The organism is Pseudomonas sp. CAN1 (genome assembly GCF_030462585.1).
In the GTDB taxonomy this organism is placed as follows: domain Bacteria; phylum Pseudomonadota; class Gammaproteobacteria; order Pseudomonadales; family Pseudomonadaceae; genus Pseudomonas.
In genome coordinates this window covers 57,672-115,185 of sequence record NZ_JASMRU010000021.1, presented here as the reverse complement: position 1 = coordinate 115,185, position 57,514 = coordinate 57,672, and the positions used below count along the sequence as shown (strand labels likewise).

At 65.6% G+C, this 57,514-nt stretch carries 52 protein-coding genes; 23 read left to right on the top strand and 29 right to left on the bottom strand.

From position 1 onward, the window contains the following. The 3 genes from QO207_RS22945 to QO207_RS22935 all read left to right on the top strand — a co-directional run. Positions 1-773 (top strand): ABC transporter substrate-binding protein (locus QO207_RS22945; RefSeq protein ID WP_301534596.1); only part of this gene is annotated, 773 nt, incomplete at its 5' end. After that, the gene (locus QO207_RS22940; RefSeq protein ID WP_301534595.1) at positions 770-1,834 is read left to right on the top strand and encodes an iron ABC transporter permease; all 1,065 of its coding nucleotides are present in this window, start codon (positions 770-772) and stop codon (positions 1,832-1,834) included. The genes QO207_RS22945 and QO207_RS22940, both read left to right, overlap by 4 nt. Further along, complete coding sequence (locus tag QO207_RS22935) at positions 1,831-2,610, top strand: ABC transporter ATP-binding protein (RefSeq protein WP_301534594.1); 780 nt, start codon at positions 1,831-1,833, stop codon at positions 2,608-2,610. Before QO207_RS22940 ends, QO207_RS22935 begins: the two co-directional genes overlap by 4 nt. 4 nt (positions 2,611-2,614) lie before the next feature. Here QO207_RS22935 and QO207_RS22930 read toward each other — a convergent pair whose 3' ends face one another. Beyond that, positions 2,615-3,106, bottom strand: a complete 492-nt coding sequence (locus tag QO207_RS22930) for a DinB family protein (protein ID WP_301534593.1) — start codon at positions 3,104-3,106, stop codon at positions 2,615-2,617. A 116-nt stretch (positions 3,107-3,222) separates the two neighbouring features. On the opposite strand from QO207_RS22930, the gene QO207_RS22925 reads away from it, so the two are divergent. Beyond that, positions 3,223-4,065, top strand: coding sequence for a LysR family transcriptional regulator (locus tag QO207_RS22925; protein ID WP_301534592.1), 843 nt, complete (start codon positions 3,223-3,225; stop codon positions 4,063-4,065). A 3-nt stretch (positions 4,066-4,068) separates the two neighbouring features. On the opposite strand, the gene QO207_RS22920 is transcribed toward QO207_RS22925, so the two are convergent. The 4 genes from QO207_RS22920 to QO207_RS22905 form a co-directional block, all read right to left on the bottom strand. After that, positions 4,069-4,194 (bottom strand): hypothetical protein, encoded by a 126-nt coding sequence (locus QO207_RS22920; protein ID WP_301534591.1) that lies wholly within the window; start codon positions 4,192-4,194, stop codon positions 4,069-4,071. Between the two features lie 100 nt (positions 4,195-4,294). After that, positions 4,295-5,218: a glyoxylate/hydroxypyruvate reductase A gene (locus QO207_RS22915; RefSeq protein WP_301534590.1), complete on the bottom strand. Its 924-nt coding sequence runs from the start codon at positions 5,216-5,218 to the stop codon at positions 4,295-4,297. Positions 5,219-5,327: 109 nt separating this feature from the next. Beyond that, positions 5,328-6,350: a GlxA family transcriptional regulator gene (locus QO207_RS22910; protein ID WP_301534589.1), complete on the bottom strand. Its 1,023-nt coding sequence runs from the start codon at positions 6,348-6,350 to the stop codon at positions 5,328-5,330. Between the two features lie 100 nt (positions 6,351-6,450). Continuing rightward, positions 6,451-7,053 carry a TetR/AcrR family transcriptional regulator gene (locus QO207_RS22905; RefSeq protein ID WP_301534588.1) on the bottom strand — a complete coding sequence of 201 codons (603 nt, stop codon included), beginning with the start codon at positions 7,051-7,053 and terminating at the stop codon, positions 6,451-6,453. A gap of 147 nt (positions 7,054-7,200) precedes the next feature. On the opposite strand from QO207_RS22905, the gene QO207_RS22900 reads away from it, so the two are divergent. From QO207_RS22900 to QO207_RS22890, 3 genes are all read left to right on the top strand, one after another. Continuing rightward, on the top strand, positions 7,201-8,448 hold the full coding sequence (locus tag QO207_RS22900) for a serine hydrolase (RefSeq protein WP_301534587.1): 1,248 nt from the start codon (positions 7,201-7,203) through the stop codon (positions 8,446-8,448). Between the two features lie 142 nt (positions 8,449-8,590). Then, positions 8,591-9,925, top strand: coding sequence for an alginate export family protein (locus QO207_RS22895; RefSeq protein WP_301534586.1), 1,335 nt, complete (start codon positions 8,591-8,593; stop codon positions 9,923-9,925). Positions 9,926-9,958: 33 nt separating this feature from the next. After that, on the top strand, positions 9,959-11,059 hold the full coding sequence (locus QO207_RS22890; RefSeq protein WP_301534585.1) for a polyamine ABC transporter substrate-binding protein: 1,101 nt from the start codon (positions 9,959-9,961) through the stop codon (positions 11,057-11,059). Between the two features lie 53 nt (positions 11,060-11,112). Here QO207_RS22890 and QO207_RS22885 read toward each other — a convergent pair whose 3' ends face one another. Both QO207_RS22885 and QO207_RS22880 read right to left on the bottom strand, forming a co-directional pair. After that, positions 11,113-11,586, bottom strand: a complete 474-nt coding sequence (locus tag QO207_RS22885; RefSeq protein ID WP_301534584.1) for a BRO family protein — start codon at positions 11,584-11,586, stop codon at positions 11,113-11,115. A 340-nt stretch (positions 11,587-11,926) separates the two neighbouring features. Further along, positions 11,927-12,568: an HAD family phosphatase gene (locus tag QO207_RS22880; RefSeq protein WP_301534583.1), complete on the bottom strand. Its 642-nt coding sequence runs from the start codon at positions 12,566-12,568 to the stop codon at positions 11,927-11,929. Between the two features lie 298 nt (positions 12,569-12,866). Here QO207_RS22880 and QO207_RS22875 point away from each other — a divergent pair, with 298 nt between their 5' ends. Genes QO207_RS22875 through QO207_RS22865 form a run of 3 tightly spaced genes read left to right on the top strand, consistent with a single transcriptional unit; the run spans position 12,867 to position 14,207 of the window. Beyond that, positions 12,867-13,454, top strand: a complete 588-nt coding sequence (locus QO207_RS22875) for a hypothetical protein (RefSeq protein ID WP_301534582.1) — start codon at positions 12,867-12,869, stop codon at positions 13,452-13,454. Then, positions 13,451-13,846, top strand: a complete 396-nt coding sequence (locus tag QO207_RS22870) for a hypothetical protein (RefSeq protein ID WP_301534581.1) — start codon at positions 13,451-13,453, stop codon at positions 13,844-13,846. Before QO207_RS22875 ends, QO207_RS22870 begins: the two co-directional genes overlap by 4 nt. A gap of 58 nt (positions 13,847-13,904) precedes the next feature. Beyond that, positions 13,905-14,207 (top strand): hypothetical protein, encoded by a 303-nt coding sequence (locus tag QO207_RS22865; RefSeq protein ID WP_301534580.1) that lies wholly within the window; start codon positions 13,905-13,907, stop codon positions 14,205-14,207. A gap of 92 nt (positions 14,208-14,299) precedes the next feature. On the opposite strand, the gene QO207_RS22860 is transcribed toward QO207_RS22865, so the two are convergent. Continuing rightward, a complete protein-coding gene (locus QO207_RS22860) occupies positions 14,300-16,789 on the bottom strand; it encodes a TonB-dependent receptor (protein WP_301534579.1) in 2,490 nt (829 codons plus the stop codon). Between the two features lie 353 nt (positions 16,790-17,142). Here QO207_RS22860 and QO207_RS22855 point away from each other — a divergent pair, with 353 nt between their 5' ends. From QO207_RS22855 to QO207_RS22835, 5 genes are read left to right on the top strand one after another with little or no spacing between them, the layout of a single operon-like run. Beyond that, positions 17,143-17,490: a metalloregulator ArsR/SmtB family transcription factor gene (locus QO207_RS22855; protein ID WP_301534578.1), complete on the top strand. Its 348-nt coding sequence runs from the start codon at positions 17,143-17,145 to the stop codon at positions 17,488-17,490. A 20-nt stretch (positions 17,491-17,510) separates the two neighbouring features. Further along, complete coding sequence (locus tag QO207_RS22850) at positions 17,511-18,794, top strand: arsenic transporter (RefSeq protein ID WP_301534577.1); 1,284 nt, start codon at positions 17,511-17,513, stop codon at positions 18,792-18,794. A gap of 27 nt (positions 18,795-18,821) precedes the next feature. Further along, entirely contained in the window at positions 18,822-19,292 is a 471-nt protein-coding gene (locus QO207_RS22845) for an arsenate reductase ArsC (protein WP_301534576.1), read from the top strand. Between the two features lie 12 nt (positions 19,293-19,304). Further along, positions 19,305-20,006 carry an arsenical resistance protein ArsH gene (gene arsH, locus QO207_RS22840; protein ID WP_301534575.1) on the top strand — a complete coding sequence of 234 codons (702 nt, stop codon included), beginning with the start codon at positions 19,305-19,307 and terminating at the stop codon, positions 20,004-20,006. 7 nt (positions 20,007-20,013) lie between these two features. Continuing rightward, positions 20,014-20,559, top strand: coding sequence for an arsinothricin resistance N-acetyltransferase ArsN1 family B (locus QO207_RS22835; protein ID WP_301534574.1), 546 nt, complete (start codon positions 20,014-20,016; stop codon positions 20,557-20,559). A 108-nt stretch (positions 20,560-20,667) separates the two neighbouring features. On the opposite strand, the gene QO207_RS22830 is transcribed toward QO207_RS22835, so the two are convergent. The 3 genes from QO207_RS22830 to QO207_RS22820 form a co-directional block, all read right to left on the bottom strand. Then, positions 20,668-23,067 (bottom strand): TonB-dependent siderophore receptor, encoded by a 2,400-nt coding sequence (locus QO207_RS22830; protein ID WP_301534573.1) that lies wholly within the window; start codon positions 23,065-23,067, stop codon positions 20,668-20,670. Positions 23,068-23,159: 92 nt separating this feature from the next. Continuing rightward, a complete protein-coding gene (locus tag QO207_RS22825) occupies positions 23,160-24,002 on the bottom strand; it encodes a FecR family protein (RefSeq protein WP_367620485.1) in 843 nt (280 codons plus the stop codon). Continuing rightward, positions 23,999-24,532 carry an RNA polymerase sigma factor gene (locus QO207_RS22820; RefSeq protein WP_151187369.1) on the bottom strand — a complete coding sequence of 178 codons (534 nt, stop codon included), beginning with the start codon at positions 24,530-24,532 and terminating at the stop codon, positions 23,999-24,001. The genes QO207_RS22825 and QO207_RS22820 overlap by 4 nt, the downstream gene beginning before the upstream one ends. Positions 24,533-24,774: 242 nt before the next feature. Between QO207_RS22820 and QO207_RS22815 the strand changes: the two genes are divergently transcribed. From QO207_RS22815 to QO207_RS22790, 6 genes are all read left to right on the top strand, one after another. Further along, entirely contained in the window at positions 24,775-25,284 is a 510-nt protein-coding gene (locus QO207_RS22815) for a sigma-70 family RNA polymerase sigma factor (protein ID WP_301534572.1), read from the top strand. Continuing rightward, the gene (locus QO207_RS22810) at positions 25,281-26,237 is read left to right on the top strand and encodes a FecR domain-containing protein (RefSeq protein ID WP_301534571.1); all 957 of its coding nucleotides are present in this window, start codon (positions 25,281-25,283) and stop codon (positions 26,235-26,237) included. The genes QO207_RS22815 and QO207_RS22810 overlap by 4 nt, the downstream gene beginning before the upstream one ends. A 248-nt stretch (positions 26,238-26,485) precedes the next feature. Further along, positions 26,486-28,831: a TonB-dependent receptor gene (locus QO207_RS22805; protein WP_301534570.1), complete on the top strand. Its 2,346-nt coding sequence runs from the start codon at positions 26,486-26,488 to the stop codon at positions 28,829-28,831. A gap of 457 nt (positions 28,832-29,288) precedes the next feature. Beyond that, on the top strand, positions 29,289-29,819 hold the full coding sequence (locus QO207_RS22800) for a sigma-70 family RNA polymerase sigma factor (protein WP_301534569.1): 531 nt from the start codon (positions 29,289-29,291) through the stop codon (positions 29,817-29,819). After that, positions 29,816-30,775, top strand: coding sequence for a FecR domain-containing protein (locus QO207_RS22795; RefSeq protein WP_301534568.1), 960 nt, complete (start codon positions 29,816-29,818; stop codon positions 30,773-30,775). Before QO207_RS22800 ends, QO207_RS22795 begins: the two co-directional genes overlap by 4 nt. Positions 30,776-30,879: 104 nt before the next feature. Continuing rightward, on the top strand, positions 30,880-33,321 hold the full coding sequence (locus QO207_RS22790; protein WP_301534567.1) for a TonB-dependent receptor: 2,442 nt from the start codon (positions 30,880-30,882) through the stop codon (positions 33,319-33,321). A 256-nt stretch (positions 33,322-33,577) separates the two neighbouring features. Here the strand turns inward: QO207_RS22790 and QO207_RS22785 are convergent, their stop codons facing one another. The 4 genes from QO207_RS22785 to QO207_RS22770 all read right to left on the bottom strand — a co-directional run bounded on the left by QO207_RS22785 (position 33,578) and on the right by QO207_RS22770 (position 41,315). Further along, a complete protein-coding gene (locus tag QO207_RS22785; RefSeq protein WP_301534566.1) occupies positions 33,578-35,734 on the bottom strand; it encodes a bifunctional diguanylate cyclase/phosphodiesterase in 2,157 nt (718 codons plus the stop codon). Beyond that, positions 35,715-39,440, bottom strand: a complete 3,726-nt coding sequence (locus tag QO207_RS22780; protein WP_301534565.1) for a CHASE domain-containing protein — start codon at positions 39,438-39,440, stop codon at positions 35,715-35,717. The genes QO207_RS22785 and QO207_RS22780 overlap by 20 nt, the downstream gene beginning before the upstream one ends. Positions 39,441-39,623: 183 nt before the next feature. Further along, on the bottom strand, positions 39,624-40,295 hold the full coding sequence (locus QO207_RS22775) for an NAD(P)H-binding protein (protein WP_301534564.1): 672 nt from the start codon (positions 40,293-40,295) through the stop codon (positions 39,624-39,626). A 12-nt stretch (positions 40,296-40,307) separates the two neighbouring features. Further along, on the bottom strand, positions 40,308-41,315 hold the full coding sequence (locus tag QO207_RS22770) for an AraC family transcriptional regulator (RefSeq protein ID WP_301534563.1): 1,008 nt from the start codon (positions 41,313-41,315) through the stop codon (positions 40,308-40,310). A gap of 372 nt (positions 41,316-41,687) precedes the next feature. On the opposite strand from QO207_RS22770, the gene QO207_RS22765 reads away from it, so the two are divergent. Then, positions 41,688-42,509 (top strand): SDR family oxidoreductase, encoded by an 822-nt coding sequence (locus QO207_RS22765; protein ID WP_301534562.1) that lies wholly within the window; start codon positions 41,688-41,690, stop codon positions 42,507-42,509. 46 nt (positions 42,510-42,555) lie between these two features. On the opposite strand, the gene QO207_RS22760 is transcribed toward QO207_RS22765, so the two are convergent. Together QO207_RS22760 and QO207_RS22755 are read right to left on the bottom strand one after the other, a co-directional pair. Next, positions 42,556-42,747 (bottom strand): hypothetical protein, encoded by a 192-nt coding sequence (locus QO207_RS22760; protein ID WP_301534561.1) that lies wholly within the window; start codon positions 42,745-42,747, stop codon positions 42,556-42,558. A gap of 219 nt (positions 42,748-42,966) precedes the next feature. Then, entirely contained in the window at positions 42,967-43,728 is a 762-nt protein-coding gene (locus tag QO207_RS22755) for an ABC transporter substrate-binding protein (RefSeq protein ID WP_301534560.1), read from the bottom strand. A gap of 269 nt (positions 43,729-43,997) precedes the next feature. On the opposite strand from QO207_RS22755, the gene QO207_RS22750 reads away from it, so the two are divergent. After that, the gene (locus tag QO207_RS22750) at positions 43,998-45,158 is read left to right on the top strand and encodes a GGDEF domain-containing protein (protein WP_301534559.1); all 1,161 of its coding nucleotides are present in this window, start codon (positions 43,998-44,000) and stop codon (positions 45,156-45,158) included. Between the two features lie 24 nt (positions 45,159-45,182). Here the strand turns inward: QO207_RS22750 and QO207_RS22745 are convergent, their stop codons facing one another. From QO207_RS22745 to QO207_RS22690, 12 genes are all read right to left on the bottom strand, one after another. Beyond that, a complete protein-coding gene (locus tag QO207_RS22745; RefSeq protein WP_301534558.1) occupies positions 45,183-45,422 on the bottom strand; it encodes a hypothetical protein in 240 nt (79 codons plus the stop codon). A 179-nt stretch (positions 45,423-45,601) separates the two neighbouring features. Then, positions 45,602-46,840: an OprD family porin gene (locus QO207_RS22740; RefSeq protein ID WP_301534557.1), complete on the bottom strand. Its 1,239-nt coding sequence runs from the start codon at positions 46,838-46,840 to the stop codon at positions 45,602-45,604. Between the two features lie 147 nt (positions 46,841-46,987). Next, positions 46,988-48,436 (bottom strand): aldehyde dehydrogenase family protein, encoded by a 1,449-nt coding sequence (locus QO207_RS22735; RefSeq protein ID WP_301534556.1) that lies wholly within the window; start codon positions 48,434-48,436, stop codon positions 46,988-46,990. Next, entirely contained in the window at positions 48,430-49,599 is a 1,170-nt protein-coding gene (locus QO207_RS22730; RefSeq protein WP_301534555.1) for a serine hydrolase, read from the bottom strand. The genes QO207_RS22735 and QO207_RS22730 overlap by 7 nt, the downstream gene beginning before the upstream one ends. Beyond that, on the bottom strand, positions 49,596-51,200 hold the full coding sequence (locus tag QO207_RS22725; RefSeq protein ID WP_301534597.1) for a 5-guanidino-2-oxopentanoate decarboxylase: 1,605 nt from the start codon (positions 51,198-51,200) through the stop codon (positions 49,596-49,598). The genes QO207_RS22730 and QO207_RS22725 overlap by 4 nt, the downstream gene beginning before the upstream one ends. Before the next feature lie 39 nt (positions 51,201-51,239). Continuing rightward, the gene (locus tag QO207_RS22720) at positions 51,240-51,959 is read right to left on the bottom strand and encodes an HpcH/HpaI aldolase/citrate lyase family protein (protein ID WP_301534554.1); all 720 of its coding nucleotides are present in this window, start codon (positions 51,957-51,959) and stop codon (positions 51,240-51,242) included. Then, the gene (locus QO207_RS22715) at positions 51,952-52,647 is read right to left on the bottom strand and encodes an RraA family protein (RefSeq protein WP_301534553.1); all 696 of its coding nucleotides are present in this window, start codon (positions 52,645-52,647) and stop codon (positions 51,952-51,954) included. Before QO207_RS22715 ends, QO207_RS22720 begins: the two co-directional genes overlap by 8 nt. 61 nt (positions 52,648-52,708) lie before the next feature. Further along, positions 52,709-53,809: an ABC transporter ATP-binding protein gene (locus tag QO207_RS22710; RefSeq protein WP_301534552.1), complete on the bottom strand. Its 1,101-nt coding sequence runs from the start codon at positions 53,807-53,809 to the stop codon at positions 52,709-52,711. Between the two features lie 68 nt (positions 53,810-53,877). Continuing rightward, on the bottom strand, positions 53,878-54,912 hold the full coding sequence (locus QO207_RS22705; RefSeq protein ID WP_301534551.1) for a PotD/PotF family extracellular solute-binding protein: 1,035 nt from the start codon (positions 54,910-54,912) through the stop codon (positions 53,878-53,880). Positions 54,913-54,950: 38 nt separating this feature from the next. Continuing rightward, positions 54,951-55,754 (bottom strand): ABC transporter permease, encoded by an 804-nt coding sequence (locus tag QO207_RS22700; RefSeq protein ID WP_301534550.1) that lies wholly within the window; start codon positions 55,752-55,754, stop codon positions 54,951-54,953. After that, on the bottom strand, positions 55,751-56,608 hold the full coding sequence (locus QO207_RS22695) for an ABC transporter permease (RefSeq protein WP_301534549.1): 858 nt from the start codon (positions 56,606-56,608) through the stop codon (positions 55,751-55,753). Before QO207_RS22695 ends, QO207_RS22700 begins: the two co-directional genes overlap by 4 nt. Further along, positions 56,605-57,303 (bottom strand): GntR family transcriptional regulator, encoded by a 699-nt coding sequence (locus QO207_RS22690; RefSeq protein ID WP_301534548.1) that lies wholly within the window; start codon positions 57,301-57,303, stop codon positions 56,605-56,607. The genes QO207_RS22695 and QO207_RS22690 overlap by 4 nt, the downstream gene beginning before the upstream one ends. Positions 57,304-57,514 lie beyond the last annotated feature (211 nt).

Sequence of the window (57,514 nt, the reverse complement as noted above, 5' to 3'; positions counted from 1 at the left end):
CGCTGAAGCCGGACCTCGCGGTGTTCAGCATCGCCGGCGAAGGCCCGACCCAGCACAGCCCGATTGCGGATATCCTCGCCGCGGCCGGCGTGCCAGTGGTGTTCGTCGACTTCCGCGTGCACCCCATCGAAGGCGTGCGCACCAGCCTTACCGCGCTGGGCGCGGCGCTCGGTCGCCAGGCCGAGGCGGAGCAGTACCTGAAGTTCTACGACGCCCACCTGCAGCGCATCCGCGACGGCGTGGCCGGGCTTGATGACGCGCACAAGCCGAGCGTGTTCCTCGAACTGCTGGCCGGCGTCTGGCAGGCACCGGGGCACACCACCGGCAAGAGCGGCCTGGGCAGCGTCATCGACGCAGTCGGCGGACGCAACATCGCCGCTGGCGTGGTGCCCGGCGCGCTGGGCGATATCAGCGTGGAGTACGCGCTGTCGGCCAAGCCGGATATCTACATCGCCACCGGCAACCGCAATCCGGGGCTGATCCTCGGCGCCGGCGTCAGCCAGCAGCAGGCCCGCGAAAGCCTGCAGAAGGTCCTGCAGCGCCCCGAGTTCGCCACCCTCGACGCCATCCGCAACGGCAAGGCCCACGGCCTCTGGCACGACTTCTACAACTCGCCGTTCAACATCCTCGCCATCGAGGCCATGGCGCGCTGGGTTCACCCGGAACGCTTCACCGATCTCGACCCGGCAAAGACCCAGGCGCAGATCAACCAGGAATTCCTGCGCATCGGCCTGGACGGCACCTACTGGATCGATGCCGGCCAGCCTGAATGAACGTCGCCGCAGACAACATCGACCTGCAGCTGGCGCGCCGTGAGCGCCGGCTGCAACTGCGCCGCCGTGGGGCGGTGCTGGTCGTCCTGCTCGCCCTGCTGCTCGGCTCCATGGCCTGGGACCTGCTCAGCGGGCCGTCCGGGCTTACGCCTGCCGCGCTGTTCCATGGCCTGCTGCACCCAGGCGAGCTGGAGCCAAGCCAGCGGGTGATCATCTGGAACGTGCGCCTGCCCTACGCGGTGATGGCGCTGCTGGTGGGCGGCGCGCTTGCCCTGGCCGGCGCGGAGATGCAGACCATCCTCGACAACCCGCTGGCCAGCCCCTTCACCCTCGGCGTGTCGTCCTCCGCCGCGCTGGGCGCCTCGCTGGCGATCTTCTTCCACCTGGGYAATGCCTGGCTCTCGGCCAATGCCGCGGTGTCGCTGGCGGCCTTCGTCTTCGCCTGCCTGTCGCTGGTGCTGCTGCAACTGCTCTCGCGCCTGCGCGGCGGCGGCGTGGAAAGCCTGGTGCTGTTCGGCATCGCCCTGGTATTCAGCTGCAACGCGGCGGTGGCGCTGCTGCAGATGATGGCCAGTGAAGACGTACTGCAACAGCTGGTGTTCTGGACCCTCGGCAGCCTCGCCCGCGCCGACTGGCACAAGGTCGGAGCACTGGCCCTGGTGCTCGCGCTGTGCCTGCCCTTCTCCCAGGCCGCCGCGTCGAAGCTCACCGTACTGCGCATGGGCGAGGACCGCGCCCGCAGCCTCGGCGTGGACGTGCGCCGCCTGCGCCGCTTCGCCCTGCTGCGCATCTGCCTGCTGTCGGCGTGCGCCGTGGCCTTCGTCGGCACCATCGGCTTCATCGGCCTGGTCGGCCCGCACATCGCGCGCATGCTGATCGGCGAGGACCAGCGCTTCTACCTGCCGGCCAGTGCGCTGGTCGGCGCGCTGCTGCTGTCGCTGTMGTCGGTGGCCAGCAAGCTGCTGATGCCGGGGCTGATCGTGCCGGTGGGCATCGTCACCGCGCTGGTCGGCGTGCCGGTGTTCGTCGCCCTGATCTGCCGCGGAGGACGCAACGCATGAGCCTGCTCGCGCAGAACCTGACGGTCGCTTACCGCCGCTACGCCGTGGTCCACGACGTGACGTTGCCGGAGCTGAAACGCGGAACCCTGACTGCCCTGATCGGCCCCAACGGCGCGGGCAAATCCACCCTGCTGCGCGGTCTCGCCGGCCTTGAACGCGTGCGCGGCGACCTCAGCCTGGACGGCCAGTCGCTCGCTTCGCTGTCAGTCGGCGAACGCAGCCGGCGAATCGCCTACATGCCGCAGAACCTGCCCGGCGGCATCGCCCTGAGCGTGCTCGATGCGCTGCTCGCCAGCCTGCGGGTCAACCCGTTCGACACCGAACTGCGCCGCGCCGACCCGCTGGCCGCCGCCCTCGAAGCACTGCGCCGGGTCGGCATCCTGCACCTGCGCGACCAGCGCCTGGACCGCCTCTCCGGCGGCCAGCGGCAGATGGTCAGCCTGGCCCAGCTACTGGCACAGCGCCCGCAGGTGCTGCTGCTGGACGAACCCACCAGCGCGCTGGACCTCAACTACCAGTTGCGGGTCATGCAGTGTGTGCAGGAGGAAGTGCGCCGCCACGGCCTGATCGCCATCGCCGTGCTCCACGACATCGGCCTCGCCGCGCGCTATGCCGATCAGTTGGCGGTGCTGCACCAGGGCCGGCTGGTGGCCGCGGGCAGTGCCGAAAGCATCCTCACCCCGCAGCTGTTCGGCGAAGTCTACGGCGTGCAGGCACGGGTGGAGCACTGCTCGCGGCAGACCCTGCAGATCATCATCGACGAAGTGGCCTGCTGAGCCTTCAGCCCTCGCGGCGCTCCGGCTGGGTAGCGTGCACGAACACCGTGTAGGTGTCCGCCGGGTGCGCCACGCCGGCCTGGTCCAGTGCGCGGGCGATGGACCCACGGTGGTAGGTGGCGTGGTTGAGGATGTGGAAGAACATCTCCTCGCGGGTCAGGCTGCCGCTGCGGCCATCGGTGAAACGGAAGCGGATGACTTCCCGCGCGCGCTCCGGGGTCAGCGCGGCGAGCTGCTCGACGTACCACTGGGCGGAACTCAGCAGGCGCTCGCGCAGCTCGTCATAGCCGGGCACCGCCGCGGTGTTGGTGGCCGGGTGCGGGTCCGCTTCGCCGCTCAGTCGCGCGCGGAACAGGTCCTCGACTATGGCCATGTGGTTGAGCTGCTGGAGGGCGAAGGCATGCTCCTCGGGAAAGCGCGCGGCGTCGATCCGGGCGATGGCATCCAGTGCCCGGCGGTCCGACCAGCATTTGTAGGCGAACGCCTGGGTCAGCATCGCGACTCCTTGTCAGCAGCTATTGAAGATTGAGGCGGCACTGTAGCGCATCCGGGGCTTGGGTTGCGCCGGCCCAGCTGCCAGACTGACGCCAGCCCCAAGGACGACTCGCTGCCATGAAAACCCCCGATATCGAAGCCATCCGCGCCTTCGCGCTGGTCGCCGAGCTGAAGAGTTTCACCCGCGCGGCCGAAATCACTGGTACCACCCAGGCGGCCATCAGCCTGAAGATCAAGCGCCTGGAGGAATCCCTCGGCCGCCCGCTGCTGGAGCGCACGCCGCGCCGCGTCACGCTGTCGGCCCAGGGCTCGGTATTCCTCGCCAGCGCCCGCCGCCTGCTGGCCAGCTACGACGAAACCCTGCGCTGCTTCGACTCGCCGCGCCGCACCCTGCGCATCGGCGTCAGCCACCACATCCTCGGCGCCGACCTCAGTCATTGGCTCAAGCGCCTGGCCCAGGCCGACCCGGAAGTGATAGTCGCCTTCAGCCTCGGCACGTCGCGGCAGATGCTGGAGAGCTACGAGGAAGGCGCGCAGGATATCGCGCTGATCCTGCGCCACGACAACCGCCGCCAGGATGGCGAGGTGATCGGCAGCGAACGCTTCGGCTGGATGGCCGCCGAGTCCTTCGAACTGGAGGATGGCGCGCCGTTGCCACTGGCGATCCAGCCGGCACCCTGCGGCATGCGCAGCATGGTCGAGAACGCGCTGCAGACACAGAGCCGCCCCTGGAGCGAAGCCTTCGTCGGCTCGGGGATTCTCGCCATCGGCGCGGCGGTGTCGGCCGGCATCGGCATTGGCGCCATGGTTGAACGCATGGCGCCGGCAGGTTGCACGGATGTGCGCGAACGCTTCGGCTTACCAGAGCTGCCGCCCCGCGACGTGGTGCTCTACAGCGCCCATCGCGACGCCCAGACCCGCGCGCTGATCAGCACGCTGAGCCAGGCCATCGCCGGCTGAGCCTCAGTGCAGCAGCACGCCCAGCCGCGCCAGGAACAGCGCCAGCGCGACGATCAGCGAGCCGCACAGGGCGACGGCGGCAAAATGGCTGAAGGCGAAATCGCGGGCATCGATTTGTTCGTGGTCCATGAACGGCACTTCCTGGGCGGCAGTTGGGTGCCGCCAGTATCGAAAGTGCCGTTGCGGACAAACAGCTCGCACCGGCTATTTCAGTGATAAGCGAAATGCCTCAGTAGCCGCTCTGGCGATTCACCATGTGCAGCAGCTCGGCACCTTGCAAATCACGCAGGATGTTCTTCGCCACCGCCGCCGCGCCGCCTTCCACCTGCATGGTGCTGGCGATGTGCGGAGTGACCCAGACGTGCGGGTGCGACCACAGCGGATGGCCCTCGGGCAGCGGCTCTTCGCGGAAGACGTCGAGGATCGCTGCGCCGACCTGCCCGGCATCCAGCGCTGCAACCAGATCAGCCTCCACCACGTGCTCGCCCCGGCCGACGTTGATCAGCCCGGCGCCCTTGGGTAGCTGCGCCAGGGTCTCGCGGTTGAGGATGCCGCGGGTGCTGTCGGTCAGCGGCAGCAGGTTGACCAGGATGTCGCACTGCGACAGGAAGCTCTGCAGCTGCTCGGGGCCGGTGTAGGTCTGCACACCGTCGATCTGCCGCTCGGAGCGGTTCCAGCCCAGCAGCTGGAACTTCAGGTGGCGCAGTTGCGCGAGGCACGCCTGGCCCAGCTGGCCGAGGCCCATCACGCCGACACGGCTGGTCGCCGCCGGCAGGATACTCAGCGGCTCCCACACCTGCGCGGCCTGCTGCACGCGGTAGGCCGGCATCTCGCGGTGCAGCGCCAGCGCGGACATCACCACGAACTCGGCCATGATGTCGGCCAGGGAATCATCGACCATGCGCACCAGCGCCACCGACTCGGGGATCTTCGACAGGTCGAACTGATCCACCCCGGCACCCGCCGCGAACAGCACGCGCAGGCCGGTGTAGCGCTGGATATCCTCGACGGTTTTCCAGGTCAGCAGGTAGGTGACCCGCGCCGGGTCGACCGCCTCGAAGCCTTCGACGAATTCCAGCTCCGGCACCTGGGCGGCCAGCAGGGCTCGCCACTTCTCGGCGTGTTCGGGTTCGGCGTTGTAAAGAAAGATCACGTCCTGTTCCTCGCTCTTGTTGTTCGCACGTCCTGGCAGTTAACCAGCCACGCCGCGCGAGGAACAACACTGTCAAAGCACTGCGTGCCCGCAGACCGACCCGCCCTGCTCACTTGGCCGAGCGCACGCAACCAAAGCGTACTTCCTTCGACGGCGAATGGCCGAAGAACGAGGTGTAGCACTTGCTGAAGTGACTCGGCGACACGAAGCCGCAAGCCAGCGCCACCTCCACCAGCGACAGGTCGGAATGCTGCAGCAGACGCCGGCTCTCGGTGATGCGCAGCTCCAGGTAATAGCGCACCGGCGAAGTCCCCAGCTGCTCCTGGAACAGGCGTTCCAGCTGGCGTTTGGAACGGCCCACGCACTCGGACAGCTGGTCTGTGCTCAGCGGTTCCTCGATGTTCGCGCTCATCAGGTTGAGCACGTCACGCAGCGGCTGGGTCATCTTCTCGTGCAGCGCCGGGCGGGTGCGCCGGTAGCGTGATTCCTCGAAGGCGAGGATGTCGACAATGCCTTCCACCAGCTCGCGGCCGTGCAGGTTGTGAATCCACTCCAGCACCAGGTTGAAGGCGCCGGTCGGGCTGCCGGCAGTGAGGCGGTTGCGGTCGAGGATATAGCTCTCGGCGGTGACCACGCTGTTGCGCGCGACCTCCGCCAGCAAGGCGCGGTTTTCCGGGTGTATCGCGCACTTGTGGCCGTCCAGCAGGCCGGCCTTGCCGAGGAACCAGGCGCCGTTCCACAGACCGGCCAGGGCAGTGCCGCGCTCATCGGCAAGATGCAGCAGGCGACTGAGCCCGGGCATGTCCTTCAGTGGCGTACGCAGGCCGCCGCAGACCACCAGCAGATCCATGTCCAGGTACTTGCCTTCCAGCGTCGCCGCCGGGCAGATCACCAGCCCGAGGTCGCTGGTCACCGACTCGCCATCGAGGCTGAAGGTGCGCGTGGAAAAGGCGCCCTCGCGGATCAGGTTGGCGGTGACCAGGGTATCCAGCGCCTGGGTGAAGGCCGGCAGCGAGAAGTTCTCCAGCAGCACGAAGCCGACCTTGCGCGGGCGCTGCGGGTCGGCCTTGCGCTCGCCGACGAAGCGCAGGTTCTGTCCCTGCATCGACTCGCTGAACTGTCGTCTTTCCACTGCCTGGGGCACTCCTGGATTCGTTGTCGGCCCGGCTCGAAGCGACCCTTGCCTGGCACTGCCGGACGGCGATCATACCAGCGCGCAGGCGCCCGCCGACCTACCGACGGATGCCGTCGAACAGCAGCTCGACGAAGCGCCGCACACTGCCCGCATGGGCCTCGAAGTCCAGCGGCTCAACGCTGACCAGCTTGAGGAATTCGAGGGTGAGGAACTCGTTGAGGACTTGTGCCACGTAGTCCGGGCAGATGTCCTGGCGCACCTTGCCCGCTGCCTGCAGATGGCCGAGCAGCACGCTGACCTGGGCGTTGAGCACCTCGTTGTTCAACTTCAGCTGCTCGGGCGATGCACCGCTGTAACGCATGGCCAGCAGTTCACGCCAGACCGATACCGGCAACGCTTCCAGCTCGTACTTCAGCACCAGGCTTTCCAGGTGGCAGAGCACGTCGACCGGGTCGTCGAAGTCCAGCGCCAGCTGCACCATGTCCTTGACCACGCGTTCGTCGGTGGCGCGCAGCAGGTCGATGAGAATCTCCTGCTTGCTGCCGAAATAGTTGAACACCGTGGGCGGCGACACCCCGGCGTGCTCGGCGATCTGCTCGACGGTGGTGGCCACGTAGCCCTGGAGGCGGAACAGCTCGACTGCCGCCTGGCTGATCGCCTGGCGCCGCGCCTCTTTCTGTCGTTCACGAAGTCCGCTCAAGGGCCCTCCTCACTGCGAGATCTGCGTCTGGGCGGATTCTATAGGTTTTTCTCCGTAAAAACTTTTTAGTTGACTAAAACTTTTTACGGTGAGAAAAATTATTCACGGCCAGCGCCACCGGGCCGCCCGATTCTTCAGGAGTGATTCATGTCCCACGATCTGCAAGCGGCCCTCGTGCAGGCCTACGCCGAACGCCTGAGCCTTGAGCCCAACCCATCGCTGACCGGCGAGCGTTCATACGCTGCCCAGCTACATGTCGGCGCTGCCGATGTCCTGTTGCCGCCGCACAACCGCTGGACCTTCCAGCACATGAGCCAGCTTTGCCCGACCCTGGTGGTGGCCGCCGGCAACGCCGCGCCCAGCGACCTGGGTGCGCAACAGGACCTGCTGCAGGACTACCGCTTCAACAGCCTGAGCGGTGAACAGGTCAGCCTGCAGGACCACCTGGACGCCACCTTCACCGACGGTTTCCTGGTGCTCAAGCAGGGCCGCGTGCTGTGCGAGCGCTACTTCAACCAGCAGACCGCCGACACCCGCCACATCATGTTCTCGGTCACCAAATCGGTGACCGGCGCGCTGGCCGAGCAACTCATCGAGCAGGGCCTGCTCGACCCGGATCGCCCGGCGCTGTCCTACGTCCCCGAGTTCGCCGGCACCGCCTTCGAGAACGCCAGCGTGCGCCAGGTGATGGACATGGCGATCAGCATCGACTACGTCGAGCACTACGAAGACCCCAACTCGCCCACCTCGCACCTGCACTACACCGTCGGCCTGACCCCGACGCCGCCGGGCATCGTCAAGTACCCGTCGATCCGCCACTGGCTGCGCGCCTTCAAGCGCAAGGACGAGCACGGCGGTTTCTTCCGCTATGTCACCGCCACCACCGAAGCCATGGGCTGGATCATGGAACGCGCCGCCGGCCTGCCCTGCCATGTGCTGTTCGAGCGCATGTGGAAGCAACTGGGCTGCGAGCGCGACGGCTTCCTGCTGGCCGAGCCGTCCGGGCACGGCGTGGTCGGTTTCGGCTTCAACGCGACCCTGCGCGACATGGGCCGTTTCGGGCTGATGCTGCTAGGCCGCGGCCGGTTCAACGGCCACCAGGTGCTGCCGCAGGCTGCGGTGGAGCGCCTGCTGCGCGGCAACGATCCGGCGGTCTACGCGACCAACAAGGAATTCTCCGAATGGAGCCCGCAGGCCTCCTACAAGAGCCAGTGGTACGTCTTCAATGACCGCGCGCTGATGGCCGTCGGCATCCATGGCCAGTGGGTGTTCGTCGATTTCGCCAACCAGGTGGTGATCATCAAGCAGTCCTCCGCGCCGCAAGCGGAGAACGTCATCGATACCGACACCGTGCACCTGCTCAAGACCCTCGCCGCATCGCTGGGCGACGCCTGACGAGCGAACCAGCACCGAGCCAGCACCGATCCTAGCAACACACCGAAGTACGGGCGCGACGCCAACTGCGCCCTTGCGGGCCTCGCTTTGCCCGCGTGACTGCCCTGTTCCAACAAAAACGACATACAGGAGCTTCGCAATGATGACTGGACGCTTTACCTCGGCGCCCTGCCGCACGCTCGCCGTCGGCCTTCTCGTCGGCAGCCCGCTGGCCAGCGCCGGCGTGGCCTTCGAGAACGGCGACCTGAAGGGCGAGTACTCGCTCAGTGCCTCGGCCACCGCCATCAACAGCCACAACGCCAACTTCGGCCTGGGCCGCCTCGACCTGCGCAGTGGCGAACCCAGCAGCAAGGAGAACTACGCCTGGCAGGAGTACTACCTCAAGCCCGGCGTGACCTTCGAATATTCAGTGAGCCCGGACTTTGCCTTCCTCGGCGGCGGCTCGCTGGTCGCTGCCGGCACCACCGGCGACGGCGACCCCGGCGGCTACACCCGTGGCGACGAGCACAACACCTCGGTGGAGGAAGCCTACGCGGGCTTTCGTGCCGGTGACTGGCGCCTGACCCTGGGCGACCAGAACTTCATGGTCGGCAACGGCTTCCTGGTGATGGACGGCAACCTCGACCAGTTCGGCGACGGCGCCTACTTCAGCGCCCCGCGCACGGCCTTCCGCGATGCCGGCGTGCTGTCCTGGCAGCACGGCATGGCCTCGGCCCAGGCCTTCAGCCTGCGCACCGACGACCACCTCGGTGACCTGCGCATGAGCGGTGCCAACCTCGACCTCAAGCTGCCCACCGCCACCCTCGGCGCCATGGCCTTCTACGTCGACTCGCTGGACAGCAAGCAGAACGCCTTCATCCCCCGCGACGGCATGGACGTCTACAACCTGCGCCTGCTCAACGCCAGCCTGCCAGACCTGGAAGCCTTGCAGTTCAATGGCGAGTACGCCATCGAGCGCGGCAGCGGCAAGGGCATCGATTACGACGCCAGCGCCTGGTACGCCTCGGCCGACTACAGCTTCAACGACCTGCCGCTGCAACCCAGCATCGGCTACCGCTACGCCGACTTCTCCGGCGACAACGACCCCAGCGACGGCACCCGCAAGGACTGGGACCCATTGAGCAAGGGCTACGTCGACTGGGGCACCTGGGTGATCGGCGATATCGTCGGCAACTACCTGCTGTACAACAGCAACGAGAAAGCCCAGACCTGGCGTGGCAAATTGCACTTCAACGAGCAATGGTCCGCCGGCGCCCAGTACCACCAGTTCAAGCTCAACTCCAACTACTACTTCGGCACCCCGGTCAGCGACCGTGACTTCGCCAACGAGACCGGCGTGTACGTCGAGTGGATGCCCACCGAGCACATCTACACCTCGCTGGCGTACAACTGGGTCGATCCCCAGGCGGGCGCCAAGGAAGCGTTGGGCAACGACCGCTTCGACACCCTCGAATGGTTCTTCATCTACAAGCTGTGACCCTGGCCGCCACCCTCAACCTGAGCTGATCCGATGAAAATCCACAAGAAATGGTTCGCCGCACTGCTCGCCACCGCCTGCATCCCGTTCGCCGAAGCCGGCGCCGCGCAGCGCGAAGTGAATATCTACAACTGGGTCGACTACCTGCCGATGCAGGTGGTGCAGGACTTCGAGAAACAGACCGGCATCAAGGTCAACTACGACGTCTTCGACAGCCCGCACACCCTGGAGTCGAAGATGCTCACCGGCACCTCCGGCTACGACCTGGTGTTCCCCAACACCGTGCAGATCGCCAAGTTCATCCAGGCCGGCGCCATCCGCAAGCTTGACCGCCAGCAGCTGCCCAACTGGCAGCACCTGGACGCGGGCATCATGCACAACCTGGAGCGCGTCGATCCGGGCAACCAGTACGCCGTACCCTACCTCTGGGGCACCACGCTGATCGGCTACAACGCCGACAAGGTCCACCAGGCGCTGGGCAACGACGCCAAACTAGATAGCTGGGACCTGCTGTTCAAGCCGGAGAACATCAGCAAGCTGCAATCCTGCGGCGTCGCCTTCCTCGATGCGCCCGAAGAACTGCTGCCCATCGCCCTGCACTACCTGGGCCTGGACCCGAGCAGCCGCAACCCGACGGACTACCAGAAGGCCGAAGCCCTGCTGCTGAAGATTCGCCCGTCGATCCGCTACTTCAACTCGGCCAAGCTCGCCTCGGACCTGGCCAACGGCGACGTCTGCATTGTGGTCGGCTGGTCCGCCGCAGTGCTGCAGGCCCAGGGCATGGCGGCCAGCGCGAAGAACGGCAACGACATCCGCATGCTGCTGCCGCGTGAAGGCACGCTGATGTGGGCCGACACCATGGCCATCCCCAAGGGTGCCAAGCACCCCGAGGAAGCGCAGGCGTTCATCGACTACCTGCTGGACCCGAAGGTGATCACCCAGGTCTCCAACCTGATCGGCTACCCCAACCCCAACCGCGACGCCCAGGACACCGTGAACCCCGACCTGCTGAAGAACCAGGCGATGTTCATTCCCGCTGACCAGCGTGGCAACCTCTTCACCCTCACCCCGGTGCCGTTGAGCATCGAGCGGGCGATGACCCGCAGCTGGACGCGGATCAAGTCCGGCACCTGACGCACCGGCCCCATCCCGCCGGGGATGGGGCTACCCGCCCGCTTCGCCCGCGCTCACTGCCGGCGCCACCACCTCCCGCGCCGCTCCTCGCGCATCAACCGCGGCACCTCGCCCATCGGCACCCAGTACTCGCCCTGCCAATCGAGCACCGCCAGCGGCCGTCCCTCCCCCCTTGTCTGCAGCCGTTTCGGCAGGCCGGCAGCCACCCGCCCCTGGTCGCGCAGTACCGGCAGCACGTGGCCGGTCAGCCACTTGCGCAGCTCCCGGTGCTCCGGGTCGCGAAAACGGTTGAGTACGTAGAAGGCGCCATAGTCGCTGACCAGCAGCACGTCTTCCTCGCCGCTGCCGGTGATCAGGCGCGCTTCGCGAAAGAGGTCCTCGTCCAGTCGTTGAACATAAGCATCGACCCGCTCGCGGATCAGATAGCCCAGCTCGCGGGCGACCAGCCAGGGCTGGTTGTCGATCAGCACGCCGCGCAGGGAACGGTTGTAGCGATGGAATACGGTGGGAACGTAGAGGTCGTCCACGGAACAGCTCCTATGTGTGAGAAGCCGCCACGTCCGTCGCCAAACGGATTGGGTGGCGGAACCGCGCAAGGTTGGCGAACCGGCACATAGATCCGGCAGACCCGAAGGTCTCCCTGCGCGGCCCGCCATAGCATGGAATCGTGGACGTGTTGATACGTCACGGTCTCACGAAGCGTTACCGCGCCTATGTGTTCCGGGTCGCCAAACCCGCTCCCCCGTCGCTTTCACAGGGGCCGGGCGAGGTTATGGGGAAGGCTGGCGACGGTCAAGCCGGGACGGGTTGGCGTTACGTAAGCTGCCTCGTTTCAGCGATGACTGGCGGGGCTAATAGCGCCCGTCGTCACTGCTGATCTGGCACAAGCGCGAGGCCAAAGCCCTCAAGGTCCCTGCGCAGCTGTTCCGCGCTGGAGAACTGCACCGCCTGCAGCCCTTGGGCAACCGCCGCATCGACATTCTTGCGCACGTCGTCGATGAACAAAGTGCGCGATGGAACTAGACCGTAACGGTCGATCAGCAGCTGGAAGATTTCCGGCTCCGGCTTCATCAGCCCTTCCTGGCCGGAGACCAGCACACCTTCGAAACGGTCGAGGAATTCGAAGCGTTCCAGCGCCACCGGGAAGGTCTCCGCCGACCAGTTGGTCAGTGCCAGCAGGCGCACGCCCGCGCGATGCAGTTCATCGAGGACCAGCACGGTCTCCTCCAGCGCGCCCGCCAGCATCTCGTCCCAGCGCTCGAAGTAGGCGCGGATATTCGCCTCCTGATCGGGATGCCGGGCCACCGCCTCGGCAATTGCTTCCGCCCAGGGCCGGCCGCGATCCTGCTGTTCGTTCCAGGCCGAGTTGCAGACCTCGGTGAGGAACGCCTCCATCGCCACTTCGTCACCGTCGAAGAGCTTGCGGTAGAGGTGACGCGGGTTCCAGTCCACCAGCACGCCGCCCAGATCGAATACCACGGTGTCGATGCTGCCGGTTTGTTCACGCACAGGCTTTGCCTCCCAGGTCGATATCAGGTCATGGATGGTTCGATTCGCAGGCCCCGACCTTATCGGAGACAGGGCTCGCGTCAACCTTCGAGTGCTCGATACGAGGCGCTTCGAGGGTGATGTGATACCTACAGATCGCCAGCGAATCGCACCTTATCGACGCAGAAACTTAACTGCCGTCTGTCACAAAATTCCTACACGAAGGTTGACCCGCAAAACCTGCGCCTCTAGTTTTCTACCCTTCCTTCGCGGGGGTGCGCTGTGCCCTGGCGATCACAACGGCAAAGGAATGTCCGCTATGTTCAAGCCCCTCAGGCCCTGGATGCCTGCCTTGCTGCTTTGCAGCCCGCTCGCCGCGCACGCGGAAGGCCCCTCTGGCGATTACTGGCTGATCCACCAGCAGGGCAGCCTCTACAAGAACGAAATCTTCGTTGTCGATGGCGACCCCGCCAACATCTACGACCGCAAGAAAGGCGTGCGCTCGCTGGGCGTCTATGAGTTCTACGAGGAAGGCGCCAAGCCGACCTTCACCGCCTATGACGTCGAGGTCGACTGCGCGACGAACCGCGTGCGCCTCAACGGCGCGCAGAACTACGACAAGTTCTACAACGACATCCGCCCGAAGAAGGTTTCCAAGGAGTGGCAGAAGAAGCCCGAGGCCTGGATCGCCCAGAGCCGTGACTTCCTCTGCAAGCCGAACGCCCACGTCGAGCAGAAGATGTATCCGCTGGGCAAGATGCCCATGATGCAGTTGGTCTCGGCCGCTCCGGGCCTGTTCCAGCTGCGCAACCGCGAGCACGCCAAGAACCTGATCCTGGACATGGTCGACAAGGGCTTCGAGCAGATGCCCGTGAAGAACGCACCGGCCAAGGAGGGCGTGCAATGAAAGGACTACTCGCACTGGGGATGATCGCCATCCTGCTCGGCGGCTGCTCCGCCATTCCCACCCTGCCCGAGGCGCAGGCCCGCAGCTACTGGAAGGGCCGCCCGGCCGGCGAGGCCATCGACCACTTCGGCGCGCCCAGCGATATCGGCCTGGCGCCGGAGAACGACTGGGTGGTGCTGGTGTATCGCCGCGACACCTCCTACGTCTCCCGCGAGGCGCTGGGCACCTACACCGGCCCGCAGAACGGCCAACTGGTGCATACCGAGTACTGGGGCGACGTGGTCCACTCCGCCAGCTGCGAAATCCGCGTGGCGATCAACCGCGCCCGCCAGGTGGACTACCTGCTGACCCGCGGCAACTGCGGCGGCATCTCGCTGAAGCCGGAAGCCTGACGCCTCTCGCCTTCCCTGCCGGGGAAGGCGTCATCACCAGCCAAGGACGGAACCCACGATGAACAACCTGCTGAAAATTTCCCTGCTCGGGCTCATGGCCTGGGGCAGCCAGGCCCTGGCCGAAGAGCCGAAAATCACCGACCTGCTGGGCCGCGGCTATGAGATCAAGTCGGCCTACTGGGCGCCGGGGCGGGTCGTGCAGATCCACTTCCTGATCCTGCAGAAGGGCTCCTCGGCCTACCAGTGCACGACCTACGAAGGCGGCAGCTTCTCGCAGCAGTACTACGACTATTCCAACACCTACTCCTGCTCGGCCATCGGCGACCTGGTGCCCAAGGCCGGAGGGATTCCGGGGCAATAACCGCACCCGGCCGACAGCCGCCCTGCCCTGCGTGGGCGGCTGCTGATCCCTCAGCCCTTCCCTCAAAGCCCCTCGCCTCAAAGCCCCTTCCCTCAAAGAAACTCCCAACGCACGCCCATCCAGGCGGTGCGGGGCGCGCCTGGCGAAACAAAGGTCTCCCCGACCGTATTGCTGCGCCGACCGTTGACCGTACCGTTGCCGGCAGCGCCATCGGTGCGCATCACCCCGCTGGCGTCAAAGGGATTGGCGCCGAGCATGCCGGCGGTGAGGTACTCGCGGTCGAACAGGTTGTCGACCTCGGCGAACACCTTCCACACCTTGTCGATGCGGTACGCCGCATTCAGGTTGAACACGGTGTAGCCGCCGATCTCCCCGCTGCCCTCGTAGAGGCCGCCACTCTGGTGGTCGTTGTTCTCGTTGCCGCGCACGTAGCTGCCGGAAAGGGCGATGGCATCCGCGCCCAGGCTCAGCTGCGGGTTCACCGCGTAGTCGGCGGAGAGCTTGAGGATGTTGCGCGGGATCAGCGGAATGCGGTCACCCGAGCGGACGCTGATGCTGCCGTCCTCCGCGCTGCTGTTGGCCTCACCCATGAGGGTTTCGCCGGAACGGTAGGTGGCGTCGATGAAGGTGTAGTTGGCGCCCAGCGACCAGTCGCCCAGATCGGCGGAAATGCCCGTCTCGATACCACGCCGGCGCGTCTCGCCGAAGTTGGCGAAGTAACCGCTGCCGCTGGTGCTGGAGGAAACGAAGAGGATGTCGTTGCTGTTGCGCGAGCTGAACAGCCCGGCGTTCCAGCCGACGTTGTCGCCGATGCTCCCGCGCAGGCCGGCCTCGAAGGTGCGGGTGACCACCTGATCCAGCGGCGGGTCGCCGGCCATGGAGTTGGGCAGCCGGCACGGTACATCCGGGTTGGCGCAGCCCAGTTCGATGGTGGTGGGCGCGCGGCTGCCTTCGCTGTAGCCGGCATAGGCGGTGAGGTTCGGCGTCGCCTGGAAGGTCAGGCCGATGGCGGGGTTGAAGCGGTTGAAGTGGTGCTTGCCGCTGAGCGAGGCGTTCTCGTCGATGTCGTCGCCGAGGCTGTCGCCGTCCAGTTCGTAGTGCGTCTGCTGGTCGTGGTTGCGCACCGAGATATCGTTGTAGCGCCCGGACAACGTGAGGTCGAGCCCCTCGCGCAGGGTCAGCGTGTCGCTGCCGTAGAGGCTCCAGGTGCGGGTATTGCCCTTCAGCCGCACGGCGCGGTCGTCCAGTTCGCCATCGAGGTTGAAGGCGTTGTCGGCCTCGGCATAGACGCCGGTGCCGACGATGCCGCGATCGGCCGTCAGCGCGCCGTACTCGGCGGACTGGCGGAAGCGCACCTCGCTGTAGTCGAAACCACCGCCGACGGCGGCCAGGTTGTCCAGCCCGAACAGGCGGTTGCGCACCGACAGCTGCTGGAACAGGCCGATGTTGCTCTGGCGGGTACTGGTGCGGTTGATCATCCCCGAGCACTTTTCGCCGGGTTCGCCGCCCGGCTCGAACTGCGCGGTGCAGGCCTGCAGGTTGCCGGCGGTGGTGTAGCTGCCGGGCGTGGCGAGGATGTTCTGGCCCGGCTCGCCGATGCCTTCGGGCAGGGCTTCGTCGTTGATGTCGCCGTTGAAGGTGTCGGTGCTGATGTGTCGGTAATAGAGGTTGCCGGCCAGGCTGAGGTCGTCGCTGTAGTCGTGGTTCCACTGCAGGTTGAGGAAGTTGGCGGTGTTCTGCGTGTTGTCCGGGTAGGTGTAGACGCTGTCGTAGTCGCGCCGCAGGAAGCTCCTGGGGACCATGCCGTTACCGTTGAGGTCGGTGTCGGCGAAGCTGTAGGTCAGCTTCAGGTCGGTGCTCTCACCGCGCCAGCCGAGCTTGCCGAACAGCTTCTGCGCATCGGAGTCGGAGTGATCGCGCCAGCCGTCTTCCTCGAAGTGGGTGCCGGCGGCGAACCAGTCCCACTGCCCTTCGCTGCCGCCGACCTCCACCTCGCCGATGCGCCGGCCATAGGAGCCGAGGGTGGTCTGGATGGCGCCGCCGGGATTGTCGCGGCCGTTCTTGGTCTGCACCGACAGCGCGCCGCCCAGGGTGTTGAGACCGAACACCGGGTTGCTGCCGGGCATCAGCTGCGCGCTGGCGATGGCGTTGTCGGGGATCAGGTCCCAGCTGACCACATCGCCGAACGGCTGGTTCAGGCGCACCCCGTCCAGGTACAGCGACAGCCCCTGGGGCGTGCCCAGCAGCGGCGAAGCGGTGAAGCCGCGGTAATTGATGTCCGGCTGCAGCGGGTTGTTCTGGATGTCATTGACGTAGACCCCGGCCGCCCGCCGGTTGAGGTAGTCGGCCAGCCCCAGCGCCTGGCTGCGGGCGATGTCATCGCCGCTGAACGCCTGCACCGGCGCGGCAACCTGGTCGCGGGAGATGCCCAACGACGGCAGCGGCAGCGTGCCGATCACCTCGCTCGCCTCCAGCGTCAGCGGCTGGGCATCCTCCGCCGCAGCGGCGATCAGCGGCAGGCCGGCGGCCTGGGCGACGAACAGAGCAAGGGCACTGGACCTGAAGAGAGGACGTCCGGGCATGGCAGCGTTACCTGATTTTTGTCGTTATAGGAGGCAGCCGACATACGCGCACGCGCCCTTGCCAAGGCAGAGCAAGGGAGGTCGCGGCAGATGCGTATGGGCGGATGGCTAGACGGTAGTGCGGCGCAGCAGGCGGGAAAATCCTACGTTGGGCCGGGGCGGCTTGTACCAACGTACTGGTCTGGGTGGAGGCGGCGATGGCGGGTGCTGGTGAGTGCGAGCACCGATTTCTGTTTTTTCCTGTCCGTGGCCAGAGGTTGCTTCCGGCCAGAAGCAGACGCTCAAGTCCAATGAGGCTTGCGCCAAACATATGGAAATCCGTATATTCGATTTTCCATATGTAAGGTGAAGCCATGATCACTCCACCCGAAGTCTTCAAGAACCTGGCCGACGAGACCCGTGTTCGCGCCACTCTGCTCATCGCCAGCCTGGGCGAGCTCTGCGTCTGCGAGCTGATGTGCGCGCTGGACGACAGCCAGCCGAAGATCAGCCGCCACCTGGCACAGCTACGCAGCAGCGGCCTGCTGCTGGATCGCCGCCAGGGTCAGTGGGTGTATTACCGCCTCAACCCCGAGCTGCCTGCCTGGGTGCACGAGATGCTGCAGGTCACCCTGCAGGCCAACGCGCAATGGTTGGCGGACAACACCCTGCGCCTGCAGAACATGGACGGCCGCCCCGTCCGTGATGCCGCCTGCTGCTGACCCCTTCGAGCGAGTCCTCCATGCTGGTCGCCGTTGCTGTCTTCCTCTTCACCCTCGTTCTGGTCATCTGGCAGCCCAAGGGCCTCGGCGTTGGCTGGAGTGCCGCGCTGGGAGCGATCATTGCCCTGGCCGCCGGCGCGGTTTCGCTGCATGACATCCCGACTGTGTGGGCCATCGTCTGGAACGCCACCGCCACCTTCATCGCGGTCATCATCATCAGCCTGCTGCTGGATGAGGCCGGGTTCTTCGAGTGGGCCGCGCTGCACGTCGCGCGCTGGGCGAATGGCAGCGGCTACCGGCTGTTTGCCTTCTGCATTCTGCTCGGCGCTGCTGTCTCGGCGCTGTTCGCCAACGATGGTGCAGCGCTGATCCTCACGCCTATCGTCATGTCGATGCTGCTCGCCCTGCGCTTCTCGCCCGCCGCAACCCTGGCCTTCGTCATGGCTGCGGGCTTTATCGCCGACACAGCGAGCCTGCCGCTGGTGGTCTCCAACCTGGTGAACATCGTCTCGGCTGACTACTTCGGCCTGGGCTTCGCCGAGTACGCCTCGGTGATGGTGCCGGTGAACCTCGCCAGTGTCGCCGCCACCCTGCTGGTGCTGTTCCTGTTCTTCCGCCGCGACATCCCGAGGCAATACGCGCTCGATGCGCTGAAGGAGCCAAAGGCGGCGATCCACGATCGCGCCACCTTCATCGTCGGCTGGTGGACATTGTTGGTGCTGCTGGTCGGCCTGTTCGCCCTGGAGCCGCTGGGCATCCCGGTCAGCGCCGTGGCCGCTGTCTGCGCGGCCATCCTGTTTGCCGTCGCCGCTCGGGGGCAGCGCATCTCCACCCGCCGCGTGCTGCGCGAAGCGCCCTGGCAGGTGGTGATCTTCTCCCTCGGCATGTACCTGGTGGTGTACGGCTTGAAGAACGCCGGCCTCACGGACTTCCTCACCCATCTGCTCGACCGTCTGGCCGAACAGGGTTTGTGGAGCGCCGCCATCGGCACCGGCCTGCTCTCGGCGCTGCTGTCCTCGGTGATGAACAACATGCCCAGCGTGCTGGTCGGCGCCCTGTCGATCCAGGCCAGCGGCGCGGAAGGCCTGGTACGCGAGGCGATGATCTACGCCAACGTGATCGGCTGCGACCTCGGCCCGAAGATCACCCCCATCGGCAGCCTCGCCACGCTGCTCTGGCTGCATGTGCTGGAGCGCAAGGGCATGCGTATCACCTGGGGTTACTACTTCAAGGTCGGCATCCTGCTGACCCTGCCCGTCCTGCTGATCACTCTTTCGGCCCTGGCGCTGCGCCTGAGCCTCTAACGTCCGCGTTGAGCGGAGGAGACCTCCATGCGAGTCCTGTTCATGTGCACGGCCAACAGTTGCCGCAGCATCCTCTCCGAAGCGCTGTTCAACCACCTGGCGCCCGAAGGCTTCGAGGCGGTCAGCTCCGGCAGCTTCCCCAGGGGCCAGGTGCTGCCGCGCAGCCTTACCACCCTGCAGCAGGCCGGCATATCCATCGACGGGCTGAGCAGCAAGGGCAATGACGCCTTCGAAGGCAATCCGCCGGACATCGTCATCACCGTCTGCGACAAGGCCGCCGGCGAAGCCTGTCCGGTGTACTTCGGCCCGGCGCTGAAGTCCCACTGGGGGCTGGAAGACCCATCTGATGTAGTGGGGGAAGAAGCTGCAATCGACGCCGCCTTCCGAGCCACGCTGGCCCGCATCGAGCTGCGCTGCCGGGCCTTCTTCGCCCTTCCCTTCGCCACCCTCGGCCGCGACGAACTCAAGCGCGAGCTGGATCGCATCGGCGCTCTCTGAGCAGGAGGAAACATGTCCGAGCAACTGCCCAACCTAGACCTTTCGCTGTTTGACTTGCCGCCCGCGGCGACCCGTAACAGCGAGCACAAACCGCGCATCCTGCTGCTGTACGGATCGACCCGAGAACGCTCCTTCAGCCGTCTGCTGGTAGAAGAAGCCGCGCGCCTGCTGGAACACTTTGGCGCCGAGACGCGCCTCTTCAATCCCTCCGGCCTGCCGCTGCCTGACGACGCGCCGGTGGAGCACCCCAAGGTGCAGGAGCTGCGTGAACTGGTGCAGTGGTCGGAAGGCCAGGTCTGGTGCTCACCGGAACGCCACGGTGCCCTATCGGCCGTGTTCAAGGCGCAGATCGACTGGATTCCCCTGGCGCTCGGAGCCGTCCGCCCCACCCAGGGCAAGACGCTGGCGGTGATGCAGGTCTGCGGCGGTTCGCAGTCGTTCAATGTGGTCAACCAGCTGCGCGTGCTCGGCCGCTGGATGCGCATGTTCACCATCCCCAACCAGTCCTCGGTGCCCAAGGCCTACCTGGAGTTCGACGACGCCGGACGCATGAAACCGTCGGCGTACTACGACCGCGTGGTGGACGTCATGGAGGAACTGGTGAAGTTCACCCTGCTGCTGCGCGATCGCCAGGAGTTCCTGGTGGATCGTTATTCGGAGCGCAAGGAAAGCGCCGAGCAACTTTCCGTCCGCGTGAATCAGCGCTCGATCTGAGGTCGCCATGCCCATCGAAATCAGACAAGCACGCCCTGAAGATGCGCCGGCCATCCAGCTCATCTACGCCCCCATAGTGGCGAATACGGCAATCTCCTTCGAGGAAGGTCCGCCTTCCATCGAAGAGATGCGGCAGCGCATCGTCACGACCTTGCAGACGTACCCTTACCTCGTCGCGATGCGTGATGGGCGCCTGGTTGGCTACGCCTATGCAAGCCAGCACAGGGCGCGTGCCGCATACCGATGGGCAGTAGATGTGACCGTCTACATCGCAGAGGGTGAGCGTCGTGCTGGAGTGGGTCGCAGCCTCTATGCCGAGCTGCTTCCCATCCTTGCCGAACAGGGATTCAACGCGGCCTATGCCGGCATCGCGCTGCCCAACGTCGGCAGCGTTGGCCTGCATGAACGGCTCGGATTCCGGCACATCGGCACTTTCCCGCAGGTTGGCTTCAAGCGGGGCCAGTGGCACGACGTGGGTTATTGGCGACTGGAGCTTGGTACGCCGAGCAACTCGCCCAACGATCCCCGTCGATACCCGGAAATCACCCGCTGAGCGGCCGCTATGGGGCGGAGGCAGGCATTGCAGCTCAGCGAAAATACGACCGGCACCAACCCAGCAGTCTGTACCGGTCAGTTTTCACAACACTGATACCAGTGCCCCTCAGAAGCCAGGGCTGTAGCGCACCGTCAACATCAGATTGCGCGGGTCACCGAAGCTGTTGGCGCCCCAGCTGTTGCTTATGTTCTGGTAGTAGCGCTTGTCAAAGGCGTTGTTCAGATTGGCCTGCAGCTGCCACTCCGCGGCGGGCTGGTAGGCCAGCATGAAGTCGCTGACGCTGTAGCCGCCCTGCTTCACGCCGAAGCTGGTGTAGGCGCTGCTCTGGGTACGGAAGCCACCACCTACTGTCCAGCGATCCAGCTCACCGGGCAATCGATAGGTAGTGAAGACCTTGAACAGGTTGTAGGGCGTATCGCTGTCAAAGCGCTCGCCCTTCTCTGCCGAGTCGCTGGACTTGGTGTACTCGGCTCCGGCATAGGTGTAGCCGGCGGACATCTGCCAGCCTGGCACCAGCTCGCCGCCCACTTCCAGCTCCACACCGCGGGTACGCACTTCGCCACTGGCCTCGTAGCAGGCGCTGACTCCCGGGGCGCATTGTGCGGATGGCAGCGACTTGGCGAGATTTTCCTGCACCAGTTGAAACAGCGCCGCACTGGCATTGAGCGCCCCACCGAAATACTCGCCCTTGATCCCGGTTTCATAGTTGGTGCCGGTCACCGGTTCCAGCAGGCTGCCGCTCACGCTCTGGGCTGCCTGGGGTTTGAAGATGCGAGTCCAGCTGGCGTAGACCGAATAGGTGTCGTTCAGGTCGTAGATGACTCCGGCATAGGGGGTGTACTCGCGAGTCGCCTTGTAGTCGTCGCCAAAGCTGTATTCGCCCGAATGGGTGAGCTGCTCATATTCGTACCAGTCCAGGCGCGAGCCGAGGATCAGGTGCACATCCTCACGCAGGTTGAAGCGCGCCGTGGCGTATGTGCTCGACTGCTGCTCATGGCCATCGCGCGACCAGTTGTTGTCGATGGCCGGCTTGGGATAGGCCTTGGGGTCGAAGTGCTGCGGATCGACGATCACGTCCGAATCGATGCCGGGGCCGCCGGGGCCATCGTTGGTTTCGTCACGCCGCCAACTGGCGCCGACCACCAGTTCGTGGGTGGCGCCGAACAGGCTGAAGGGCCCGCTGGCGTATGTATCGACACTCTTCTGGGTGTGCTGGTACGTATAGCGGCCGATGTTCAGGTGGTAGGCATCGTTCTCGTCGGTGTAGAGGCTGCCGCCGAGCATGTCCATGTCGCCACGCAGCCAGGTCGCGTTGAACCGCAGCTTCCAGTCGTTATCGAAACGGTGCTCTACTTCGGCGAAAGCGCTGCGGTTTTCCTTGTCCCAGTAGGTCCAGTCCGGCGCCGTGCGCGCGGAGCGGGAGAAGTCGAAGAAGCTGCCATCCGGGCGAGTGGGCAGACCGTTCCAGTCGGCGCCGGGATTGTCTTCGCGGTTGTACCAGGCCCCCAGCGTGAGGGTCGTGGCTTCGTTGAGATCGTACTCGCCGATACCGTAGAACAGTTGGCGCTGGTTGCCGTAAGCGTCGACGAAGCTGTTGCGATCCTGGTAGGCGCCGACGAAGCGACCGCGCAGGTCGCCGCTGTCGCTCAGCTTGCCGCTGACATCGACTTCGCCCCGGTAATCGTCCCAGCGTCCGGCACTGCCGGTGAAAGTCAGCTGTGGCGCCAAGGTCGGGCGCTTTCGCACCAGGTTGAGGGTGCCTGAAGGATTGCCCGCGCCGACCATCAGGCCGGAGGCACCGCGCACCACCTCCACGTGGTCGTACATGGCCAGCGTCGAGGTACCGAGGGTGTCGCTGTCATAGGCCACCGGTAGGCCGTCGATCATGATGTTGTCGATGGCCGCGCCACGGGAGTAGAACTCCGGGCGTTCCCCACCGGTCTTGCGCAGGGTCAGGCCCGGCGTGTAGGTGGCGATGTCTTCCAGCTTCTGCAGGTTCTGGTCGTCCATGCGCTGGCGGCTTACCACGGTGACCGATTGCGGCGTCTCGCGCAGCGAGGAGGCCAGCTTGGTACCCACGCTCATGCTTCCGGTGGTGTAGGACCCGCTGTGCTCGGTGACTTCCCCCAACTGCTGTCCGAGCACCTGAGTGGCATCCATTTCCAACACCGCATCAGTCTGCGGCGCAGCCACCAGGTAACTGCCATCGGCGGTCTGCTCCAGCCGCAGCCGGGTTCCCCGCAGCAGTTGTCGCAAGGCCTGCTGCACGCTCAGTTCGCCGCTGAGCGCCGGAGCCTGCAGACCCGCAGTTGCGTCCGTGGCGAAGAGGATGCGGGTGCCAGTCTGCCGAGCCAACTCGTTGAGCGCCCGATCCAGCGGTTGCGGCGGCAGCGTAAACGCATAGCGCGCTTCCTGCGCCTGCAGGGTGGAAGCGAGCAACAGGCCGCCTGCCAGTAGCGAAAGGCGCGCGAAACCAAAGCGGCGCGAGGGTACTTTAGTGTCCATTCAACTCCCCAGTGACACGATCAAATGACGTTCACAGGGATAGGCGGATGGCGACGCGGAAAAGGTGACGTCGCGTTGAAAATATTTTTCTCTCAGCGCGCGCCGACTTCGACGCTGCCATCCGGCCGGCGACTCACCTGCACCGGCAGGATCGACGGCAGCAGATCGATCAGCGCTTCAACCGCCTGGCTGTCGAATTCGCCTGACACACGCAAGCCCGTCACGCGAGGGTCCGCCAGACGGATTGGCGCCGTGCGGTAGCGCTGGATATCCACCAGCACATCCTGTAGCGGGGTGCCGTCGAAACGGAGCTTGCCGTGCTGCCAGGCGATGGCGCGATCCGCGTCTACCGCCTGCACCAGACCCAGACTCGAGCGGGTTGAGGTCATTTGCTGGCCCGCCTCCAGGCGCAGCTCCGGCGAAGTCGCATTGCCTACCGCGACGGCGCCTTCGAGTACCGTCACCGAGACACCGCGCCGGTCGCTGCGCACATTGAAGGCAGTGCCGATGTCCCGGACGGAAACGCCCTGGCTGCGCACGGTGAATGGCTTCGGCCCATGCGCCACGGTAAAGGTCGCCTCCCCTTCCACCAGTTCGATCTGCCGACTGCGCAGGCGACTCTCTACCTGCAGAACGGTGGCGCTGTTGAGAACAACCCGGCTGCCGTCCGCCAACAGCAGGCTCTTGCTTTGCCCGACTGCCGTGCGCTGTTCCTCGCTGCGCCATGCAGGATCGGCGACCCACAATCCCACGCCCAGCGCCAGCACGGAAAGGCCCCCCGCCAGGGTCTGCTTGCGCCGGCGCTGACGCGCGCTGAAGGCCTTGGCTTCGGCGAGCAATTCATTGCGCGAAGGCACACGCGTCTTGAGGGCCTCCTCGTAGGGCTGTAGTGGATCGTTGTCTTGTCGATTGCCTGCAGGATCTTGGTGCATCATCGGCCCGCCAGCGCCTGTCGCGCCGGTTCCCAATCACGAGCGATAGCGATCATGGCGCGGGAAAGATGCTTTCCCACCATGTTCAGGGTGATACCCAGTTCGCGGGCAATGTCCTGGCGAGACATGTCGTGAATGCGATGCAACAGGAATATCTGCCGCGCGCGCGTTGGCAACGCTTCGATAATGGCGAGCAGGGCTTCCAACTGCTGCTCGAAATCCAGGGCGCAGGCACCATCCACCTCGTGCACGTGCCAGTCGGGCACCTCGGCGGACAACTCGAAATACGCATTGCGAGTATTGTCCGCCCGGCTGCGATCGATGGCCTTGTTGAAGGAAGCGCGGCGCAGGAACGCCAGCGGTAACTTGATGCGCTCCTTCGGCGGTTTCTCCAGGACTTGAACGCAGACATCATGCACGACGTCGCGCGCAAATTGGCTGCCCTGAAAACGCCGGCGGATGAAGTCGACGAGATCGTCGTAATGCAGAGCCAGCGCGCCAATCAGCTCCGCGCTTGGAGGAACCCGAGTCATTGCTTCCACTGCAATCAAATGAGATTGAGTCGCATTATATACAGCGCATCTCAAATGGCTAGTAGCCGCAGCTCGCAGGGCTTGAGGAGCAAGTGGCTCATTCGCGAGTGCGTGTACCAAGTGCAGCGAAAGGCAACTAGCGGCCAGAAGCCGACACTCACCACCCTGCAGTTTCCAAGCGTTGCCACATCCCGTATATTTGATAACGATTGTCGTTTGCAAATTGTTCTTAGGGGATTGCAATGCAGGGGGATTCGTCGCTGCAGGCGGTAGGGATGCTTTACCGCGACCATCATGGCTGGCTGCGGGGCTGGCTGCGCAAGCGCCTCAACGATTCCGCCGATGCCGCCGACCTGGCGCAGGACACCTTCGTTCGCGTGCTGATGGCCCGGAGCGCCGAGGCGATTCGTGAGCCCCGGCACTACCTGCAGACCATCGCCCGCGGTCTGGTCATCGACCTGTACCGCCGCCGTTCGCTGGAGCGCGCCTATCTGGAAGCGCTGGCGCTGCTTCCCGAAGCGGTGCAGCCGTCCCTTGAGGAGCAAGCTCTGCTGCTCGAAGCGCTGACGGAAATCGACCGCATGCTCGATGGCCTGGGGCCGAAGGTCCGGCAGGCGTTCATCCTTTCCCAGCTCGAAGGGCTGACTTATATCCAGATCGCCGAGCGACTGGGGATATCCGTCCGCACCGTGAACAAGTACATGGCCAAGGCCATGGAGCACTGCTGCCTGGCCATGGCGGGCGTCCTGTGAGCGACGCCCTGCAACCCCATGAGCGAGCCGCCATCGGCGAAGCGGCGCGCTGGTATGCGCGCCTGGCCAATGCGGCACCGGGCGGAGCCGATCAGCAGGCCTGGCAGCGCTGGCTGGCGGCCGACCCGATCAACCAGCGCGCCTGGCAGCGCATCGAATCGGTGAACCTGCAGATGGCCCGCGTGCCGGGTCGCCTGGCGGCTGCCACGCTGGCCTCGGCCGGGCAGTCGCGGCGCCAGGTGCTGCGCAGCGTCGTCGTGCTCGCCTCGCTGGGCGGCCTGGCCACCCTGGGCTGGCGCAGTGACGCGCGCCAGCGCTACACCGCTGGCTACAGGACGGCGGTGGGTGAACGCCGCCACTTCACCCTGGCGGATGGCAGCCAGATGCAGCTGGGCACCGACAGCGCGGTGGATGTGCTGTTCGATGCAGACCAGCGGCTGATCCTCCTGCGTGCCGGTGAAGTCATGGTGAATACCGCGAGCGACAGTCTCGGCAGGCCCTTCCGCGTTCGCAGCGCCGACGCCACCGTACGCGCGCTAGGCACGCGCTTCAGCGTGAGCAGCTGGGGCAACGGAACCGAGGTGGCGGTACTGGAGAAAGCGGTCGAGGTCTCCGTACCCGGCCAGGCGGCTGTCCTGCGCCTGGAGGCCGGCCAGCACACGCGAATCCTCTCCGGCAGCATCGAGCCCGCGCAGGTCAGTGATGCGTCGGTTGGCGCCTGGGCACAGGGCAGCCTGATCGCGATCGACCGACCGCTCGGTGAATTGCTGGAAGAACTGGGACGGTACCGCCACGGCTGGCTGAGGTGCGATCCGCGCATCAGTGGCCTGCGCATTTCCGGCGCCTTCCCGGTCGATGACACCGACCTAGCGCTCAGAGCACTGGAGCGCAGTTTCCCGGTCGCGGCGGTGTATCGCACGGGGTATTGGGTGACCGTGGTTCCGCGAAGCTGAAGCCTGCGTGGACGCGAGAAAAGATTTTTCCAGTCACCGTGCACTTTTTTCGTCCCTGGTTCGGCTACTCCGGCATCAGTGACCCACTTGGTCACCACCACCGGGGAGAGACCATGCTGTATCCGTTCATTCGCCATCGGCTTGCCATCCATGTGCAGGCTGCCCTCTTCAGTGTCACCGTCGTCGGTGTACCCGTCGTTCAGGGCGCAGAGCCCTCAGAGCCTGCTTCGTCTGGCGCGGTGCAGAGCATGCGCCAGTACGACATCGCTGCGGGCTCGCTGACCGAAGTGCTCAGCCGCTTTGCCAGCGAAGCCGGGGTCGCGCTCTCGTTCGATGCCAGCAAGACTGCTCACCTCCAGTCGGCCGGCCTGCACGGCAGCTATTCGCGGGAGGCCGGCTTCGCTGCCCTCCTCTCCGGCACCGGCCTGCGCGCGGTGGACCAGGGCGGCAGCTACGTGCTGGAGGAAATCCCCGATGCCCTGGCGATGAGCGATACGGTCGTCACCGGTCAGGGCCTGGGGCCGACGACGGAAGACTCCGGCTCCTACACCTCCGGCGAAGCCACCATCGGCAAGTCGACCCAGCGCCTGAAGGACATTCCGCAGACGGTCACCGTCATCACACGCAAGGCGATGGACGACCAGCGCCTCGACACACTGGACCAGGTGCTGGAGAAAACCACCGGCATCACCACCTACCAGAGCCCGTCCGGCGGCAAGTACATCTACTCGCGCGGCTTCGAGGTGGAGACCATCCAGTACGACGGCGTCCCCCTCGACCGCCGCTACTACGCCATCGGCAGCAGCTTCACCTCCGACACCCTGCTCTACGACCGCGTGGAAGTGCTGCGCGGCGCCAACGGCCTGCTGCAGGGTAGCGGCAACCCCGGCGCCGCCATCAACCTCGTGCGCAAACGCCCGAAGGTCGAGCCGTCGCTGTCCATCACCGCCAGCGCAGGCTCGTGGGACACCTACCGGCAGACCATCGATGGCAGTGCTCCGCTCAGCGCCGACGGCAGGCTGCGCGGCCGGGTAGTGGCCGGCCACGAGGACCGGGACTATTTCTACGACACCGCGGACAGCCGCAAGAACGTGCTCTACGGCATTCTCGAATACGACCTGACCGACAACACCAGGGTAGCCGCCGGCGCCAGCGTGGAAGACCTGCACTCGACCCCGTCCTTCGGCGGCCTGCCGCGCAACAAGGATGGCAGTGCGGTGAATGCGGGCCGCTCCACCTTCACCGGCGCGGACTGGAACAAGTGGAACAACAAGCAGACCACCTGGTTCGCCGACGTCACTCATGACTTCAACGCCGACTGGCGCCTGAATGCCTCGGGCAGCTACATCCGCGAGACCAACGACATCCTCTACAGCTTCGGCCGCGGCGCCGTCGACCCGGCCACCGGCGACGGTATGCAGTCGCGCGCCTACCTCTACGACTTCGAGAACATCAACCAGGGCGCGGACATCAACCTCGCCGGCAAGTGGCGTGCCTTCGACCTGGAGCACCAGGTGGTGGTCGGCGCCAACGCCAGCGACCTGAAGACCGATGACCTGCAAGGCGGCCTGCTCAACCTCGGGCCGATCAATATCTACGACCCGGTATCGCCGCGCGAGCCGACCACCGAGGAAATGCTCGCGACCACCTACGCCGGTACCTCCAAGGGCCATATCCGCCAGAACGGTCTCTACGGCGTGGTGCGCTACAAGCTCGCCGAGCCGCTGACCCTGGTCCTGGGCGGGCGCGCCAGCAACTACCAGTACGACTATGAGCTGACCCGCTTCACCACCTCCTCCCCTGCCCCTGCGCACTCGAAGGAAACCGGCGAGTTCACCCCCTACGGCGGCCTCATCTACGAGCTGAACAACCAGTGGTCGGTCTACGCCAGCTACACCGACATCTTCAAGCCGCAGACCGAACTGACCCAGGACACCGCCCCGCTCAAGCCCATCGAGGGTTCGAACTACGAGATCGGCCTGAAAGGCGAGCTGCTGGATGGCCGCGTCAACACCAGCTTCGCGATCTTCCGCGTGGACCAGGAAAACCGTGCGCAGTACGACTACGCGTCGGAGTGCGGGCAGAACGGCGAAGACAACTGCTACGTGGCCGGCGGCAAGGTTCGCGCCGAAGGCTTCGACGCGGAGATCAGCGGTGAAGTGCTCAGGGACCTGCAGCTGTTCGCCGGCTACACCTACACCTCGACCAAGTTCCTCAACGATCCGGGCGACGGCACCTCGTCCTCCGGCTCCACCTTCAACAGCTACACGCCGCGCCACCTGCTGCGCTTCTGGGCCGACTACAAGCTGCCGGGCGAGCTGAACCAGTGGAGCGCCGGCGCGGGCGCCAGCATCCAGAGCGAGAACTACAACACCAACTTCGGCGGCACCGGCGGCGTCGGCGATATCAAGCAATCCGGCTACGCCATCTGGAACGCCCGCCTGGGCTACCAGATCAACAAGAACTTCAGCGTCGCCCTGAACGGCAACAACCTGTTCGACAAGAAGTACTACTCCTCCATCGGCTGGCTGAACGCGAGCAACCAGTACGGCGACCCACGCAACTACACCGTTACCCTGAAGGCCGACTTCTGAAGTGAGTGGGCAGCGGCAATCCCCGCCTGACGATTCTGCTCAAGGGGATTGCCGCTCACCTGACGCACTGTGCGACTGGATCGATTAACGGGTAATCCACCACGAATGACCGCTCGACACAGGCTGCCTTGGCCGTCGATGCAAATCGGCGGACATCGGTCTTCGTGGTGGATCGATGGATGCCGGTGAGCATCGCTCTGCCTCGGCAAATGGACCGAGGCCGAAAGTCGCTGCAAAGCGTGCATGCGCGTGGAGGCTGATCGTTGAGCGTTGCATTACGCTGCCGCAAAGCAGCGCCCCAAGCTGGACTTGCGAGCGCATCCCAACACTGCTGCCACAAGCCCGCCAGACAAGTACCGCAGCCAGAAGCCCACGCAGCGCATTCAGGAAGATTGCCGAGCTTCCTTCGGGATTGATATGATAATTATTCCCATTTGCACCAGAAAGATGATTGGCGATGACGAGCCAGGGCCCGCTCCGGCAGCTGGAGGTCGGCGACCTCTACAAGGAACAGCACCGCTGGCTGCGTGGCTGGTTGCGCAACCGTGTGGATTGCAGCCAGCTGGCGGCCGACCTGGTGCAGGACGTATTCGTCCGCCTGCTCGGCAACAGCGACCGCCAGGGTTGCATCGAGGCGGTGCGTGAGCCGCGCAGCTTTCTAGCGACAGTCGCGCGCCGCTTGATGATCGATCACTTCCGCCGTCAGCGCCTGGAGCGCGCGTGGCTACAGGCCCTGGCGGAGGTGCCGGAAGCCCTGGAGATCTCCGCCGAGGATCGCCTGATCCTCATGGAGACCCTGGTCCAGCTTGACGCCATGCTCGCCGCGCTCGGCGACAAGGTGCGCCAGGCCTTTCTGTTGTCCCAGCTCGACGGCATGACCTACCGCTGCATTGCCCAGACCCTTGGGGTATCGCTGGTCACGGTGAACCGCTACATCGCCAAGGCCTCGCGTCATTGCATGCTCTACAGCCTGGAGCACGGCTTGTGAGCGGCGCCGGTATCAGCGCCGCGCAACTGGACTCCATCGAACAGGCGGCGGACTGGTTCAGCCTGTTTGCCAGCGGGGACGCCGTCGCCGCGGATCGCGAAGCCTGGCAGCGCTGGCTGGATGCCTCCCCGCACAACGGCTGGGCCTGGCAGCAGGCCGAGAGATTGCAGCAGCGCCTGCGTGGAATGCCCGGTGATTTCAGCGGACGGGTCTTCGGCCTGGCGCGGGAGGATCGGCGCAGCAGCCGTCGCACCGTGCTCAAGGGCATGCTGCTGGCCCTGGGGACGGGTGCGCTCGGGCTCGGCGGTTACCGCGAGTTCGAGCAGGGCGCGCTGTTCGCCGACTACCACAGCACCATCGGCGAGCGGCTGCCGGTCACCCTCGCCGATGGCAGCCAGCTGCTGCTCAATACCCGGAGTGCCCTGGACGTCGCTTATGCCGGCGGGCAATGCCGGGTGACCCTGCGCAGCGGTGAGGTGCTGGTGAACGCCCAGGCCGGATCACGCCTCAGCGTGGCAACCAGACAGGGCGACGTCCGGGCCTTGGGCGGGCGTTTTTCAGTGCGCCAGCTCGACGCCCTCTCCCAGGTGGAAGTCTTCAGCGGGCAGGTGCAGGTGCAGCCGAGGAGCGCACTGGGCGTTACCACGCTGGGCCAGGGGCAGGCCTGTCTGTTCAGTTCAATCGAGGTGGCCTCCACGCGGGCGCTGGATTACGCCGCAGACGCCTGGTCCCGTGGGCTGCTGATCGCCAACGACCAGCGCCTGGCCGACTTCCTCGCCGACCTCGCTCGCTATCATCCCGGCCTGCTGCGCTGCGACCCGCAGGTAGCGGATTTGCGCCTGAGCGGGACCTTCGAGCTGGACGACCCCGATCAGACCTTCCGTGCACTGGCCAGCGCGTTGCCGGTGCATGTGGAGCGTCGCACGCGCTTCTGGATCACGGTCGTGCCAGCCTGATCGGCAAAAAATAATTCATGTCGGGTGATATCAATTCGCATCTTCGTTCGACCCATGAAAGACGGCCGATTCGTACGGTCGGTGACCATGAGAGAAGGACGACGATGAATTCCCCGTATAACCCCCCGGTAAATGCCCTGCACCCTCTGCGCGCCCGTGTCCGGCTGGCCATCCTCTGCTCCGCCTTGCTGGCGCCATTGCCGGCGCTGGCCGATACGGCCGCCGCACAGCACTACCAGATTGCCGCGGGCGACCTGGGCCAGGTGCTGACGCGGTTTGCCGCCGAGTCGGGCATCGTGCTGTCGTTCGATGCGCGGTTGACCCGCGGCCTGAACAGCACGGGCCTGGATGGCAGCTTCCCGGTGGAAGGCGGCTTGCGCACCCTGCTTGCCGGAACGGGTATTCGCGCCGTGCGGGAAAGTGATGGCCGCTACACCCTGGTAGCTGCATCCACCGAAGGTGCGCTGGAGATGGACGCGACCTCGGTGATCGGCCAGGGCCTGGGGGAAACCACCGAACACACCGGCTCCTACACCACCGGTAGCACCAGCACGGCCACCAAGCTGCCGTCATCGCTGCGCGAGACACCGCAGTCGGTCACGGTGATGACTCGCCAGCGTATCGACGACCAGGCCCTGGCCGACCTCAATGACGTGGTGCAGAACACCCCGGGCATGGTCATCCGGCGCACCGGGCCGGAGCGTTCCACCTACTACGCCCGCGGCTTCGCGCTCGACAACATCATGTACGACGGCCTGCCGACCAGCCTCGACAGCTCCCAGCTGTCCCAGGACCTGCTCTCCGCGGACATGGCCATGTACGACCGGGTAGAAGTGGTGCGCGGTGCCACCGGGCTGATGCAAGGCGCCGGCAACCCCGCCGCGGCCATCAATCTGATTCGCAAGCGCCCTACTCCCACCTTCCAGGCCAGCATCCAGGGCAGCGCCGGCACCTGGGATCGCTACCGCACCGACCTCGACGTGTCCGGCCCACTGACCGACAACGGCGCCGTGCGCGGCCGGCTGGTCACCGCCTACCAGACCCAGGGCAGCTTCCGCGATTCACTGGATAACGAGCGCAACCTGTTCTACGGGATCGTGGAAGCCGACCTGAACGACAGCACCACCCTGACCGTCAGCGCTTCGCGCCAGCAGGACGACTACAACGGCAACGGCTGGACCGGCCTGCCCGTGGGCTTCGACGGCAGCGACCTGAAGCTGTCGCGCTCCACCTCCCTGAGCAATGACTGGGAGTACTGGAACAAGACCAGCACCTCCGCCTATGCCGCCCTCGAACACGCCCTGGACAACGGCTGGAAGCTCAACCTGTCGGCGACCAGGACCTGGGCCGACCTGGACATGCTGGGGACCTACATACTCGGGCGTACCGCCACCCAGACCTATGACCAGTACGTCGGCGCCGGCCATTACCGGGAAAGCCAGAACAGCTTCGATGCCTACGCCAGCGGCCCGTTCCGCCTGATGGACCGCGACCACGAACTGGTGTTCGGTGCCAGCCATCGTCGCGTGGTGTTCAACGGTGATGTGCCGCCCAACGTGCTGCTGCACAGCAACATCGATATCTACAACTGGAACGGCGACACCCCGAAAATCGCCAGCCAGACCAAGTACGGCTGGCAGAACACCAACGCCAAGCTCAACAGCGTCTACGCCACTACCCGCCTGAGCCTGGCGGACCCACTGAAGCTGATTCTGGGCAGCCGCCTGGACTGGTACGAAAACGATACCAGCGCCCCGTACAAGGGCACCGAGACCGAACTCAAGGTCAACCGCCACGTCACCAAGTACGCCGGCCTGGTCTATGACCTGGACGCGCACCACTCGGTGTACGTCAGCTACACCGACATCTTCAAGCCGCAGAGCTACTTCGATACCTCGGGCTCGGTCATCGAACCCATCACCGGCAAGAACTATGAGCTGGGCATCAAGGGCGAGTACTTCGAGGGTGCGCTGAATGCCTCGGCCGCCATCTTCCAGCTGGACCAGGAAAACCGCGCCAAGGCCGTCACCGACCAGAGCATCTGCCCCAGCTACCCGACAACCTCCTGCTACGAAGCGGCCGGCGAGGTGCGCAGCAAAGGCATCGAACTGGAACTGCAAGGGCAGCTGACGCCCAACTGGCAGCTGGGCGCCGGCTACACCTTCACCGAAGCCAAGTACCGCAAGGATGCGAACAAGGTCAACGAAGGACGCCTGTTCGATACCGACATACCGCGGCACCTGTTCAAGATGAGCACGACCTACACCTTGCCCGGCGCGCTTGACCAATGGCGCGTCGGCAGCTCCCTGTACCGGCAGAACCGCATCTACAACAAGGGCACCACCTACATGGTCGAGCAGGACGCTTTCACGCTGGTGGACTTCATGGTGGGGTTCAAGCCGACTGCCCATATCGATGCGCAGCTGAACCTGAACAATGCGTTCGACAAGAAGTACTACAACTCGCTGAGTTCCTCCGTCACGGTGCCCAGCAACGTGTATGGCGAGCCGAGGAACATGATGCTGTCGGTCAAGTACAGCTTCTGAAGCGCCGGGCATGGGGGCCTGACCGAAGGAAAACAGGTCGGCCCTTGCGGGTCCGTCGTGGCGGACGGGATGGAATGACCGTCAATAGCAGCCCCTGGCCGGCGCCCGCTATCAACTCCATGCGCATCCTGTCCCCACATCGCACCGGCGGGCTTGCCCATCCCGCCAGATTCACTGCTGCCAAAGGGAGCGTGTGCCCGAATCGCGTGAACCGGAGCCCGGAAGCCTCTCGCAATTTCCCGGGCCCCTCTCCACCTCAGGGCGTGCGGCTGGGAACGAGGGCCACTTCCGGCAGGGCGCGCCAGTCCACTACCTGAGGAAAGGCCCCGGCCTCGGCCACGGGCAGGCCTGGCGCCACCAGGAAGCCCTGCATGTAGGTGCAGCCATGCTCCAGCAGCCAATCGCGCTGGGCTGCTGTTTCCACACCTTCGGCGATGACTTCCAGGCCCAGGTGGCGGCTGAGGTCGATGATGGTGCTGACCACCGCAGCATCGCGCCGCGATTCCAGCATGTTGGAGATGAACAGGCGGTCGATCTTCAGGGTATCCAGCTCGAAATGGCGCAGGTAGGCCAGGGACGAATAGCCGGTGCCGAAGTCGTCGATGGCGATGCGCACGCCCAGCGCGCGCAGTTGCCGGAGCTGTTCTCGGGTCAGCTCCAGGTCCTGCATCAGCGCGCTTTCGGTGACCTCCACTTCCAGTTGCGCGGGCCGCAGGTTGAAGCTTTCCAGCACCCGCCGCAGGTCTTCCACCAGTTGCGGCATGCCGAACTGCAGCGGGCAGACGTTGAGGCTGACCACCAGGTCGTCGCCGAAGTCCTGCCTCCAGACACTGCACTGGCGGGCCCCTTCCCGCAGCACCCAGTCGCCCAGGCGGTTGATCAGGCGGGTTTCCTCCAGCAGCGGAATGAACACATTGGGCGCCACCGTGCCGGCGGTCCGGTGCTCCCAGCGCAGCAGCGCCTCGAAGCCGCGCAGGCGGCCGCTCTCGAGGTGGATCTGCGGCTGGTAGACCAGGTGAAAGTCGTTGTGCTCGATGGCATTGCGCAAGCTCTCTTCCAGCATCAACCGCGAGCGGGCGCGGCCGTTCATTTCCGGAGAGTAGAAGCGGTACTGCTGGCGGCCGGCGCGCTTGGCCTCGTACATGGCGATATCCGCCGCGCGCAACAGGCCGTCCACGCTCTGTCCGCACTCGGGGAAGCTGGCGATGCCGACGCTGGCGCCGATGGTGACATCGATGCCATCGATGCGGTGGCGTACCGAGACCATCTCGATCAGCTTCTCCGCCACCCGCGCGGCGTCTTCGGGGTGGTCGAGGCTGTCGAGCAGCGCAGTGAACTCGTCGCCGCCCATGCGCGCCAGGGTGTCGTAGGGGCGCAGGCAGTGCTTGAGCTGTTCCGCTACTCGCCGCAGCACGCGGTCGCCGGCCTCATGGCCGAGGGAATCGTTGATCAGCTTGAAGCCGTCCAGGTCCAGGTAGAGCACTGCCATGCGCTTGCCATTGCGCTCGACGCGAGCCAGGGAAGCTTCCAGCGCCTTGTGGAAGCCACGACGGTTGAGCACCCCGGTGAGGGCATCGGTGATGGCCTGGGATTCCAGTTGCGCGTGGAGCTGGTGCACCACCGACATATCCAGGGCGATCACCACCATGGAGCGTTGCAGCCGTGGCAGCGGCGACGACGACAGCGCCACCGGCAGGTGCTCACCGCTCAGGGTCTTGAGACTCGCGTCGTGCAGGCGGTAGGTCTCGTTGCGCTTCCAGTGGCGGTAGAAGTCCGACAACTTCCACTCACCGCTCATCTCCGGGTGGCCAATCAGGTTCAGCAGCGGCTTGCCCACAAGGTCGCCCACCGTGCCCTTGAACATCTGCGCCGAAGCCGGGTTGGCAAAACTGATGAGGCCGTCCTCGCCGACCACCAGGATGCCTTCGGCGGCGTTCTCCAGCACCGAGGCGTTGAAGGCTCGGGCGCTGTCCAGCTGCTGGCTGAGATGCAGCAGGTCGCGCCGGTTGCGTTCATGGGCCAGCAGGGTCTGGATCTTGAGGCGCAGCACCTGCGGGTCGAAGGGCTTGAGGATGAAATCCACCGCCCCGGACGAATAGCCGTGCAGCACGGCATCGTGGGTGTGGGCGATGGCGGAGATGAAGATGATCGGCGTATAGCGGGTCAAGGGGCTGCTGCGCATCAGCCGCGCCACCTCGAAGCCATCCATGCGCGGCATCTGCACATCCAGCAGCACCAGGCCGACCTCCTCTTCCAGCAGGCATTTCAGCGCTGCCTCGCCGGAATCCACGGTCAGCACCTGCCATTCACCGTTGTCCAGCAAGGCTTCCATGGCCACGAGGTTTTCCTGGCGGTCATCCACCACCAGCAGGGTGTTGGCCGCAGGAACCTCCTTAAGCTGCAGGTGCGCCATGGCGTGCTCCCGGTTGTTCCAGCCAGCGGTAAAGCATGTCCAGCAACTCCTGGCGACTCACCGGCTTTGCCAGGTAATCGTCGGCGCCAGCAGTGATGCATTTCTCTCGGTCGCCCTTCATCGCATGGGCGGTCAGGGCGATGATCGGGATACTGCAGCCGTGCTCCTGCTTGAGCACGCGGGTGGCGGTGTAGCCGTCCATGTTGGGCATCGCCATGTCCATCAGGATCAGGTCGAAGGGTTCGCGCTGGAAGCAGTCGATGGCTTCCAGGCCGTCGCGGGCGGCGGTGACCTTGATGCCGGTTTCATCGAGCAGGGCGCTGAGGGCGTAGATGTTGCGCACATCATCGTCCACCAGCAGTACGCGGCTGCCTGCCAGCGGGTCCGAGCCCTGGCTGGCCTGCGCCTCGCGCAGGCCGGCGAGGAATCCTTCGACCGCCGAGCTGAGGTTCTTGAGGTCCTCGCCGGCCTTGCGCACCACCACCGCCGAATAGCGGCGCAAGCGTTGCAGGTTCTGCTGGTTGACGTCGACGCCGGTGTTGATGACCACCCGCGAACCCTCCAGCGGGCGTTCGCGGTGAAGGCTGTCGAGCAGCTCGAAGCCATCCTGGTCAGGCAGGTCGAGATCGATGACCAGGGCGGCGAAGTGGTTTTCCGCGTAGGCCTTGCGGGCGCCCTCGCCGTTGGCACTGGCCACCACCTGGAAGCCAAGATGCTCCAGGTGCTCGCGGTAGTGCTCACGCTCCACGTCGACGTCCTCCACCAGCAGCAGCTTGCGCTCCGCCGGCGGACGAACGCCTTCCAGGTCCTGGAACACTTGCTCCAGGTCCTCGCGGGCGATGGGTTTGACCAGGTAGCGGGTGGCGTCCTCGTGCCAGTCCTGGGGCTGGGGCACGCAGGAAATGATATTCACCGGGGTCGTGCGGTGGTTCGAATGGCTGCGCAACTTCCGGTAGATCTGCCAGCCACTGACGTCCGGCAGCAGGATGTCGAGGATGACGGCAGCGAAGCGCTCGTTCTGCAGCAAGGCAATGGCCTGCTTGCCGCTGCGGCAGTGGACGCTGGAGAAACCACGGGCCTGGGCTTCCTCGGCTATCACCGAGGCGAAGTTGACGTCGTCTTCGACGATCAGCACCGCCGGTCCATGCCCGCCCCGCACCGGTTGTGCGGGTGGCTCATCGGCATCGGGCTGGCTCGCGGCCACGGCCACCGGCAGGCGCACGCTGAAGCACGAGCCCTGCCCCGGCACGCTTTCCAGGGTGATGGTGCCGTCCAGGGCGAGCACCAACTGGCGGGTGATCGCCAGGCCCAGGCCGGTGCCGCCGAAGCGCCGGCTGGTGGAACCATCGATTTGCTGGAAGGCCTGGAAGATGCGCTCGTGCTGGTCCTCGGGGATTCCGACACCGGTATCGCGGACGACGAAGCACAGCACTTCGCGCTCATCGATCGCCGCCGCCGGGTCCAGCTCCACGGACAGCTCGACCTCGCCGTGCTCGGTGAACTTGAGAGCGTTGGACAGCAGGTTGCGCAGGATCTGGTGCATGCGTACCCGGTCGCTATGGATAACCCTGGGCACGCCGGCCTGGATGTGGGTGGACAGGCGCAGGCCCTTGATCTCGGCCATGGGCCGCAGGCTGCCGTCCAGCTCGGCGAGCATGTCCTGCACGTTGAGGGGTTCCAGCTTGAGCTGCATGCGCCCTGCTTCAACCTTGGCCAGGTCGAGCACGTCGTTGATCAATTGCAGCAGGTCACTGCCGGCACGGTGGACGATATCGGCGTGGCGGGCCTGTTTCTCGGTCAGGTTGCCGGCCATGTTCTGCCGTAGCTGATCGCTGAGGATCAGGATGCTGTTCAGCGGCGTGCGCAGCTCATGGGACATGTTGGCGAGGAATTCCGACTTGTAGCGGTTGGCCAGCATCAGTTGCTCGGCCTGGTCACGCAGGCGCTGCTCGGCGGCCTTGCGCTCGCTGATGTCGATGATCACCGCCTGCACCAGCAGCTCGCGGCCGGCGCGGATCGGCGACAGGCCCACCTCCATGGGAATCATGCGGCCGTCCCTGTGCATGCCGAACAACTCCCGGTTGCTGCCCATGCGCCGCTGCTCGGGCTTGCGCTGGAAGTCTTCGCGCATCGCCACGTGGGCCTCGCGCAGGGCTTCGGGCAGGAGCATTTCCACGGACGCTTCGAGCAGGTCGTGACGGCTGTAACCGAACAGCCGCTCGGTCTGGCGATTGACCATGGCAATCCGGCCGCCGGCATCCACCAGAACGATGGCGTTGGGCGAGGCTTCGACCACCAGGCGGAAGCGCTCCTCGGCGCTCTTGCGCGCCTGCAGGTCCACCAGGTTGAGCAGGTAACGCTGGTCATTGCCGTGCTTGAAGGTGCTCAGGCTGAAAGCCACGGCAACTCGCTCGCCATCCTCCTGCAGGGCCTCGATCTCCGTGAGGTCGGCGGGAGCCTGCCGGGCCGATTGCTGCGGCAGGTCCACCAGGCTCGGCAGGAACCGGCGCAGGTTCTGCCCCACCAGGCTATCCGCGCCACAGGCGAACAGCTCTCCAGCGCGGGCATTGGCCATCTCGATGCGGCCATTCTCCCCGCAGGTCAGCGTGGCCACCGGCAGGTGCTGCAGCAGCAGGCGGAAACGCTCCTCGCGCTCGGCCAATGCGGCCGTCGCGGACAGGCTGAGTTGCAGACTGCGCTCGCGCTGGTAGAGGTAGCCCCCGATCAACAGGGACAGCAACAGCGCAGCCGCCAGGCCGGTCCAGAGGCTGAAGGTGATGCGGTTGTTGCTCTGCATGGCCTCGTATTCGGCCGTGCTGCCTACCCCCAGGACCCAGGTGCGGCCGAACAGCTTCAGCTCCTCGTCCTGGAGGAAGCGTGGCTGGCGACCTTGGCCGGAGACCTGCAGCATGGCCTCAGAACTGCCGACGTCCCTGAGATCGATGCTGTAGAGGTCGCTCTGCGCCCCCAGGATGCCGGCCATCAGGTCGCTGACGCGGAAAGCCCCGCAGACCATGCCCAGCAGTGCGGCGCGGCGCTCCTCGGCCGAAGTGCTGGGCGCGTCCGGGCGGTAGACCGGCATATAGAGAAGCACACCGCTCTGCGCTTGCTGCTCGGTTTCCTGCCTGAGTTTCAGCGGCCCGGTGAGGCTCGCCTCGCCGGTTTCCCGCGCGCGGTCGATAGCCTCCCGGCGTACCGGCTCGGTGAGCATGTCAAAACCCAGGCTACGGCGATTCCGCCAGTCCATGGGGCTGCTGTACTGCACCACCAGGTACTCGTCCCGCGGCTGCGCTGGGGTAATGCGGAAATCACGGCGCCCCTGCTCCCAGATCTCGCTGACGAACTCGTTGGCTTCTTCGCGCTTCAGGTAGCGCGCCCACGCCAGCGCCTGGATGCCCGGATAACGGTCCTGCAACTGCAACTGGTCAGTGGCACGTGCCCACTCCTCGGCCGACACCGCGTTGGTGCCGACGATCAGGCCGGACATACCGCGCAGGACCATTTCGTAGGAGCGCATCCGGCTGCTGACGCGATAGGCGATTTCCTCGGCCTCGAGCTTGAAGCGCTGCTCGTACTCGGCACGGTTGCGCGCTTCCAGAGCCAGCCACTGCCAGAGCACCAGCCCGCCGAAAACCAGCATCAGGGCGAGCGTGACCAGCAACGGCAGCAGGTACTGACGGGAATGCGAGAAATGACGTACGTCCATGTACTCTCCTGTCCCTTCCATGGGAGCCGCACCTCAGGGGATGTGGGAAAGCGGCCACGGCAGGGATCGATATAACCCTGCGTCGCAGTCTAGACAGGAATGTAGGAACTGGCGTTGAGCCAGCATTCGGGCGACGAGTGGCAGGAGCGAAAAAAACCTGCGTGGCGTATCCCGGAGTTCGGCTCAGTGCTGCTCACCCAGCCTGGCGAGCACATTGGACGCCAGCACGACCACGCCGTCAGCCTGCGGCACCGTCCTGACCAGTGCCTGCGCGACGGCCCGCGCGTAGACAGGGCGATAAACGCCAGGCAACAGCGGCGCCAGCAGCTTCCCAATCGGGATTGCCAGCTTCTCGCCCAGGCGCGGAGGTTGCTGCAGCCCATCCCGGTGGTCCAGCAACAGCGAGGGTTGCGCGATCACCAGCGCGGTCAGCTGCATGGCCTTCAACGCACTCTCCAGTTCGCCCTTGACGCGGTTGTAGAACACGGAAGAGTCGGCATTGGCCCCCACGGCGCTGACCAGCCCCACTCGCCGGGCTCCCACGGCGAAAGCGGCCCTGGCCACGGCAAGATTGGCATCGAGGTCGACAGCGCGGAACGCTGTCTGGCTGCCGGCGACCTTGATCGTGGTGCCAAGTGCCAGATACACCTCGTTGACCTGCGGTAGCTCGGGCAAGTCGCTGAAATCGACGAGGTGAACCTGGAGCCTGGGGTGGCTGACACTCAATGGTCGACGGCTCAGGGCATGCACCTGGGAGACGGAGCTGTCCGCCAGCAAAGCCTGCAGCATCAGGCCTCCCACCAGCCCTGTTGCGCCGGCCAGCAGCACTTTGCGTTGATCGTCAGGCGTGGTCACGTTCGTGGCTCCTCAACTCAGGTGCAGGGCATGTCGGGCGCTGTCAGGCGTCTGCGCGGTCCAGTCCTGAAATGCGCGATAGAAGGAATTGGGGTCTTCGAAGCCGAGCAGGAAGGCAATCTCCCCGCCCGACATGCTGGTGTTTCCCAGATAGTGGCGCGCCAGGCTTTCGCGAGTGGCATTGACCAGGGCGCGAAAGCTTTCCCCCTCGCCCTCGAGGCGACGCTGCAGCGTACGCTTGCTCATGCCAAGGCGCACGGCGGCCTTCTCGATGGTCGCGGCGTTACCTGGGAGCAGCTCCAGCAGCACCGCGCGTACCCGCTCCGCCGTCGTGGCTGCCGAATCGAGCTCGCTGAGTCGGCGGCGCAGGTCCGGCTCGAACACCCGCCACATGCCTTCGTTGAGCGTCAGAAATGGGCGCAGGGCGTCCACCGCCGCGAAGCTGATGCTCGGGTTCGCCCCCTGCCGGACGGGGCTGCCGAAGAAGTTCTCGTAACGCCGGGCATGGGCGCTGGACGGAAGTTTCGGCAGCGCTACCCGAAGCGCCGTGACCGGCTCACGGGTCGCCAGCCGGGCCAGTCGGAGGAAAAACGCGATCTCGGCCACCTGCAACGAAGACGGCACTTCGCCCTGCACGGACAGCCAGTGGGGCGTCAGCGTCAGCTCGCCGTCTTTGCCGATATCTACCTCCAGGCGCATGGGTGCCACCAGCTGCTTGTACTTGGCGAGGCGTTGCACGGCCTGCATGAGATTGGCGCTGCACAGGGCGGCGAACAGGGGCGGATCGAAAGACTCGGCAGAGAGGGTCTCGACCAGACGCAACGAGAACAGGGCGTCGCCGGCTTCGGCCTCCAGCGCACACCAGAAACGGAAATAGTCCTCCGTGGACAGGCCGGGAGCTCCACGGGTCAGCAAGTCATCGGGAAGGCCGGCGCGGCGCAATACATGGCCAGGCTGCAGGCCCAGATCCTTCAGCAGGGTCTGCCAACCGAGGTTCATCGGGAAGGTCTTGCTTTGCACCGTCGGAACTCCATCGCCACTCAATGGGGAGTCATACCCTCCCCGCCCAGACGCACAGGAGTATAGAGAAATGGAGGGCATTTTCTCATGCAGAGTGCGCCAGCCGGACGGCGAACGGCGCCACTGCCGGAGCCGTGCGTTTCGGCTGCGATTGGCGCCGTTTCCCTGAGTGATGGCGTGGATTGCTAGAGCCCTGTCACCGGCCACTTCCTAGAGTGAGCGGCACAACAGCACCCTGCGACGGGACGCAGTCCCTGCCGAGAGCTGTTCAGCCAACTGGCCAACCCGGATGAGCCCTACCTGCCCGACAGGGACACCCTCCGCAGCGGCCCTCGCACGAACGACGAGCCTGCGTGCTCGAGGAGAAGCGCCATGACCCAACAGACCATTCTCATCACCGGCTGCAGCAGCGGCATCGGCCGTACGACGGCCAGGTACTTCCAGGAGCGCGGCTGGAACGTCGTGGCAACGGTGCGCTCGAACCCGGAAGCAGACCAGGAGCTCAATGCGCTCGACAATGTGCTGGTCACCCGACTCGACGTCATCCGCAAGGACAGCATCGACGCCGCGATCGCCGCCGGGATCGAGCGTTTCGGCCGCATCGACGTCCTGCTCAACAATGCCGGGTATGGCTCCTACGGGCTGCTGGAGGCGACACCCGAGCACAAGATGCGCCGGCAGTACGAGGTCAATGTCATCGGCACGCTGCTGGTAATGCAATCGATCCTTCCGCACTTCCGCCAGCGCGGCGACGGCCTGATCATCAACATCTCGTCCATGGGCGGAAAGATCACCTTCCCGCTCGGCACGCTGTACCACGGCTCGAAGTTCGCCGTCGAAGGAATGACCGAAGCGCTCTCCTATGAGCTGGCGTCGATCGGGGTGACCGTCAAGCTGGTCGAGCCGGGCGTCATCAACACCAATTTTTCCACGACCTCGTTCGACCTGAACCTCGACGCCAGCCTGACCGAGTACAACGCCTTTGTCGAAACGGTCACGGGCGCATTCGGCAGTATCGCCGCGCGCGGGTCGGAGCCGATGGTCGTGGCGGATACCGTGTGGCAGGCAGCTACCGATGGGACCCGTCAACTTCGCTATATCGCCGGCGATGACGCCAGGCAGATCATTGCCGCACGCCAGCAAATGAGCGATCCCGAGTACCTCGCGCTGATGCGCAGCCAGATGGGGCTCTGACAGGCCGATTGCCGGGAGCAGGCTCCCTGCGCCAGCACGCTGCCGATCACTGGCTGCGGGCGTTTTCCAGGGCCTGCTTCTCGGCAGCGGCGGTAATCGCCGCCTGACGATTCTGCTCGGCCACATAACAGGCATCGCGGCTGACGCCCTGTGCCACGCAGTTGGACATCCGCTGTGCGGGGCTGGAGCAGCCAGCCAGGAGCAAGGCGGCGAAAGTGACGGCGAATACGGCGCGCATGATGCAGCCCTCTTGGGTCGGTCAACAGGCAAGGAAGTCGAAAGCTCGAAGGGAGGTGGGCTCCCTTGACGACAGTATTGGCCTGCACCCGAGGGGCGAATACGCGAAATCCAGTCACCGCCTGTAGGAAAATGATTACACGCCGGGACGATCACGCAAGAGTTCGAGAGGCAGCATGAGCCCAGTGTTCAGCCGATCCACGCCACGCCTGATCCTCGCCTATTGCACCCGCGGATGCTCGTACTGCTGCTGGATACGCGCCAGCTCGCCGGACTCGCGCAATTGCTCCAGCGCACGGTTCCAGGCGGCGACTTTCCCATCGTCGCTGTCGCGGCTGAAGGCGATGTAGAGCGAGGAGCGATACAGCTCGACGGGAATCTGCCGCAGGGTGCCGGGGGCCAGGCCCAGCTGGCGGCTGTAGTAGGCGACGCCGGCGTCGGTGTCGCCGGCGATGATCTCGGTGCGCCCGGCCAGCAGCATGAGGTAGAGCTGCGGGCTGCCGGTGGCGCGCTTGTCGAGATTGTCAAAACCCTGGGCCTGCAGCACGTCCGGCAGCAGCCCGGCATGCCGGGTGGTGATGCGCGAGGCAGCGTGCAGCTCGGCCAGGGTGTTCAGCCAACGGGGCGAGTTGGCCAGTTGGTAGGGATGGATCGACTCCTCGACGATCGGCCCCACCCACTTGTACAGCGGCTCGCGCTCGGCGGTGCGGAACATGGAAAACATGATGGTCTTCGACTGCGACTGCAGCGCGCGGCTGGTACGCATGCTGGGCAGCAGCTCGATCGCGAAATCGTCACCGGTGCGCTGCATGATGGCCTTGACGATGTCCGTCGCCATCCCGGTCAGCTGGTTGTTCTCGACGTAGTTGTACGGCGCCCATTCCTCGGTCACCAGCCGATAATCACCGGCCCATGCCCACGGACTGAGCAGTGAACCGAGCAAGGTGCAGAGCAACGCAGCGCTGAGAATCGATGGTTTCACGTCGCTCGCTTGGCAGGAGTGATCGTCCGTCGGGACTTGGCGCGCCCCATGGCGCAGGCGGATCGGCTTGAAAATCATAGTACTGGCGTCCTTGCACTGCCAACGGCAACCTCGCGGGTGGATTGCCTTTGCGTGGCACATAGGGTTAGTTTTCCCGACCCCCGAATAATTCCATCGAGTAAGCTGGATGCAGCCCGCCGTCAGGCGCGCGCGTCCACCACTCGGCCAGTGCTCGGCTCCCTTTGCAGTTCCCTCACTGACGCGAAACCATGATCACCACCGTCATCCTCAGCATGCTCTGCGTGCACCTGCTGTGTTTCTGCGTCATGTTCCTGCTGATCAGCACCCGGCTGAACGGCCGGAAGATGGGCATGGAAGTCTTCGCCCTGGGCAACTTCCTGCTCGGCCTCGCCTACATCCTGCAGCTGCTGGGCGGCCCGGCGAATGGCGGGGTGATGAGCATCGCCAACCATACGATGACGCTCTGCGCACCGGTCGCCTATGTGCTGGGCGCCATGCGCTTCTTCAATCGCCCGACCTCGGTGTGGCGGCCGTTGCTGACGCTGGCGGCCGTCTACACGGCGCTGCAGGTAGCCGTGCAGGCGACCCTCGGAATCGAAGCGCGGCATGCCTTGCTGGCGGGGTCCTGCGCCCTGCTCTTCCTGCTCATGACCCTGGCGGTGCTGTATGCCCGGGGCACCGTGGCGAAAGACCTGCGCGTCGAGATGATCGTGTTCGCCGTGCTGATCGGCGGCATCGGCGTGCTGAATGCGGCCAAGTTCGTGATGATCGTCCAGGGTGGGCTGGCGGCGCTGGACATGAACAGCGGCTTCCAGAAGGTCTTCTACATCTACATGTCGTTCCTCGGCACCGTGCTGCCGCCCTGCGCGGTCTGGCTGGTGCTGCGCCGCCTGACCGACGAGCTGCGCACCATGGCCGCCCACGACCCGCTCACCCATCTGCTGAATCGCCGCGGGCTGACCGAAGGGCTGGATGCGCACTTCCGCACGCGGCTGGCCGAGCCGGCCTACCTGCTGATTGTCGATATCGATCACTTCAAGCGGATCAACGACACCCATGGCCACAAGGTCGGCGACCTGGTGCTGAGTCACGTGGCGGAAGTCCTCAAGGCCACCGCGCGCAAGGGCGACCTGACGTGCCGACTGGGCGGCGAGGAATTCCTGCTCATCGCCCTCAACACCGACCGCACCGGCGCCATGCAACTGGCGGAACGGGTGCGCGCGGCCATCGAGCACAGTGCGGTGCCGGGCATCGGCCTGAACCAGCCGATCCAGTGCACCGTCACCGTCGGCGTCTCGGATGCCTTCACCAGCACCCACGCGCTGGACGAATACCTGCAGCACGCGGACGCCGCGCTGTACCGCGGCAAGACCGCCGGGCGCAATCGCGTCGAGTGCGCTTATGACTGACGGCGCGCGCAGGCGCCGGGCGTCCTAGCGGGGCCTGAGGCGCCGCGACACCAGCAGCATGTCGAGCATCGGCAGCTTGCCCAGGTGCCGATAGCTTTTCACCCAGCGCTGCATCATCGGCACGTCGAACGTCCCGGTCTTCTCGCCCAGGCGGCGCGCGGCGGCATGGGAAATTCGATATGCCCCGCAATACGGGCACTCGACCTGGAGATGTTCCTCGACCTCGATTTCGCGGGCATCCGCCTCGCAGATATAGCATTCCATTGCCGGTCTCTTTGCACGGCTGTTCGCCGACTGTGGACCCTAGCCCAGCAAGTATCAATTTGCCACTACACCTTGGTAGCGCAGCCTTCATCCCCTAGCGGCTGGCAGTCCCGGCGCACCTGCCCGGCAAAAAAACGGCCCCGCAGGGCCGTTGAATACCAAAGGAAGGAGCGGTTGGATCAGAAGATGTTCAGCGGGTAGTCCATGATCAGGCGGGTTTCGTCGAGGTCGCTGTCCAGTGCGGCCGAGACGTTCTTCGCATGCCGCACCTGGAACGCCAGGCCCTTGGCCGCGCCACTCTGGATCACGTAGCGCAGCGATTCGTTGCGCTCCCATTCCTTGCCGTCGCTGGTGATGCCGTTGTCGATGTTGTCGCCACGGATGTAGCGGATCATGAAGGTCAGGCCGGGAATGCCGTAGCCGGCGAAGTCGAGGTCGTAGCGCGCCTGCCAGGAGGTCTCGTCCTTGGCGTTGAAGTCCGAGTACTGCWCCGAGTTGCCGAAGTCGTAGACCGCGCCGCCGTCGGCGCCGTACACGTAGCCGGTGTCGCCGCTGTTGCGCTGGTAGCCGAGCAGGAACTGGTGCGCGCCCAGGGCGTAGGCCGCGGTGAGGCTCCAGATGGTGTTGTCGACGTAGCCGCTGAGCTCCTGGCCCTGGCTCTTGCTGCGGTAGATGTTGAAGTCGTAGGTGAGCTTCTGGCCTTCGACGATGGGCTGCACCAGGTTGAGGTTGGCGTACTTCTTCTTGAAGTTGTCCTCGATGTCGGAGAAGTACAGCGAGCCGCTGAAGTTGTCGGTGAACTGGTAGCTGCCGCCCACCGCGTCGGCCTGCTTGAGGTTCTTGCTGTCCTCGCCGGACTTGAACTGCGAGCTGAGCGCGGTGATGTGCGCAGCGTTCAGTTCCAGGCCTTCGATCTCGTTGCTGGTGATCAGCAGGCCGCGCGCGGTTTCCGGCAGCAGCCGGCCGGGGTCGGTGGCCAGCACCGGCAGGCTGAGGAACTGCGTGCCGTACTTGATCACGGTGTTGCTGACCCGCACCTTCACCGCGGCGCCGCCCTTGGAGAAGCTGTCCTCGGTGCGGCCGTCGCTGTCCTTGGGATAGGACGCCGAGGCGTTGTGCCCGCGGCCGCTGTCGAACTTGATGCCGGTGAGGGTCAGCGCGTCGATGCCGAAGCCCACGGTGCCCTGAGTGAAGCCGGAGTGGAACTGGGTGGTGATGGCCTGGCCGAAGTCGGCGCTGTAGCTGCTGCTGGCATCCTTGTTGTGCCAGTCGCGGTTGAAGTACAGGGTCCGGGCGAACAGGTCCAGGTGGCTGTCCTCGACGAAGCCCTGGCTGTCAGCCTGGCTTCCCAGGGCCAGGCTGCTGAGGAGCGGGAGGCCGAAGAGAACAGCACGCTTGCAATGTTTCAGAGTGTCCATGATTTACCTATGCGCATAGCTTGGTTGGCTTTTTTATTGGCAGCCGGAATCCCGGCCGGGCTAACAGCAGGCAAGAGGAGGACGCGACGGTCGTTTTCACGACCGCCTCGGGTTCTTGTTGTTATGGGGTACTAGCGGTCGAGGGGATCAGGTGACGCCGACGATCCCCTTGATTTCGGTGAAATCATCCAGCCCGTATTCGCCGTACTCGCGGCCGTTGCCGGACTGGCCGACACCACCGAAAGGCGCATAGGGGTCCCACTGCGGGTAGTTGAGGTAGACGTTGCCGGCGTGCAGCCGCGCGGCCAGTTGCCGGGCCAGCGCAGGATCGGCGCACTGCACGTAGGCGGCCAGGCCGTAGGGGCTGTCGTTGGCCAGTGCAACGGCTTCGTCCAGATGGTCATAGGGCTGCAGGGTGAGCACCGGGCCGAAGACTTCCTCGCGAGCGATACGCGGGTTGCCCTCGCGGCAGGCGAACACGGTCGGGCGCACGAAGTAGCCTTCGGCCAGATCAGCGGGCCGCCCCGCCCCGCCGCAGACCAGTTCGACGCCCTCTTCCAGTGCGGACTCGATCAGCCCCTGGATGCGCGCGAACTGCGCCTGATTGACCACCGGGCCGAGGTCAACGCCCTCCGCATCCGCCGGGCCGACGCGCAAGGCCAGCGCGGCTTCGCGGGCAACCGCCAGCGCCGCATCGAAATGCTTGCGCGGTACCAGCATGCGCGTGGGTGCGTTGCACGACTGGCCGCTGTTGTCGAAGCACTCGCGCACGCCCTGGGCAACGGCCTGCTGCAGGTCGACGCCGTCGACCAGGATATTCGCCGACTTGCCGCCCAGCTCCTGGTGCACGCGTTTCACCGATGCCGATGCGGCCTGTGCCACGAGAACGCCCGCGCGGGTCGAGCCGGTGATGGAGATCATCGCCACGTCCGGGTGCCGGGCCAAGGCCTCGCCCACCGTCGGGCCGTCACCGTTCACCAGGTTGAACACGCCGGCCGGCACACCCGCCTCGTCCAGCACTTCGGCGAGCAGCAGCGCGTTGAACGGCGCGACTTCGCTGGGCTTGAGCACCATGCTGCAGCCGGCCGCCAGGGCCGGCACCACCTTGCAGAGAATCTGGTTCAGCGGCCAGTTCCACGGCGTGATCATGCCGACCACGCCAACCGCTTCGCGCACCACCTCGGTCGCACCACGACGGCGAACGAAACGGTAATCGGCCAGCACATCGAGCATCACCTCGATGTGGGCGGCGCCGCTGGCGACCTGGTTGTCCAGGGCCATGCCCAGCGGCGCGCCCATCTCCCGGCTGAGCACCGCGGCCAGTTGCGGGGCGCGGCGCTGGTAGACCTCGAGGATGCGCCGCAGCAGCGCCAGGCGCTCCTCGCGGCTGCTCGCCGCCCAGGCCGGCAAGGCGCGGCGCGCGGCCTGCACGGCCTGCTCGACGTCCTGCTGATTGCCCATCGCAATCTCGCCCAGTGGCAGCTCGGTGGACGGGTCGATCACCGTCTGCCGCAGCCGCTCGGACGCCGCCTGCCAGCGCCCATCGATGTAGAAGCTCAGCCGCCGGCCGGCTTCGGGCAGGTGCGGATTCAGCACTTGGCCACCTCCCGGCTCAGGGCACGGAACAGGGCGATGTTCAGGGCATCGAGGTCGTCGTCGGCGGGGATCGCCTGGGACGACTGCTTGGCGATCACCACGCCGCGCGCCGGGTCGATCCAGATCCATTGCCCATGGATACCGATGGCGCAGAACACGCCGTTGTCGGCACCGGTCGGCGAGTACCACTGGCTGCGGTAGCGCGCCTCGGGGAACAGGTCGGTCATATCACCGCGCGCCCAAGCCTGGGGGTCGCCGGCGCTGCGAATGTCCTGCACCCACTGCGCGGGGATCACCTGTTGCTCGCCGTGGCGCCCTTCCTTGCGCATCAGCTCGCCGAAGCGCGCCATGTCACCCAGGGTGCAGCAGATGCCGCCGGCGGTACGCGCCGCGCCCTGCTTGTCGAGGGTGATCTGCGCCATGTCCTGCGCGCCCATGGGCTGCCACAGGTGGCGCTCGATCAGCTCGGCCACCGGCGCGCCGCCGGCCACTTCCAGCAGGCGCCCGAGCAGGTCGCTGTTGGGCGAGACATAGTGGAAGCGCTGGCCGTGCTCGCCCTCGCCACGCGGCAGGCCGCTGACGAAGTCGATCAGGCCGACGCTGCCGTCCACCAGACCCGGCGGGTTCCAGGCCATGGCCACGCGGTAGCGCGCCACGTCGCCGAGCGGGTCGAGGTAGTCCTCGACGAAGCGGATCGCCACGCTCATGTCCAGCACGTGGCGCACGCTGCAGTCGGCATAGGCGGAACCGGCCGGTAACGGCAGGTAGGCCGATACCGGTTTCTCCGGGTCGAGCAGGCCCTGCTCCACCAGCACGCCGGCCAGCGCACCGGTGATCGACTTGCTCACCGAGAACACGATGTGCCGGCAAGCCGGGGTCTGGCCGTGGCCGAAATAACTGCCGAGCACCAGACCGTGGCGCAGCACCATCAGGCCGTCGGTGTCGCCTTCGCGCAGGGCTTCATCGACGCTCCAGGAGCGCCAGTGGTGATCGAAGCGGATCGCCTGCAGGTCCAGTGCTGCTGCATCCTCCGGCAGCGCCAGGGGCGCAGCGGAAGGGAGCATGGCGGCGCAGGTCACCAGTTCGTCGACGTGGCGGAAGGCATGGTGGCTGTACGGCACCGTGCGCCAGTTGTCGAGGCGGACGTCGTCTGCCCCGCTCATGGCCGCACGCTCAGGAACGGCGCGCTTTCACGCACCTCGATCACGGTCGGGCCGTCGGCAGTATGCGCCGCGCGGACGGCAGCGATCAGCGCTTCGAGGCTGTCCGGGCTGGCGGTGTGGCAGCCGTAGGCGCGGGCGATGCCGAGGAAGTCCGGGTTGTGCTGGTTGACGCCGATGGTGGGGATGTCGCGGGAGATCATGCCGTCGCGAATCTGCGCCAGGCTGTCGTTGTTCCACAGAATCACCGCCATCGGCAGGCGGTTTTCCACCGCGGTGCCCAGCTCCTGCAGGGTGAACTGGAAGCCGCCGTCACCCACCATCACCATCACCGGCAGGTGCGGCGCGGCGATCTTTCCGCCGATGGCCGCCGGCAGCGCGTAGCCGAGGGTGCCGTAGCCGGCCGGGAAGAACCACTGGCGCGGCCGCTCGCAGGGGTAGAAGGCATAGCCGGTATAGGCCAGCTGGGTCATGTCGGCGAACACCACGCCGTCTTCGGGCATGGCTTCGCGCAGCGCCGCCAGTACTTCCAGGTGCTGCTGCTCGATGGGGCGCAGGGCAGCGCGCTCGGCAGCACGCACGGTGGCGATCTCGTCTTCGCCGATGCCTTCGCCACGGAAGTCTTCGGCAACCAACGTATCGAGGATGGCCTGCACCGCCAGGGCCGCATCGGCCTGGATGGCAACGGCGGTGTCGTAGTCGCGCACCAGGGTTTCCGGGTCGATATCGATGCGGATCATCGGCCCGCCCATGGGCAGGATGCCCTGCAGCCAGTGGTCCGGTTCGGCCAGCTCGGTGCCGACGCAGAGCACCACGTCGGCGCCGGCAATCAGCGCCTGGGTAGCCTCGCGGTCGATGGTGGCTTCGAGAATGCGCGGGTGGCTGTCGGGCAACACGCCCTTGCCGGCAATGGTCGGCACCACGGCGGCGCCGAGGATTTCGGCCAGCTGGCGCAGTGCATCGGCAGCGCCCAGGCTGCCGCCACCGGCGATGATCAGCGGGCGGCGCCCGGCCTTCAGCAGCGTCACGGCTTCGGCCACGGCGCCGGCATCGGCGGCCAGGCGCTGGCGCACACGACGGCGCTGTACCGGGTCGGCATCGATCTGCTTGAACACATCCAGCGGAATCGACAGGTGCACCGGGCGCGGCCGCTCGCTTTCGAACAGCGCGAAGGCGCGGGCAACGTATTCGCGCACCTGGATCGGGTCGTTGGCGATGGCCGAGAAGGCGGTCAGCGGTTCGGTGATGCGCGACTGGTCGGTGACCTCGTGCAGGCGGCCACGGCCCATGCCGGCGTCGGTAGTGGCGCCGACACTGGTGATCATCAGTACCGGCACGCTGTCGGAGTAGGCCTGGCCGATGGGGGTGGCGGCGTTGGTCACGCCCGGCCCGCTGATCACCAGGCACACGCCGGGCTTGCCGGACACCCGCGCATAGCCGTCGGCCATGAACCCGGCGCCCTGCTCGTGGCGCACGCCGATGTGGCGGATGCCGGCCGCGTTCATCCCGCGGTAGGCTTCCAGGGTGTGCACGCCGGGCATCCCGAACACCGTGTCGATGTCGTAGGCGCGCAGCAGATGCATGAGTTTGCTTCCGCAGGACATGGATTCAGACATTTGCAGCTCTCTTCAATAGACGTGGAGTTAACGGGCGGCTTCGCTCAGGCCCCATTTCAGGGAGCCGTATTCGTCGATCACGATCAGCAGTTCGGCGCCCAGCTCCTGGGCATAGATGCGCTCGGCGTCGGTCCAGGCCGGCATGATCCAGGGCTTGCCGGCCTGGGCGCAGGCGGTGGCGATGCGCTGCAGGTCGGCGCGGTCGGCATCGCTGAAGCTGTAGGCGCCGCGTCCGCGGTCCAGCGACAGGTCACTGGGGCCGACGAACACGCCGTCGACGGTCGGCAGCGCAAGAATTGCCTCGATGTCCAGCAGCGCGGCGGCGGACTCGATCATCGGGTAGCAGCGGGTCTTGGCGTTCTCGCCATCGAAGTAGGCCTGCCCTGCCCCGCCATAGCCGGCCGGACGCGTGCCGGAGAAGCTGCGGATGCCCAGCGGCGGGTACTTGGCCGCACGGGTGACTTCGCGGGCATGCTCCAGCTCACCGATGTGCGGAATGATCACGCTGTGGCAGCCGATATCCAGCGCCTGCTGGATCGGAATGGTCTGCGGGCCGAGCACCTTGCCGTGCACGGTCAGGCCCAGGGCGCGGGCCAGGGCCACGGTGCGGTCGAGGGCTTCGAGGTCGAACAGGCCGTGCTCGATGTCCAGCACCACGTGGCGGTAGCCGATCTCCTGGGCGATTTCGAGCATTGCCTGGTGCGGGGTGGACAGCCAGAAGGCCAGTTTCTGCAGTGCCTCAGCCATGGCTCACCTCGTCCAGGCGGTTGCGTTCAGCGATCATCGCCTGGATGTCCACCAGGTCCTGCAGGCGCGCGCCGGCCTGGATGCGCTTGACCCAGGTGCCTTCGTCGGCCTGGTCGGCCAGGGCCACGTCGGCGATGCCGGCGACCTGGTCGGCGGGGACCACGAGAATCCCGCAGTCATCGGCCAGCACCGCGTCGCCTGGGCTGACGCTGACGCCACCGCAGCTCACCGGAATGTTGAAGCCGCCACCGAAGTTGAACAGTTTGGTGGTGATCGGCGACACGCCGCGGGCCCAGGTCGGCACGCCGGCTTCGATGATCGCGGCCGGGTCGGTGACCATGCCGTCGACGATCACCGCGGCCAGCCCGCGCACTTTCGCCACGGCGGCCATGAAGCCACCCCAGGCGGCATGGCGTTCATCCTGGCCACGGTCGATCACCAGCACGTCGCCGGGGCGCACCTGGTCCATGGCGTGGTACAGCAGCGTGGAGTCGGCGCCGGCGATGGACACGGTGACGGCCGTGCCGGCCACGCGCGGGCCGGCCAGCAGCGGGCGCAGGTCGTTGCGCATGAAGCGGTCGTGCAGGTAGTGGCCGACGGTGGCGGCCTCCACCTGGGCGAAGCGCGCCATCAGGTTCGGGTCCAGCTGGGCGGGCATCAGGTTGATGCGGTAGGAGCGTATCGACATGGTCATCTCGGTTCAGTCTTCAGAATTAGGTGTTCAGAACTAGGTGTTCAGAATTAAGTGATCAGTGCTGGAGGAAGTGCAGCGCCGCGAGCGGGCAGCTGACCTGTACCGGGTCGCCGCTGCGCAGTTGCAGCGGCTGTGCGCTGGCCGGGTTGGGGACCCGCACCAGCAGGTGTTCGCCGCCGGGCAGGTGCACGGCGTAGCGGCGGTCGGAGCCGATGTAGATGGCCTCGCCCAGGGTGCCGTCGAAGACCACGTGGTCGCTCTGGCTGGAGCCGCCCAGCTGCAGGGCTTCCGGGCGCATGGCGAGGGTCAGCGGCGCGCTGCCGTCGACTTCACGGGCATGGGGGATGTGCGCGCCGCCGGCGTGCAGGCGGCCGTCCGCGTGCTGCGCCTGGAGCATGTTCATCTCGCCGATGAAGCCAGCGGTGAAGCGGTTGCAGGGGCGCTCGTAGATACCGACCGGGTCGTCGACCTGCTGCACGTGGCCGCCGCTCATCACGGCGATGCGGTCGGACATGGTCAGCGCTTCTTCCTGGTCATGGGTGACGAAGATGAAGGTGATGCCCAGGCGCCGCTGCATCTCCTTGACCTCCAGCTGCATCTCCCGGCGCAGCTTCATGTCCAGTGCGCCGAAGGGTTCGTCGAGCAGCAGCACCGCCGGCTCGTTGACCAGCGCACGGGCCAGGGCGATACGCTGCTGCTGGCCGCCGGAGAGCGCCGAAGGTCGGCGGTCGGCGGCGTGGCCCATGCGGACCAGCTCCAGCGCCTTCATCGCCCGCTCGCGGCGTTCGCCGCGGGGCACGCGCTTGACCGCCAGGCCGAAGGCCACGTTGTCCAGCACCGAGAGATGCGGGAACAGCGCGTAGCTCTGGAATACCGTGTTGATGTTGCGGCGGTGCGCCGGCAGGTTCGAGACGTCCTGCCCTTCGAGCAGGATGGTGCCGCTGCTGGGCAGCTCGAAGCCGCCGATCATCCGCAGCGTGGTGGTCTTGCCGCAGCCCGAGGGGCCGAGGAAGGTGAAGAACTCACCCTCGCGGATCTGCAGGTTCACCGAATTCACGGCATATTCCGGCTCGCCCTTGGCATCGCTCATGAAGGTCTTGCAGACGTTCTGCAATTCGATGGCAAAGGGGGGGCGGGCCTGGGTGAGAGTACTCACGGGCTATCTCCGTACTACGGGGTTTGGGGGAGCGGCTGCTCCCCGGAGCGAGCGTTACAAGGCTTGCGTCACTGCGCGGTCTTCACGCGGGTCCAGCCGTCCTGGTAGAGCTGGGTCGCCTTGCCCAGGTCGAGGATGAAGTCGGCCTTTTTCAGGCGCTCCTCGTCGGGGTAGATGGCGGCATTGCCGGACACTTCCGCCGGCAGCAATGCCTTGGCGGCGCCGACGGTGGTAGCGGCCTTGCTCAGGGTCGCGGCCTTGGCGGCGACTTCCGGCTGCAGCAGGTAGTCGATGAAGGCGTAGGCGGCCTCGCGGTTCGCAGCGTTCTTGGGGATCGCCAGGCTGTCGATCCACATCGAGCCGCCCTCGTCGGGAATCACGTAGTGCACATGGGGGTTCTGCGCGGTGATCTGGCTGATGTTGGAGTTGTAGGCCTGCACCACGCAGGCCTCGCCGGAGGCGACAAGGTCGGCGAAGTTGGTGCTGTTGTAGCCGCCGAGAATCTTCTTCTGCTCGATCAGCGAGGCGGTGGCCTTCTCCACTTCGGCCTTGTCATCACTGCCGGAACGGAAGCCGTTCACCTGCATGGCGGCGATGTAGGCCGAGAGCATGTTGTCGAGCATGTAGATGCGTCCGGAATAGGCTGGGTCCCACAGGGCCTTCCAGCTGGTGATCGGGGTCTTCACGCACTCGTCGTTGTAGGCAAGGCCGGTGGTACCCCAGACGTAGGGCACGCTGTACTTGTTGCCGACGTCGTAGCTGACTTGGCGGAAGGTCTCGGAGAGATTGGCCAGCCCCGGCAGGCGCTGGTGATCGAGCTCCTCCACCAGGCCCTTGTTGGCGAGAATCTGCACCGCGTACTGCGACGGCTCGATCAGGTCGTAACCCGAGGCGCCAGCCGAGAGCTTGGCGATCAGCGTCTCGTTGCTGTCGAAGGTGTCCAGGCTGACGTCGATCCCGGTCTTCTTGCTGAAATCATCGAGAATCTCCTGCGGCAGCTCGCTGGACCAGGCGTAGATGTGCAGGCTCTGGGCGGCCTGGAGTTGCGCGCTGCCGGCCAGGATGGCGGCGGACAGCATGAGTTTTGTTGTAAGACGCGACATCGATACATCCTCAGGTGAATAGCTCGGTAAGGGGCAGATCAACGTATGGTTTTCATGAACCGGCGCAGCACGACGGCCACCACCAGGACGTTCAGTGCGATCAGTACGGTGCCGAGCGCATTTATCTTCGGAGTCAGCCCTGACTTGAGCATCGAGTAGATCTGCAGCGGCAAGGGCGTGGTGCCCACACCGGAAACGAAGGTCGACATGACGAAGTTGTCGAATGACACCACCGCCGACAGCAGCATCCCCGAGAGGATGGCCGGCAACAGCAACGGCAGGGTCACCCGCAGGAAGGTCTGCGCGCCGGTGGCGCCCAGGTCGGCCGCGGCTTCGTCCAGGCGCGGGTTGAGGGTGCTGGCCGAGGCCCGCACGATCAGGAAGGTGAACGGCACCGAGATCAGCAGGTGGCCGGCGATCAGCGTCAGGTAACCCAGGCTGATGCCAGCGGCGACGGTGGACACCAGCAGGCCGACGGCGAGAACGATTTCCGGCAGGATCAGCGGCGCGATGATCAGCGTGGAGAACAGATTCTTGCCACGAAAATCCCGCTTCACCACCGCCAGCGCGGCGCTGGTACCGATGGCCGCGCTGAGCACGGCCGAAGCCAGCGCGACGATGGCGCTGACCACCAGCCCGTTGCGCAGGCCACGGTCGTTGAATGCCTCGGCGTACCAGGCCAGCGACAGGCCCTCGAAGTTCACCGTGGAGCGGCCGCTGTTGAACGAATAGATCACCAGCACCACCAGCGGCGCGAACAGGAAGACATAGCCGAGCAGCGTCACCAGCGGCACGTAGAGGCCAGCCAGGCGGCTGCCGGCGTCGTTCAGGCGGGCATTCATGAGCGAGCCTCCTCGATGCGGTTGAGCAGGCGCATGTACAACAGCGTGATGACGAACGAGAAGCCCAGCAGGACCACCGAAACCGCCGCGCCCAGGGGGATGTTGCGGAACTCCAGGAACAGCTGGACGATCAGGTTGCCGATGATGATGCTCTTGCCGCCCCCGAGCAGGACGGGAATGGCGTACACCCCCATGGCCGGCACGAAGACGAACAGCACCGCGGCCATCACCCCCGGCAACGACAGCGGGAAGGTGGTGCGCCAGAAGGTTTCCACCGGCCCCGCGCCGAGGTCGGCGGCGGCTTCCATGAGGCGTCGGTCGATCGGGCTGAGTGCCGAGTAGATCGGCAGCACGGTGGCCGGCAGGAAGGCGTAGAGCATGCCCACCATCACCGCGCCGTAGGTGCCCAGCAGGCGCAGCGGCGAGTCGATCAGGCCCAGCGCCTGCAGCGTCTCGTTGATCAGCCCGTTGCGGCCCATCAGCACCATCCAGCTCGACACACGGATCATGAAGTCGACCCAGAACGGGATCAGCAGCAGCGCCAGCAGCAGGGTCGCGTAGCGCTGCGCGCGGAACGCCAGGTAGTAGGCAATCGGGTAGCCCACCAGCAGGCAGACCACGGTGGAGTACAGGGCGATCTTCAGCGAGTTGAAGAAGATCGGCAGGTACATCGGCTGGAACAGCATGCGGTAGCTGTCCAGGCTGAACCCGCTGACCACGCCGCCGTAGGCATCGCGCGGGGCGAAGCTGTAGGCGACGATGATGAGGAAGGGCAAGGCCAGCAGCAGCACGCTCATCACCAGCGACGGCGTGAGCATGGCCAGCGTGACCAGGCGGTGGCTGCGCGGGTTCATGACTGGTCGGCCGATTGCGGGTTGCCCGAGGACGACGGGCCGCGCTTGCCGGCCGGCACCGACTGCACCGCCGGAACGTCGAGGTGGCGGCGGATCGCCTGCTCGGCGGCCTCCGGGTCGTGGGCGGCGAGCGCGGCGTAGATGGCGTCGAAGTTCTCCAGCTCGTCGTAAATCAGCGTCACCGGAACCCGCGCCACATACAGGCTGCGCACCGACAGCGCGTACAGGCGATTCAGCGCCTGCACCAGGTAGCGGTTGCCGCTGGCCTCGGCGATCAGCTTGTGTACGCGCTCATCGATACCCAGGTGCCAGTCGGTCTCCATGATGCGTGCGGCAACACCGGCGCGCGCCTCGTCGAGGATGTCCTTGAGCGCAGCCAGCTGCGCGTCGGTGATGCGCACGGCGGCGTTGCGGCAGGCCAGCACTTCGGAGTGCTCGCGGAATTCGTTGAGCTGGAAGAAATCGCTGGCCGAAGTGGACGAGACGAAGTAGCCGCGTTGCGGCACGGCCAGCACCAGGTCTTCCTGGGCCAGGCGCTGCAGCGCTTCGCGCAGGGGCGTGCGGCCGATGTCGAGGCGCTCCATCATCTCGCGCTCTTCGATCAGCGAACCGGGTTCGAGCTCCGCACGGATGATCGCCGAGCGCAGGCCGTCGTAGGCGGAATCGCTCTTGCGGGGTTTCTTCTGGTTGTCCATCAGGGGCCTTCGCTTCTTTGAAATATCAAAAATATATTTTTAATATTCCATGAGAAGACGCTCAGGTCCACCGCTGATTCGGACTTGTCGTTTTCAGACAAGTTGGTCGCTTACGAATACGTCCTGCGTCAGGAAGTGGTCGAATGACGAAGCTCTTGCGACGCAATCCCGACAGCGGCAAATCAATCGCCCGGCGCAGCAATCTGGCCAG

Coding starts and splice junctions, on each gene's coding strand:
- QO207_RS22935 (WP_301534594.1), top strand. CDS start 1,831: ATGAGCCTGCTCGCGCAGAACCTGACGGTCGCTTACCGCCGCTACGCC.
- QO207_RS22930 (WP_301534593.1), bottom strand. CDS start 3,106: ATGCTGACCCAGGCGTTCGCCTACAAATGCTGGTCGGACCGCCGGGCA.
- QO207_RS22925 (WP_301534592.1), top strand. CDS start 3,223: ATGAAAACCCCCGATATCGAAGCCATCCGCGCCTTCGCGCTGGTCGCC.
- QO207_RS22920 (WP_301534591.1), bottom strand. CDS start 4,194: ATGGACCACGAACAAATCGATGCCCGCGATTTCGCCTTCAGCCATTTT.
- QO207_RS22900 (WP_301534587.1), top strand. CDS start 7,201: ATGTCCCACGATCTGCAAGCGGCCCTCGTGCAGGCCTACGCCGAACGC.
- QO207_RS22895 (WP_301534586.1), top strand. CDS start 8,591: ATGACTGGACGCTTTACCTCGGCGCCCTGCCGCACGCTCGCCGTCGGC.
- QO207_RS22890 (WP_301534585.1), top strand. CDS start 9,959: ATGAAAATCCACAAGAAATGGTTCGCCGCACTGCTCGCCACCGCCTGC.
- QO207_RS22875 (WP_301534582.1), top strand. CDS start 12,867: ATGTTCAAGCCCCTCAGGCCCTGGATGCCTGCCTTGCTGCTTTGCAGC.
- QO207_RS22870 (WP_301534581.1), top strand. CDS start 13,451: ATGAAAGGACTACTCGCACTGGGGATGATCGCCATCCTGCTCGGCGGC.
- QO207_RS22865 (WP_301534580.1), top strand. CDS start 13,905: ATGAACAACCTGCTGAAAATTTCCCTGCTCGGGCTCATGGCCTGGGGC.
- QO207_RS22860 (WP_301534579.1), bottom strand. CDS start 16,789: ATGCCCGGACGTCCTCTCTTCAGGTCCAGTGCCCTTGCTCTGTTCGTC.
- QO207_RS22855 (WP_301534578.1), top strand. CDS start 17,143: ATGATCACTCCACCCGAAGTCTTCAAGAACCTGGCCGACGAGACCCGT.
- QO207_RS22850 (WP_301534577.1), top strand. CDS start 17,511: ATGCTGGTCGCCGTTGCTGTCTTCCTCTTCACCCTCGTTCTGGTCATC.
- QO207_RS22845 (WP_301534576.1), top strand. CDS start 18,822: ATGCGAGTCCTGTTCATGTGCACGGCCAACAGTTGCCGCAGCATCCTC.
- arsH (WP_301534575.1), top strand. CDS start 19,305: ATGTCCGAGCAACTGCCCAACCTAGACCTTTCGCTGTTTGACTTGCCG.
- QO207_RS22835 (WP_301534574.1), top strand. CDS start 20,014: ATGCCCATCGAAATCAGACAAGCACGCCCTGAAGATGCGCCGGCCATC.
- QO207_RS22830 (WP_301534573.1), bottom strand. CDS start 23,067: ATGGACACTAAAGTACCCTCGCGCCGCTTTGGTTTCGCGCGCCTTTCG.
- QO207_RS22825 (WP_367620485.1), bottom strand. CDS start 24,002: ATGATGCACCAAGATCCTGCAGGCAATCGACAAGACAACGATCCACTA.
- QO207_RS22820 (WP_151187369.1), bottom strand. CDS start 24,532: ATGACTCGGGTTCCTCCAAGCGCGGAGCTGATTGGCGCGCTGGCTCTG.
- QO207_RS22815 (WP_301534572.1), top strand. CDS start 24,775: ATGCAGGGGGATTCGTCGCTGCAGGCGGTAGGGATGCTTTACCGCGAC.
- QO207_RS22805 (WP_301534570.1), top strand. CDS start 26,486: ATGCGCCAGTACGACATCGCTGCGGGCTCGCTGACCGAAGTGCTCAGC.
- QO207_RS22800 (WP_301534569.1), top strand. CDS start 29,289: ATGACGAGCCAGGGCCCGCTCCGGCAGCTGGAGGTCGGCGACCTCTAC.
- QO207_RS22790 (WP_301534567.1), top strand. CDS start 30,880: ATGAATTCCCCGTATAACCCCCCGGTAAATGCCCTGCACCCTCTGCGC.
- QO207_RS22785 (WP_301534566.1), bottom strand. CDS start 35,734: ATGGCGCACCTGCAGCTTAAGGAGGTTCCTGCGGCCAACACCCTGCTG.
- QO207_RS22780 (WP_301534565.1), bottom strand. CDS start 39,440: ATGGACGTACGTCATTTCTCGCATTCCCGTCAGTACCTGCTGCCGTTG.
- QO207_RS22765 (WP_301534562.1), top strand. CDS start 41,688: ATGACCCAACAGACCATTCTCATCACCGGCTGCAGCAGCGGCATCGGC.
- QO207_RS22760 (WP_301534561.1), bottom strand. CDS start 42,747: ATGCGCGCCGTATTCGCCGTCACTTTCGCCGCCTTGCTCCTGGCTGGC.
- QO207_RS22750 (WP_301534559.1), top strand. CDS start 43,998: ATGATCACCACCGTCATCCTCAGCATGCTCTGCGTGCACCTGCTGTGT.
- QO207_RS22745 (WP_301534558.1), bottom strand. CDS start 45,422: ATGGAATGCTATATCTGCGAGGCGGATGCCCGCGAAATCGAGGTCGAG.
- QO207_RS22730 (WP_301534555.1), bottom strand. CDS start 49,599: ATGAGCGGGGCAGACGACGTCCGCCTCGACAACTGGCGCACGGTGCCG.
- QO207_RS22725 (WP_301534597.1), bottom strand. CDS start 51,200: ATGTCCTGCGGAAGCAAACTCATGCATCTGCTGCGCGCCTACGACATC.
- QO207_RS22720 (WP_301534554.1), bottom strand. CDS start 51,959: ATGGCTGAGGCACTGCAGAAACTGGCCTTCTGGCTGTCCACCCCGCAC.
- QO207_RS22715 (WP_301534553.1), bottom strand. CDS start 52,647: ATGTCGATACGCTCCTACCGCATCAACCTGATGCCCGCCCAGCTGGAC.
- QO207_RS22705 (WP_301534551.1), bottom strand. CDS start 54,912: ATGTCGCGTCTTACAACAAAACTCATGCTGTCCGCCGCCATCCTGGCC.
- QO207_RS22700 (WP_301534550.1), bottom strand. CDS start 55,754: ATGAATGCCCGCCTGAACGACGCCGGCAGCCGCCTGGCTGGCCTCTAC.
- QO207_RS22695 (WP_301534549.1), bottom strand. CDS start 56,608: ATGAACCCGCGCAGCCACCGCCTGGTCACGCTGGCCATGCTCACGCCG.
- QO207_RS22690 (WP_301534548.1), bottom strand. CDS start 57,303: ATGGACAACCAGAAGAAACCCCGCAAGAGCGATTCCGCCTACGACGGC.